Annotated in this window: 51 protein-coding genes (1 of these 51 only partly in view); 43 read left to right on the forward strand and 8 right to left on the reverse strand. The window is 28.9% G+C overall.

The features are described from left to right. Positions 1-53: 53 nt before the first annotated feature. The 3 genes from ACTNBA_RS12420 to ACTNBA_RS12430 all read left to right on the forward strand — a co-directional run bounded on the left by ACTNBA_RS12420 (position 54) and on the right by ACTNBA_RS12430 (position 4,068). Positions 54-824, forward strand: coding sequence for a CsxC family protein (locus ACTNBA_RS12420; protein WP_441074440.1), 771 nt, complete (start codon positions 54-56; stop codon positions 822-824). A 550-nt stretch (positions 825-1,374) separates the two neighbouring features. Next, on the forward strand, positions 1,375-2,151 hold the full coding sequence (locus tag ACTNBA_RS12425; protein ID WP_441074442.1) for a pseudouridine synthase: 777 nt from the start codon (positions 1,375-1,377) through the stop codon (positions 2,149-2,151). Between the two features lie 492 nt (positions 2,152-2,643). Then, positions 2,644-4,068, forward strand: a complete 1,425-nt coding sequence (locus ACTNBA_RS12430) for a serine hydrolase (RefSeq protein WP_441074443.1) — start codon at positions 2,644-2,646, stop codon at positions 4,066-4,068. A gap of 140 nt (positions 4,069-4,208) precedes the next feature. Here ACTNBA_RS12430 and ACTNBA_RS12435 read toward each other — a convergent pair whose 3' ends face one another. Then, on the reverse strand, positions 4,209-4,577 hold the full coding sequence (locus ACTNBA_RS12435; protein ID WP_441074444.1) for a DUF6483 family protein: 369 nt from the start codon (positions 4,575-4,577) through the stop codon (positions 4,209-4,211). Positions 4,578-4,958: 381 nt separating this feature from the next. Here ACTNBA_RS12435 and ACTNBA_RS12440 point away from each other — a divergent pair, with 381 nt between their 5' ends. The 3 genes from ACTNBA_RS12440 to ACTNBA_RS12450 all read left to right on the forward strand — a co-directional run bounded on the left by ACTNBA_RS12440 (position 4,959) and on the right by ACTNBA_RS12450 (position 6,970). Beyond that, the gene (locus ACTNBA_RS12440) at positions 4,959-5,393 is read left to right on the forward strand and encodes a GNAT family N-acetyltransferase (RefSeq protein ID WP_441074446.1); all 435 of its coding nucleotides are present in this window, start codon (positions 4,959-4,961) and stop codon (positions 5,391-5,393) included. A 390-nt stretch (positions 5,394-5,783) separates the two neighbouring features. After that, positions 5,784-6,011, forward strand: a complete 228-nt coding sequence (locus ACTNBA_RS12445; RefSeq protein ID WP_441074448.1) for a hypothetical protein — start codon at positions 5,784-5,786, stop codon at positions 6,009-6,011. Further along, on the forward strand, positions 6,008-6,970 hold the full coding sequence (locus ACTNBA_RS12450; protein ID WP_441074449.1) for a GNAT family N-acetyltransferase: 963 nt from the start codon (positions 6,008-6,010) through the stop codon (positions 6,968-6,970). The genes ACTNBA_RS12445 and ACTNBA_RS12450 overlap by 4 nt, the downstream gene beginning before the upstream one ends. Positions 6,971-7,213: 243 nt before the next feature. On the opposite strand, the gene ACTNBA_RS12455 is transcribed toward ACTNBA_RS12450, so the two are convergent. Beyond that, positions 7,214-7,897: a DNA alkylation repair protein gene (locus ACTNBA_RS12455; protein ID WP_441074541.1), complete on the reverse strand. Its 684-nt coding sequence runs from the start codon at positions 7,895-7,897 to the stop codon at positions 7,214-7,216. A gap of 222 nt (positions 7,898-8,119) precedes the next feature. On the opposite strand from ACTNBA_RS12455, the gene ACTNBA_RS12460 reads away from it, so the two are divergent. The 4 genes from ACTNBA_RS12460 to ACTNBA_RS12475 all read left to right on the forward strand — a co-directional run bounded on the left by ACTNBA_RS12460 (position 8,120) and on the right by ACTNBA_RS12475 (position 12,974). After that, positions 8,120-8,890 carry a hypothetical protein gene (locus ACTNBA_RS12460; RefSeq protein WP_346846439.1) on the forward strand — a complete coding sequence of 257 codons (771 nt, stop codon included), beginning with the start codon at positions 8,120-8,122 and terminating at the stop codon, positions 8,888-8,890. Positions 8,891-9,162: 272 nt separating this feature from the next. Beyond that, the gene (locus ACTNBA_RS12465) at positions 9,163-9,693 is read left to right on the forward strand and encodes a DUF4489 domain-containing protein (RefSeq protein ID WP_346877016.1); all 531 of its coding nucleotides are present in this window, start codon (positions 9,163-9,165) and stop codon (positions 9,691-9,693) included. Between the two features lie 331 nt (positions 9,694-10,024). Beyond that, positions 10,025-11,164 (forward strand): aminotransferase class V-fold PLP-dependent enzyme, encoded by a 1,140-nt coding sequence (locus tag ACTNBA_RS12470; protein ID WP_441074453.1) that lies wholly within the window; start codon positions 10,025-10,027, stop codon positions 11,162-11,164. A 67-nt stretch (positions 11,165-11,231) separates the two neighbouring features. Then, entirely contained in the window at positions 11,232-12,974 is a 1,743-nt protein-coding gene (locus ACTNBA_RS12475) for a flavin monoamine oxidase family protein (protein ID WP_441074454.1), read from the forward strand. Between the two features lie 237 nt (positions 12,975-13,211). On the opposite strand, the gene ACTNBA_RS12480 is transcribed toward ACTNBA_RS12475, so the two are convergent. Beyond that, positions 13,212-13,712: a DUF4489 domain-containing protein gene (locus ACTNBA_RS12480; RefSeq protein ID WP_346846443.1), complete on the reverse strand. Its 501-nt coding sequence runs from the start codon at positions 13,710-13,712 to the stop codon at positions 13,212-13,214. Positions 13,713-13,957: 245 nt separating this feature from the next. Beyond that, positions 13,958-14,746 (reverse strand): hypothetical protein, encoded by a 789-nt coding sequence (locus ACTNBA_RS12485; protein WP_441074456.1) that lies wholly within the window; start codon positions 14,744-14,746, stop codon positions 13,958-13,960. A gap of 178 nt (positions 14,747-14,924) precedes the next feature. On the opposite strand from ACTNBA_RS12485, the gene ACTNBA_RS12490 reads away from it, so the two are divergent. From ACTNBA_RS12490 to megL, 7 genes are all read left to right on the forward strand, one after another. Beyond that, the gene (locus tag ACTNBA_RS12490; RefSeq protein ID WP_441074457.1) at positions 14,925-16,481 is read left to right on the forward strand and encodes a hypothetical protein; all 1,557 of its coding nucleotides are present in this window, start codon (positions 14,925-14,927) and stop codon (positions 16,479-16,481) included. Positions 16,482-16,561: 80 nt separating this feature from the next. Then, positions 16,562-16,831: a putative Se/S carrier protein gene (locus tag ACTNBA_RS12495; protein WP_346846446.1), complete on the forward strand. Its 270-nt coding sequence runs from the start codon at positions 16,562-16,564 to the stop codon at positions 16,829-16,831. 307 nt (positions 16,832-17,138) lie between these two features. After that, positions 17,139-18,635: a YncE family protein gene (locus ACTNBA_RS12500; protein WP_441074459.1), complete on the forward strand. Its 1,497-nt coding sequence runs from the start codon at positions 17,139-17,141 to the stop codon at positions 18,633-18,635. Then, positions 18,628-20,154 carry a hypothetical protein gene (locus ACTNBA_RS12505; RefSeq protein WP_441074461.1) on the forward strand — a complete coding sequence of 509 codons (1,527 nt, stop codon included), beginning with the start codon at positions 18,628-18,630 and terminating at the stop codon, positions 20,152-20,154. Before ACTNBA_RS12500 ends, ACTNBA_RS12505 begins: the two co-directional genes overlap by 8 nt. Before the next feature lie 277 nt (positions 20,155-20,431). Further along, positions 20,432-21,160 carry an HAD-IB family hydrolase gene (locus ACTNBA_RS12510; RefSeq protein ID WP_441074463.1) on the forward strand — a complete coding sequence of 243 codons (729 nt, stop codon included), beginning with the start codon at positions 20,432-20,434 and terminating at the stop codon, positions 21,158-21,160. Positions 21,161-21,266: 106 nt separating this feature from the next. Then, positions 21,267-22,514, forward strand: a complete 1,248-nt coding sequence (locus ACTNBA_RS12515; protein WP_441074466.1) for a sigma 54-interacting transcriptional regulator — start codon at positions 21,267-21,269, stop codon at positions 22,512-22,514. Positions 22,515-22,788: 274 nt separating this feature from the next. Next, positions 22,789-23,985 carry a methionine gamma-lyase gene (gene megL / locus ACTNBA_RS12520; RefSeq protein ID WP_441074468.1) on the forward strand — a complete coding sequence of 399 codons (1,197 nt, stop codon included), beginning with the start codon at positions 22,789-22,791 and terminating at the stop codon, positions 23,983-23,985. 61 nt (positions 23,986-24,046) lie between these two features. On the opposite strand, the gene ACTNBA_RS12525 is transcribed toward megL, so the two are convergent. Then, positions 24,047-25,855: a tetratricopeptide repeat-containing glycosyltransferase family 2 protein gene (locus ACTNBA_RS12525; protein ID WP_441074470.1), complete on the reverse strand. Its 1,809-nt coding sequence runs from the start codon at positions 25,853-25,855 to the stop codon at positions 24,047-24,049. A 264-nt stretch (positions 25,856-26,119) separates the two neighbouring features. Here ACTNBA_RS12525 and ACTNBA_RS12530 point away from each other — a divergent pair, with 264 nt between their 5' ends. From ACTNBA_RS12530 to ACTNBA_RS12560, 7 genes are all read left to right on the forward strand, one after another. Beyond that, positions 26,120-26,419 carry a hypothetical protein gene (locus ACTNBA_RS12530; protein WP_150844550.1) on the forward strand — a complete coding sequence of 100 codons (300 nt, stop codon included), beginning with the start codon at positions 26,120-26,122 and terminating at the stop codon, positions 26,417-26,419. Between the two features lie 75 nt (positions 26,420-26,494). Continuing rightward, positions 26,495-27,292 (forward strand): DNRLRE domain-containing protein, encoded by a 798-nt coding sequence (locus tag ACTNBA_RS12535; RefSeq protein WP_441074471.1) that lies wholly within the window; start codon positions 26,495-26,497, stop codon positions 27,290-27,292. A gap of 173 nt (positions 27,293-27,465) precedes the next feature. Further along, on the forward strand, positions 27,466-29,490 hold the full coding sequence (locus tag ACTNBA_RS12540) for a glycosyltransferase (RefSeq protein WP_441074472.1): 2,025 nt from the start codon (positions 27,466-27,468) through the stop codon (positions 29,488-29,490). Between the two features lie 159 nt (positions 29,491-29,649). Next, the gene (locus tag ACTNBA_RS12545) at positions 29,650-30,060 is read left to right on the forward strand and encodes a hypothetical protein (protein WP_441074473.1); all 411 of its coding nucleotides are present in this window, start codon (positions 29,650-29,652) and stop codon (positions 30,058-30,060) included. 76 nt (positions 30,061-30,136) lie between these two features. After that, positions 30,137-31,354, forward strand: coding sequence for an HlyD family secretion protein (locus tag ACTNBA_RS12550; RefSeq protein ID WP_441074475.1), 1,218 nt, complete (start codon positions 30,137-30,139; stop codon positions 31,352-31,354). 2 nt (positions 31,355-31,356) lie between these two features. Further along, positions 31,357-32,028 (forward strand): ABC transporter ATP-binding protein, encoded by a 672-nt coding sequence (locus ACTNBA_RS12555; RefSeq protein WP_441074477.1) that lies wholly within the window; start codon positions 31,357-31,359, stop codon positions 32,026-32,028. Beyond that, the gene (locus tag ACTNBA_RS12560; protein ID WP_346920835.1) at positions 32,029-33,231 is read left to right on the forward strand and encodes an ABC transporter permease; all 1,203 of its coding nucleotides are present in this window, start codon (positions 32,029-32,031) and stop codon (positions 33,229-33,231) included. Positions 33,232-33,273: 42 nt separating this feature from the next. On the opposite strand, the gene ACTNBA_RS12565 is transcribed toward ACTNBA_RS12560, so the two are convergent. Further along, on the reverse strand, positions 33,274-33,933 hold the full coding sequence (locus ACTNBA_RS12565) for a Crp/Fnr family transcriptional regulator (RefSeq protein WP_441074479.1): 660 nt from the start codon (positions 33,931-33,933) through the stop codon (positions 33,274-33,276). Between the two features lie 98 nt (positions 33,934-34,031). On the opposite strand from ACTNBA_RS12565, the gene ACTNBA_RS12570 reads away from it, so the two are divergent. The 12 genes from ACTNBA_RS12570 (at position 34,032) to ACTNBA_RS12625 (ending at position 49,006) form a co-directional block, all read left to right on the forward strand. Next, positions 34,032-34,514 carry a permease gene (locus tag ACTNBA_RS12570; protein WP_441074481.1) on the forward strand — a complete coding sequence of 161 codons (483 nt, stop codon included), beginning with the start codon at positions 34,032-34,034 and terminating at the stop codon, positions 34,512-34,514. After that, positions 34,511-35,236, forward strand: coding sequence for a ferredoxin (locus ACTNBA_RS12575; RefSeq protein ID WP_441074483.1), 726 nt, complete (start codon positions 34,511-34,513; stop codon positions 35,234-35,236). Before ACTNBA_RS12570 ends, ACTNBA_RS12575 begins: the two co-directional genes overlap by 4 nt. Positions 35,237-35,275: 39 nt before the next feature. Then, the gene (locus tag ACTNBA_RS12580; RefSeq protein ID WP_346867478.1) at positions 35,276-35,590 is read left to right on the forward strand and encodes a cupin domain-containing protein; all 315 of its coding nucleotides are present in this window, start codon (positions 35,276-35,278) and stop codon (positions 35,588-35,590) included. A 276-nt stretch (positions 35,591-35,866) separates the two neighbouring features. Further along, entirely contained in the window at positions 35,867-38,437 is a 2,571-nt protein-coding gene (locus tag ACTNBA_RS12585) for a polysaccharide deacetylase family protein (RefSeq protein ID WP_441074485.1), read from the forward strand. Between the two features lie 47 nt (positions 38,438-38,484). Then, positions 38,485-40,353 (forward strand): glycosyltransferase family 2 protein, encoded by a 1,869-nt coding sequence (locus tag ACTNBA_RS12590; RefSeq protein WP_441074486.1) that lies wholly within the window; start codon positions 38,485-38,487, stop codon positions 40,351-40,353. Further along, entirely contained in the window at positions 40,343-42,025 is a 1,683-nt protein-coding gene (locus ACTNBA_RS12595; protein ID WP_441074488.1) for a polysaccharide deacetylase family protein, read from the forward strand. The genes ACTNBA_RS12590 and ACTNBA_RS12595 overlap by 11 nt, the downstream gene beginning before the upstream one ends. 16 nt (positions 42,026-42,041) lie before the next feature. Beyond that, positions 42,042-43,106: a glycosyl hydrolase family 18 protein gene (locus ACTNBA_RS12600; RefSeq protein ID WP_441074489.1), complete on the forward strand. Its 1,065-nt coding sequence runs from the start codon at positions 42,042-42,044 to the stop codon at positions 43,104-43,106. Between the two features lie 394 nt (positions 43,107-43,500). Next, entirely contained in the window at positions 43,501-47,133 is a 3,633-nt protein-coding gene (locus ACTNBA_RS12605; protein WP_441074490.1) for an AAA family ATPase, read from the forward strand. Positions 47,134-47,137: 4 nt separating this feature from the next. Next, a complete protein-coding gene (locus ACTNBA_RS12610; RefSeq protein WP_035134999.1) occupies positions 47,138-47,587 on the forward strand; it encodes a hypothetical protein in 450 nt (149 codons plus the stop codon). 4 nt (positions 47,588-47,591) lie between these two features. Continuing rightward, positions 47,592-48,281 (forward strand): hypothetical protein, encoded by a 690-nt coding sequence (locus tag ACTNBA_RS12615; RefSeq protein ID WP_441074493.1) that lies wholly within the window; start codon positions 47,592-47,594, stop codon positions 48,279-48,281. A 34-nt stretch (positions 48,282-48,315) separates the two neighbouring features. Then, a complete protein-coding gene (locus ACTNBA_RS12620; protein ID WP_156964383.1) occupies positions 48,316-48,462 on the forward strand; it encodes a hypothetical protein in 147 nt (48 codons plus the stop codon). 115 nt (positions 48,463-48,577) lie between these two features. Then, complete coding sequence (locus tag ACTNBA_RS12625) at positions 48,578-49,006, forward strand: bacteriohemerythrin (RefSeq protein ID WP_346866969.1); 429 nt, start codon at positions 48,578-48,580, stop codon at positions 49,004-49,006. Positions 49,007-49,029: 23 nt separating this feature from the next. Here ACTNBA_RS12625 and ACTNBA_RS12630 read toward each other — a convergent pair whose 3' ends face one another. Next, positions 49,030-49,713: a Bax inhibitor-1/YccA family protein gene (locus tag ACTNBA_RS12630; RefSeq protein ID WP_441074495.1), complete on the reverse strand. Its 684-nt coding sequence runs from the start codon at positions 49,711-49,713 to the stop codon at positions 49,030-49,032. A gap of 305 nt (positions 49,714-50,018) precedes the next feature. Here ACTNBA_RS12630 and ACTNBA_RS12635 point away from each other — a divergent pair, with 305 nt between their 5' ends. The 5 genes from ACTNBA_RS12635 (at position 50,019) to ACTNBA_RS12655 (ending at position 54,906) form a co-directional block, all read left to right on the forward strand. Then, on the forward strand, positions 50,019-50,873 hold the full coding sequence (locus tag ACTNBA_RS12635; protein WP_441074497.1) for an SDR family oxidoreductase: 855 nt from the start codon (positions 50,019-50,021) through the stop codon (positions 50,871-50,873). Between the two features lie 210 nt (positions 50,874-51,083). Then, positions 51,084-51,902 carry a MerR family transcriptional regulator gene (locus ACTNBA_RS12640; protein WP_441074499.1) on the forward strand — a complete coding sequence of 273 codons (819 nt, stop codon included), beginning with the start codon at positions 51,084-51,086 and terminating at the stop codon, positions 51,900-51,902. A 105-nt stretch (positions 51,903-52,007) separates the two neighbouring features. Beyond that, positions 52,008-53,342: an MATE family efflux transporter gene (locus tag ACTNBA_RS12645; RefSeq protein ID WP_441074500.1), complete on the forward strand. Its 1,335-nt coding sequence runs from the start codon at positions 52,008-52,010 to the stop codon at positions 53,340-53,342. Between the two features lie 246 nt (positions 53,343-53,588). Next, positions 53,589-53,933, forward strand: a complete 345-nt coding sequence (locus tag ACTNBA_RS12650) for a YjcQ family protein (RefSeq protein ID WP_150844531.1) — start codon at positions 53,589-53,591, stop codon at positions 53,931-53,933. After that, the gene (locus ACTNBA_RS12655) at positions 53,920-54,906 is read left to right on the forward strand and encodes a permease prefix domain 1-containing protein (protein WP_441074503.1); all 987 of its coding nucleotides are present in this window, start codon (positions 53,920-53,922) and stop codon (positions 54,904-54,906) included. Before ACTNBA_RS12650 ends, ACTNBA_RS12655 begins: the two co-directional genes overlap by 14 nt. Before the next feature lie 68 nt (positions 54,907-54,974). Here ACTNBA_RS12655 and ACTNBA_RS12660 read toward each other — a convergent pair whose 3' ends face one another. Then, entirely contained in the window at positions 54,975-55,514 is a 540-nt protein-coding gene (locus ACTNBA_RS12660) for a carbonic anhydrase (RefSeq protein ID WP_150844529.1), read from the reverse strand. Positions 55,515-55,905: 391 nt separating this feature from the next. Between ACTNBA_RS12660 and ACTNBA_RS12665 the strand changes: the two genes are divergently transcribed. After that, positions 55,906-56,793, forward strand: a complete 888-nt coding sequence (locus ACTNBA_RS12665; protein WP_441074505.1) for a putative ABC transporter permease — start codon at positions 55,906-55,908, stop codon at positions 56,791-56,793. Between the two features lie 104 nt (positions 56,794-56,897). Further along, a protein-coding gene (locus ACTNBA_RS12670; RefSeq protein ID WP_441074506.1) for an MATE family efflux transporter crosses the window boundary here: on the forward strand, positions 56,898-57,671 show its 5' portion. Its footprint extends 633 nt past the window's final position; 774 of the gene's 1,407 nt are visible here — the first part of the coding sequence; its start codon is at positions 56,898-56,900; the stop codon falls past the right edge of the window.

A 57,671-nucleotide genomic window follows, 5' to 3' on the forward strand; every position in this document is an offset into this window, starting at 1 on the left:
TAGTGTAAAAAACTTTACACTAACAATTAGATAGATAAGGAGGAAATCTTATAATGAATGATAGCCAAAAAAATACAAGTGATTATGAATGTGTAGCAGATCCTTGTGCAACTATTACTTCTAAAGTACAATCATTAACTAAACAAATTCCTGTAACACCTGTTGTTATTAAATCTGGACCTGTATTTGTTAAGATTCCAGTTGTATTAGCAGAGATAAACATAACAATTCCTGTTGAAGCTACTATCACATTAGACCAACCAGCTATGGAAATTAAACGAATTAAAAAAAATGTATTTTTAACTCAATCTCGTATTATTCCATTTTTTCAAGAGTGTGCACCTGATACTGGAATACTATTTATAGAGGGGTTTATAAGAAAAAATATTGAGTATGCAACCAAAACTTGTAGTATAATTGAAAGTCCAAATGTTTGTGGAGATATAAGATGTTGCACAGTTGAAGTTCCTTTCAATTTTACAACAAGAATTAATTTTATTAGAGAACCGATTTTTATTGAAAATAGCATTCAGAGTGAATTAGAATTTTTTACAGATAAACTTCAAGGTTGCAATGCTTGTTCAGATCCCGTAATTGGACATAATCCTTGTGGTCAGAGTTTTTTCTCTACAGAATTCTTTAATGAAAAACCTTTTACTGAATTAGTAAGAGCAGATATTGCTGAGGTTGATATTCATATAAATCCAGCTATAAGTTGCATAGTTCCTGCAGAACAAATATTTACTGAATTCACAGAAAAAATAGTAGTGAATTTAACACTAAAAGTCCTACAAGAACAACAGGTAAAAATTGCAGCACTATAATTATTAAATAATATAAATATAAAAGTGTAACATTGCTAAATGAATATAAGTGTAAAAGCTTTTTATTACTCGATAATATTAAACAGGCCTAAAATCTACTAAGAGAGGTTTTGGGTCTGTTTTTAAGAATAGATAAATATTCATTAGGTTATATTGTAATTGAATACCACAATTTAATTTCTATTAAATGAAAGAAAATTGATTTGATAAGGCATGTTTATTTAAAAATAGTGGATTAAGACATGATTTATTATTACCTTAGTCCATTTTTATCCGATGACTACCCGCTCTAATACTCCCATCTTCTTCAAAGTGGGAGTAAAGAGCGGCTACGACCCTGGATAACGATTTCTAACCTTCAGAGGGAGTAAAAAACTCCCTCTGAAGCAAAGAAATCTGTTTATGTTTAGATTATATGTATCGGAATACTATCTTATTAAGAAACTGACAGCTTTACTCATAGACTAAACTGTTATATATTAAAAGAGTTACTAATTACTTATGAAAAGAGAATTAAAATTATTTTACATATGAAAAGAAGAGGATAAACATGAGATTAGATAAATTTTTAGCAGGGTCATTCGTTGAGACACGTAAAAAGAGTAGGGATTATATTAAAGAAGGTAAGGTTAAAGTAAATGGGGAAGTGATAACAGAGCCTGCAATGGAAATTAAGGAGAGTACCGATATCATTGAGTATCTTGATAAAGTAGTTGATTATAGAGAAAAGGTGTATTATATGTTTCATAAACCTGCAGGATGTATTACTGCAAGAAAGGATGCTGATAATAAAACAGTCTTTGATTTTTTTCATGAGGATAATATAAATGGGATATTTCATGTTGGAAGATTAGATAAAGATACAGAAGGATTATTGCTTTTTACCAATGATGGTGATTTTGATCATCAATTAATGTGTCCAGAAAGGCATGTCGAAAAGAAATATTTCTTTTGGGCATTGGGTTCATTAGATGATGAAGATAGGGATAGATTAGAGAATGGAATTTCCATTGGAGAAGGTGAAGCATTAACAAAGCCTGCTAAAATTGAAGTGGTGAAATGTGGGAACTATGAAGAGTTAGAACAGGAAACTGATATTGGAAAGTTCTATAATATAGAATCAAAACATTATAATCAGCCTATTGTCTGTGGATATCTTACAATTTCAGAGGGACGTAAACATCAAGTTAAGCGTATGTTAAAGGCAGTTGGTTGTTATGTGGTATATTTAAAGAGGATTTCTATTGGGGAGTTAACCTTAGATGAAACCCTTGAAAAAGGCCAGTATCGAATGCTAACAGAAGAGGAAGTTCACAAGTTAGTGTAAAAATTATAATTTTTGGAGATAGATATAAATTCATTATACTTTATGGAATAATAGAGGTATATAAATTATTATTGATTTATTATACTGTATTGTATATAATTGTATTAGTAAAATTAAGGAGGTACAATGTGATGGTAATAACTGCTTGCTAATTAATTTTCTAAATTGAAAGTTATATGAAAGGAAGATTTTAAGTGCCTATGCAATTAGGTTTTTTAGTATGCTTCTTTTGAAACTTAGTAAGTAGATATAGTCATTTTGTAGAACCAAAAGTAAATCTTAATTTTACATAAGATATTTTATAAGAACATGTGCTCTTAAGGATACTTTATAATGTGAAATAATGTTTATTTGGGACTGTAAGAAGAATATCAATTCTACAGTCTTTTTGTTTTATTAAAAAACTTAATAAGTAGAATTCTAAGTTTTAGGAGAACTTTGAGTTTAGTATAGGCATAAACAATATAATAGCACTTAAAAGGAGAGAGTACTATGGATATTAAAAAAAGAATAATCAAAGATTTAGATAGGATAATAAATGAATATGTTAATGAAGAATTTGTTCCTGGATTATCAGTAGGTGTAGTATACAATAATGAAGTTATTTATACAAAGGGTTTTGGAGTAAAAAATGTAGATACAAAAGAACCTATTGATGAGAACTCCATTTTTCACATGGCATCAGTATCAAAGACTTTTGTAGCTACAGGAATAATGCAATTGGTTCAGCAAGGTAAAATTCACTTAGATAAATATGTAATAGAGTATTTACCTTACTTTAAGCTTAAAGATGATAGATATAAAAAAATAACTATAAGGCAATTATTAACTCATGTATCAGGTATGCCAGATGAAGATGATTATGAATGGGATAAGCCTCAATATGATGAAGAAGCTTTAGAAAGGTACGTTAGAAGTATTAGTGGAAGAGAACTTATGTGGGAGCCAGGAGAAAAATTTGCCTATAGTAATATAGCTTATGAGATTTTGGGAAATGTTATTGAAAAAGTTTCAGGTATGTCTTTTGAGAAATATATGAAAGAAAATATCCTCAATATTGTACAAATGAAAGAAAGCAATTTTTTAAAACCCTTAGTTTCAAAGGAGCTACTTACAAGTCCCCATATATTAGATACAAAGAATGGCTATGGTGCTACGGTTAGTGAAGTTTTTCCTTATAATCGTGCACATGGTCCAAGCTCTACGTTGTATTCTAATGTAGTTGAAATGTGCAACTACGCTATTGCTAATATGAAGGTCGGAAAATTTAAAGGAAATAAAATATTAGAAGCCCATAGTTATTTAGAACTTTGGAGAAAATATGCCTTAACAGGTTGGGGTGGTTATACTTCGGAAATTGGATTGGCATGGTTTTTGGGAGAATATAAAGAAAATAAAGTGAGATCTCACAGTGGTATGGATACAGGATTTAGAAGCAATTTAATAATATTGCCAGAGAGAGGTATTGCAGTTGTTGTTATGATCAACTCAGATTATATTGGAACTAAAGTTTTATGTGAAAGTATTCTAGATATACTTTTAGGGGAAGAAGTTGACTATATAAAAAGATCACTTGCTAGTCATATAGTAAGAACAATGTTTAATAATAATTCTGAAATTGCATTACAGGAGTATTATACAATAAAGGAAAATTCCATTGAAAAATATCTTGTGTATGAGGATGAATTTAACGCTATTGCTTATAACTTGTTGGAGAGAAAAAGAATTAAAGAGGCAATAGATGTGCTCAATTTATCAATAAAAATATTTCCAGGATCAGCTAACCTTTATGATGGTTTAGGAGAAATGTACTTATGTCAAGGTAATAAGAAGCAAGCTTTAGCGAGTTATAAGAAATCTTTTGAGTTGAATCCTAACAATAAAGAAGCTAAGAAAATAATAGATGAATTAAGTTAAATAGATAAAAAGGGAGAGTAGATACGTTTGTGTAAACACAAATTTATCTACTCTCATTTTGATTGATGAGAGGGTACGTATGTCCAAAAATTTAGTGTATATTCTCTGATTTTGTAAATCTTATTTAGAAGTTTTGATTATTAACTTCTTTTATATATTCTTTTTACAGTATTTAAACCTTCTAATATTTCTATTTTTGAGAAATTACAACTGATGAGTTTATCTTCAGCCCATTTACTTATTTCTTCATAAAAGAATAGTGCTAGTTCTAAGTTTCTAGGAGATTTATGAGAATTGATGGCTTCAAACAGCATATTTTCAGCTTTATTGATTTCACCTTCAATTATATATTTTCTAATCATTATTTCCAGTAGCTGGTCTTCTGCAATAGTAATATCATCACTGTTTTCATCAATACTATTTTCTATAGCATTTTTCCCTTTAAATATAGAAGCTACTGCTTGTAAGGCTGTTTTTATCATTTTCATTATATAGTCATTTTCATACATTTATAAAGCCACTCCTTATTTTAAATTAGTATGGTTAAAGGAATTATATTCTTAAATTTTATACAGTCACTCTAATAATTTATATTAACAGATGTTACTTTATTTTTGTATATACTTATTATATCACAAGAAAAATGTAAGTATTTATATTTGATTGGGTCTTTAGTTGTTATTTCAATGTTTAGACGTATTCATAAAAAGTATAATTAAGAGGGGCGTGTTTTGGTATATCTGTAGACAGCAGCTCAATATAAAGGACTACTTGTCTACATAAGTAAAGAAATATTCAAGGGACATTCTGGGGACCGGCTCCATAATCACTTGTATATATTTGGAACATTGATATACTTATATTAAGACTATTGAAAGGAAGTGATAAATATGAATGAAATTTTTGATATTTCTTATGATGAGGTTGAAGTTATCAAGAACTTATGGGAAAAAAACAGACAGTATCATGAAAATACTTCAGAATACTTTAAGGAATCCTATAGGTTTATTAGCTTTGAGGAGAGAATCAAAGATTTTGAGAGCCAGGCAATAAAAATTACTGTTGCCAAAAGTGATGATGGATATATTGGATATTGTATATCAACGATAATTGATGGAAAAGGAGAAATTGATTCACTTCACGTTGATGCGCATAATAGAGGAAGTGGCATTGGTAAGAAACTTGTAATTAAGCATATGGAGTGGTTGAAAGAAAATAATTGCAAAGTAATTGGGGTAACGGTATCACAAGAGAATGAAACTACCATAGGGTTTTATAAGAAACTTGGATTCTATCCCAATACCTTATATATGCAACAACGTTAATATAGAATAAGGGTGTTACTTTGATTACATCTTTAGTTGTTATTTTGCAATTGACAAAATATTCATAAAAAAGTATAATTATCAAGGTAAACAGTTATTTACTAATAATATTTTATGAAAGGAGATGTTTTTAATGAATACAAGTAAAAAGGTGATTTTAGTATAAAACTTAAAATGGGCTTAAATGTAACTTTAGACATAGTCTATTATTTGTGTTGCATTTTTGCGGGAGTAGTTAACCTTTCATAATACTGCCTATAAAGGATAAGTAACGCGACAGGAAGGTCGTGTTTTTTGTAGCCGTAGATAGAGTAGCCAAGTACAAAGGGTTGATTGTCTACGGTATCTTTATGTCCATTTTTAAGGAAAAAAATAATGTGGAGGCTATATATGAATAGAAAATATACAGATGCGGAACTTAAAAGAGCACTAGACATGGTAGAAGAGGGGTACTCTTTCTCAGAGGCCGCAATGGCAAATAATCTTAATAAAAGTATTGTAGCAAGAGAGATGAGAAAGAGAAAAAATGAAAAAGCTGGACGGCATATAGATGATTATAGAAGGAAGTTTCAAAATGATATAAACAATACCAAAATAGAAAAGGAGATAAAAAAATGATTAGAGAGATAGAAGTAACCAATATGGAAGACTCAGATATAAATGAGGCGAAAAAGATATGGGTTAGACAATTTGAACTATATTGTGATAATAGTGAATTCCCATTACATTGGAAACAAGATACAGAATTATTAGAAAAATTTCTTGCTGAAAGAATTAAAAATCAAAGTGCAGTTGTAGCAAAGTTAGACAACAAGGTAGTTGGATTCTTGGCATATGATGAATTTCCTTTCAATGGGGAGAATACCGTATTTTGTCCAGCAATAGGACATTCTTCTATTGAAGAATACAAAGAAAGTGTATATTTAGAATTATATAAAAGTATATCACAGGAATGGATTAATAAAAATATTTTTAATCATATGTGGACAATATTTTTAAATGATATAAATTTAAAAAATATATTGTTTGATTTAGGATATGGGTCATATTTGATAGATGCATTTAATGATTGTAATATTGAGTCTGGTGAAAAATCTATGTGTGATATTAGAAAAGCTACCATGGAAAATGCTAATGTTTTATATGAGCTTGTAGAAGAATCCAATGAATATTATGCGTCTGCACCATTATTTCTTAAGAGAGACAGGATTACGAAAGAAGAGGTTGAAGAAATAATATTAAAAAGAAATGTGTTTATTGCATGGCACGAAGATATTCCGGTGGGATTTATTAATTTAAGTATTGCTGATAACAATAACTTTATAGATATGTCTATAAAAAAATGTGGTTTAATCGACGAAATTGGTGCTTATATAAAATTAGAATATAGAAATAAAAAAATAGGTATTGAGCTATTGAAAATCGTCAATGATTATTGCAAGGATTTTAATGTACCATATATTCATGTTGATTTTGAAACAGCAAATCTATATGGTAATAAGTTTTGGAAAAAGTATTTTACACCAATGTTATTATCTATGAGAAGACCAATTAATAAAGATATAAATGATAGATAAATTTTAAATGTGCACAATCAGAGGAACGCATCATAGAAACCCTTAACATTAAGAAGTTGTTTAAAGGTGACCTGTAGCAGTTTATGAACTGTTAGAGGTCACTTTTTTGATTTATCCGATACTACCAGCTCTAATTCTCCCATCTTCTTCAAAGTGGGGGAGTAAAGAGCTGCTACGTCCCTGGATAACGATTTCTAAAGCTTAAGAGGGAGTAAAAACTCCCTCTTAAGCAAAGAACTCTGTTTATTTTCGTTTCATATTTCTCATTAGGCTTTTAGTATCCTTATCTATTTGTAAAGATTCGATAATTTTTTGTAAAGCTTTGTTATAGGTCACATTATCCAAAGTGTTATTTTTAAGAAATTTTAGTGTTTTCTCTGGAAACCTTATATAACAGATAGATATGGCCCAAGCCACTGACATTTTAACGTAATAGCCTGTATGTTTAATGCCATCCAATAGCTTTAATATTTCATCAATATGATTATCATCTATATAATAGAAAAGAAGCATGACTACTCCAAAACGTATATGATACTCATCAGTATCTGAAAGATAGGGCATCAAGTATTCCCACATTTCCTTTGGATATTTTTTAGGAAGTTTTAATCCACTACAAAAGCTATCGCATACGGACCAATTATCAATTTTATTAACAAAGCTTGTGATGTAAGGCAATATATCAGAAAGCTCAGATTTTACATAACCAATGGTCATCCCTTGAAGCATAATCTCTTCAAAACTGTCATCTGATGCATTTTGCAAATAACCTTGCCAATCATCTTTTGCAAGTTTTTTAGCAATTTTTCGAAGTTCAGGTAAACGAACACCTAGGATGTTGTGAATACCAGGTAATAAGCCACTAGAAAATTTTTGATATTTAGGCTCTGCTAATATAGAAAGTTTTTCTTTGATTACATTATTTATTTCCATTTTTATTCTCCTTAGTTTCCTAATTATATTTTATCATAGAGATTCCCTATTATCATCTAAATAATAATATTTTTTTATAAGTCATTATTAATTTAGGTTATTTATGTAATATAATATACGGTTTAATCATCACCAATTTTCTATTCTAGCATATGATGTATTGAAAGTATAAAATAGATTAAATTTTATTACAGTTTTTCAAAAGGAGGAGAATTTATGTCCATTAACTTTAAGAAATTCATACCACGTCCAGGTCTTGTAAATAAGCAGGGACGTTTACCTGATCCTTCAGAGTTAGTTTGTATTGAAGTACCAAAGATTTTTGATCAATGCTTAATTAAAAGATGCCTTGTATATGGTGAAGGTCCTGACACGAATACAACAGATTGTGAATTAAGAAGCGATCCACTTATTGATCCTAAGAGATATATTGGAAGTAGAGACTTCAATGTAACACTGATATCTGTAGATAAGATACCAGTTAAAGGTAAGAGGGGATTCAAAAAAATAGTTCTTAATTATATGATTTCTTTCTATGCTGATTATATTGATTGCAATGGTATTACTAAAAGTGAATTATATGAAATTAACAGAACTGATGTAATTGGGAAGTTCTACTGTCCTGATTCAATAGCTCAAATTTCAGCTAGTTTTGTACCTGTTCAACAAGCACAAGATTTAGATTCTAATATTATAAAACTTGAAATGGTTGCTGAAGCTCTTGATGGTGAGTTACTACAAGATCCAAATGGAGATGATGTTCTAGATATTACTTTGGGTTATTACATTGTTGTAAAATGTGAGCTTATTGTACAATTACTCATACCGGCTTATGACTACTGTCCAGTTCCAAAAGAATTATGCGAAGAAGAGCCTGAAGACCCATGTGAAAGATTTGATAGAGCTCCAGTTCCTAAGTTCTATCCAGAGCAAAACTTAGACCCATTATTCCCAGACTGTGACGATAATGATGAAGAGTACGATTAGTAAAAATTATAGAGTTTATTATAATAAAAAGAATACTTAAGGTTTTTACAGGTAAATGAGGAATGTAACTTAACTAAAATCAGTAGTTATGAAAGGTAATGATAGTTTTAAGTGTATTGCTATATTTTTTAATAAATTTCTATCTATCATCACCTTTTTCCTAATAAACTCATATATTATAATAAAAACACTTAATAAATAGGATAATACACTAAATTACTAATATAATTGATTTTATTAAAATTTATTTAATTAAAAGGAGGATTCTATTTATGAATTCAATGTCAAAAGATTGTTATGATCCTTGTAAACATGATCCTTGCAAGCATGATCCTTGCAAAAAGGAGATTAAAAAGGACAAACATTGCGCAACTATTATAAAATGTGGTACTCCTAGCGCAACCACAATCCCTGTAGCTACTGTAGCAGGCACAACATTTACTGTTAGTTCTGTTACTTTAGATAATTCTTGCTTGTGTAACCCAACAACTAAGTTAGAATTTGCAAGTAATCTTGTTGCTCCAGTTGCTTTTACAGGAACACTAAACTTTCAAGTATTTAAACTTTGTAAAGGTCAGATTACGCCAGTTCCAGTTGGACCTTCATGGACATTTGATTTAGTAGCACTACTTTCATCACAAACATTCTCATTCTTCGTTTGTGACTGTGACTCTTGCTTTGATGATTGCTGTACCTATACTGTAGTTGCAACTGTTACTAGTGTAGTTACTGTTGGTACTCTTAATATTAACAACGCAACACTTGGAGCAATATCAACATGTGGTAGAAATAATTGTTGCTAAAGATTAGTCATATATAAATCGATTAGTTTAGCTACTTTTGATATATAAATAATTAAATTACTGATATTAATATTAACAAAGTCTCGGAGTGTGAATTTTCCATGCCGGGATTTTGTTATGTTTATATACAGGTTAGTGAATAATTGATATATTTTATTATTAGAAATAATTATATTCTTTATATTTTTATGAGCAATCACGAAACTTTAATCTTTTGAATATAATATATAATAAGCAAGAGCTTTATGACTTTAGATTTCATCATAGATATTTCTTACTTTAATGATAAGTCATATATTTATTTGAATTGTGACTAAAAAAGGAGGTTTATATGATTTATTTGGATAATGCAGCTACGTCCTTTCCAAAACCACCAGTAGTTTATGAAGAAATGCTAAATTGCATGAAAAATTACTGTGCTAATCCAGGACGAGGCTCTCATGATATGTCAGTGAAATCAGCTTTGAAAATCATGGAAACAAGGGTAGGAATATGTGAATTATTTAATATACCTAGTCCTTTGAATTTGATTTTTACCAGTAATGCTACAGAAGCCCTAAATATATCAATTAAAGGAGCTTTAAAAAGAGGAGATCATGTTATTAGTACAGTAATTGAACACAACTCTGTTTTAAGACCACTTCATTCATTACATGAAGGTGGAGTTGAAATCACTCTGGTGGGTGTAGATAAAGCAGGTTATGTAAATTTCAAGGATATTAAAAAGGAGATTAAGGGAAGCACTAGAATGATCATTATCAATCATGCTTCTAATGTATTAGGTACTATTCAGGATATCGAAAGTATCGGAAGGTTTTCAAAGGAAAATGGGATTATATTTATGGTAGATGCATCTCAAAGTGCGGGAGTGATTCCCATTGATGTAGAAAATAATCATATTGACCTATTAGCTTTTACGGGACATAAAGGATTATTGGGGCCTCAAGGAACAGGGGGATTATTTATAAGAGATGGTATTAAACTAAGGAATTTTAAGGAAGGTGGAACAGGAAGTAACTCACACTTTATGGTCCAACCAGACTTTATTCCGGATCAATTTGAAAGCGGAACACTAAATACACCAGGCATTGCTGGGTTATGTGAAGGTATAAAATTTATTAAGAGAATTGGAATAGATAATATACGAAAATGTGAAGAAGAATTATCAGGGTATTTGTTAGAAGAGATAAAAAAACTTTCTTATGTAAAAATCTATGGAAGTGATTCTAAAAAACAAAGAAGTTCAGTAATTTCTTTAAATATAGATGGAATTGACGCTTCGATTGTCGGTGAACAATTAAATGAAAACGGAATTGCTGTACGGACAGGCTACCATTGTGCACCTTTAATACATGGCGTAATTGGTACAGAGTATGCTGGTACGGTGAGAGTGAGTCCGGGATATTTTAATACTTTTGACGATATAGAAAAATTAATAGAAGCAATTAAGATGATTTATAAATTAAAATAATGTGAAATGGAAGATACAGTACATATATAATTATATATGTAATAAAAAACATTAGGATGTGAAAGTTATGAATGCTTGTAATAATTCAAACTCTCTTTATCAAATAGACAATCCTTCTGATTGTGAAAGATACACGATGCTTGAATATATACTAAAGATGCAGAATAGATTAGATGATCTAAATAATATAATTGATTTAATGAGTCCACCTAAAGATATAACAAACATTTGTCCAACAGGGTACGCTAAAGATATTAAAGTAGCGATAATTGGTGCAGGAGAGGCAGGGCTAGCTGCAGCCTTTGAACTCAGAAAGATAGGATGTAACATTACTTTATTTGAAGCAAGTCAGAGAATTGGGGGTAGGGTATACACCTATTATTTTGATAGAAATAAAAGATATTATGGTGAATTAGGACCAATGAATATACCGGTATCTCATGAGACTACCTGGCATTATATCAATCTTTTTAAGCTTAACACAAGCCCATTTGTAAATAATAACACTAATGCTCTGTTTTATGTAAGAGGTGAAAAGGCTGTGAACGATCCTAAAGGGAAATATATATCAAGGAATATATATCCTAGATTTCACTTAACAGATAGTGATAGAAGCAAAGTTCGTTCGCAACTTTATAGAAAGTTTTATCAAAAATATCTAGATTCTCTTACATCAGAAGCAAGAAAGGAGTTAGTTGAAACTAAACCCGAATACTTAAAGAGTATAGAGGACATAGATAAACTAAGTTATAGAAGAGCCTATGAAAATGCAGAGTTTAGTGAAGATGCGATATCAATGTTAGGCTATTTAGATGGTAGTCAGCAGTTTTTTAAACTAAGTCTCACTGAAATCCTACAGCAATATTATACTGCTGATTCTGAGTGCACTTACCGTATTAACGATGGCATGATTAACTTACCGCTTTCGATATATGGAGCACTTTGTGGTAATATAGAAATAGAAGATGTATATAAAGGTATAGATAAAGATAAATTAGGTCATGTAGATATAAAAATGGGCTCTCCAGTTGATGGCATATATAGTTCATCTTCAGGGGATAAAATTCTTCTTAAATATACAGAATGTGGAACAAGCAAAGAAAATTTAGAGGAATATGATTATGTTATATGTGCAGTACCTTTTCCAAGCTTGAGGAGAGTTGAGATTAATCCTCTTTTTACAGTGACAAAGATGCAGGCAATAAATGAAATGAACTATGAAACAGCGCAAAAGGTATATTTATATATTAAGGAAAGGTTTTGGGAGATGGGAAATGCATCAAAAAAAATAGTAGGCGGAAGATCTTTTACTGATCTCCCACTAACTTCAGTTTACTATCCATCAGATCATGCGAAACCAGTATCCAATAAATATGGGAAATGGACGCTAAAGCCTGATGTAAGTCCAGAAGAACCAGGGGCATTGCTTGCTAGTTACAGTTGGTGTCATGAAGCAGTGAGATTAGGCAATGAAAACCCTGAATTGCAAGTTAGCGACGTTATAAGATATCTAGAAAAAATGCATGAACTTCCTCCTCATTATATTAATGAAAATTTTATTGACTATAAGTCATTAATTTGGTCTGATGTACAGTATATATGGGGAGCAGGAGCACTATCTAAGCCTCAGGATAAAACACTGTTTTCCTATGCTGTAACTATTCCAGAAATGGGGAATAGAGTATTTTTTGCAGGAGAGCATATATCACAAAAACATGCAACACAACAAGGGGCTTTACAGAGTGGAATGATTTCAGCAAATGAAGTAGCAAAGCAAATAATAGCTAGCAAAGAGTATACGGAAGTTTAAAGGTATAAATGCAATGGCCTACATCAACTAGATGTAGGTCATTTTGTTATAGATTATACAAATTCTATGCCCAAGAGGTTTTGATTTCCAATGTTAGATGGAATAGGTGGAGTATTTGTTAGCATGGCTATCTTCTTCCACAATAAAGCCACTTACAATAAAAAAGTTAAGGACAATAATTAAATGTCCTTAACTTTAAATTAGCTAAACTAAATTATTTTCATATATGCCTAACTTTTAGCAACAGTTATTTCTACCGCATGTTGATATAGCTCCAAGTGTTGCATTGTTGATATTAAGAGTACCAACAGTAACTGCACTAGTAACAGTTGCAACTACAGTATAGGTACAGCAATCATCAAAGCAAGAATCACAATCACAAACAAAGAATGAGAATGTTTCTGATGCAAGTAGTGCAACTAAATCAAATGTCCATGCAGGCCCAACAGGAACAGGGGTAAATTGACCTCTACATAGTTTAAATACTTGGAAGTTTATAGTTCCTGTAAAAGCAACTGGAGCAACAAGATTACTTGCAAATTCTAACTTAGTTGTTGGGTTACATAAGCAAGAATTATCTAAAGTAACAGAACTAACGGTAAAAGTTGTACCTGCTACAGTAGCTGCAGGTACTGTAGTAGAACTAGGGGTACCACATTTTATAATAGTTGGACAATGTTTGTCCTCTTTAATTTCTTTTCTGCAAGGATCATAATAACCTTTTGACATTGAATTCATAGATAGAATCCTCCCTCTAATTATATAAATTTTAATAAAATAAATTGTATGAATAATTAAGGTGTTCAATTATTTGTTAAGTGTTTTATTATATTATATGATTTTTGTAGAAGAAAGGTGATGATAGATAGGCATTTATAAAAAAATATAATAATATATTTAAAAATATTATCACCTTTCACAATTACTAATTTTACCGAAGGTACATTATTCATATAGATATAGAAACCTTAATTATTCTTCAGTTACAGCAATTCTGATAATACGGTTTCATTATCGTCACAGTCACAGTCCGGGAATAATGGGTCTAGGTTTTGATCAGGATAGAACTTAGGAATTGGGGCTCTATCAAATCTCTCACATGGATCTTCGTCAGGTTCTTCTTCACATGGTTCTTTTGGAACTGGACAGTAGTCATAAGCTGGGATGAGTAGTTGTACAATAAGCTCACATTTTACAACAATGTAGTAACCTAAAGTAATATCTAGAACATCATCCCCATTTAGATCTTGTAGTAATTCACCGTCTAGAGCTTCAGCAACCATTTCAAGTTTTATAATGTTAGAATCTAAATCTTCAGCCTGTTGAACAGGTACAAAACTAGCTGAAATTTGAGCTATGGAATCAGGACAGTAGAACTTTCCAATTACATCTGTCCTATTAATTTCATATAATTCACTTTTGTTTACGCCATCGCAATCAATATAATCAGCATAGAAAGAAATCACATAATTAAGAACTACTTTTTTAAAACCAGGTTTTCCTTTGAGCGGAAGCTTATCTACGGAAAGTAGCTCTACATTGAAGTCTCTACTACCAATATATCTCTTAGGATCAATGAGCGGATCGCTTCTTAATTGACTATCTGTTGTATTTGTGTCTGGACCTTCGCCGTATACAAGACATCTTTTAATTAGGCATTGATCAAAAATCTTAGGTACTTCAATGCAAACTAATTCTGAAGGATCAGGTAAACGTCCTTGTTTATTTACAAGACCAGGACGTGGCACAAATTTCTTGAAGTTAATGGACATAAATTCTCCTCCTCTTGAAAAATTATGATAAATATAAATATATTTAATACTTACAATACATCATATGTCAGAATATTAAAGTGGTGATATTAAAAAGTCAGGTTAATATAATTTTTTGTTATATAGAAGTGCATAATAAGTTTTTATTTAAATATAATTTTATAAAGGGGGAGTGAGTATGAATGGTGTATATCCTTGGATATATTGTGACTATAAAGATAACATATGGAAGTTTTCACGAAACGACAATAGAGAGTTATGTTATAGAATTATGTACAGAGAAGGAAAATGGACTAAAGAAACTCTAATTGATGTAGAGGTGCTAGGATTCGATGTTTATGTTAGTGTAGATGAGACAATACATGTGGTATACAGTAATACTAAAGGGGAACTGAGATACTGTACTATGAAAGATACGCAATGGTTGGGAAAGCTACTATATCAAGTGGAAAGTGAAGAATTTGAAATACAAAACTTAAAAGTAGAAATTATCGGAGATGAGATGCATATCTTTTATTTACTAGTAGGTAATGATGGTAGTGACCATGGAGTGTTAATGCATTGTATATGGAATGGAAAAGAAACTAAAATTACCACAATACAGGATATTATATTGATACCTAATTTAAAAGAATATTATTCAGTACATGTAAATAAAAAGGGTAATATTTATGCATTTTTTATTTCAGATGAAGGTGATGAGATATCTTTAAACTATTGTAACTTTGAAAATCATAGATGGTCGATTGCAAGAAGACTTTATGGTATTCAAGGAGAGGATATAGGGTTTGAAGTGTTAATGGATCAACAGGAAATTCATATACTAAATAAATCTAGAGAAGACTCTATTTATTTTCTTGATCATGTTTCTATAGATATTATCGGAAGTATAAAAGAATTCAGAGTTCATGAAAGTAGAAAAGAATTGAAAGAACCTATACTATTTACTAAAAGTAATAAATTGTACGTTTGTTGGCTAGAACAAGGGAAGATTTCCTATTCAGCCTTTGATGGTAAAAAATGGAGTAGCGTAGTTTATTTTGATAGAGGTAATGAGCTTACAGTAGAAAGATATAATTGTTTTATTGGTATAGATAAGGATAGTGCTATTAAAGTAAAAAAAATTTATGGAACTAGTGGATTGGATTTGTATTTGTTTAATCCAAGTGAAGTTATAACAAATATGAAAGATTCATTAAAAAAAGAAGGAAATCAAGTTAAAGGAGCAACACTTCAGGAAAGAGAATCAATTGAAAGTTTAAAACTTGAATTATCTAGTGTAAATTTAGAAAAGAAAAATTTAGAAAAGAAAATTATAGCATTAAATTTACAATTACAAAAAAATCAAAGATTTATAGATGAATATGAGGAACAAATTGCTAGAATATTAGAACAAAAGCGGAAGTCAGATGAGAACTGTAATATATTCTTGAAATTGCAGAAGAACATTCAAAAAGAGTTAGAGGGAACAAAAAAAAAGTTTTTGGAAGAAGAACTCCTTACAACAAGTATTCAAAAAGAGTTAGAATATACAAAACAACAATTGCTAGAAGAAAGGAAGATTAAAGTAGCAGTAGAAAGTAAATTGAAAGAATGCCAAGAAGAAAATGTAATAATTAAACAGCAAGGTGAGATCATAAATGAAGAAAAAAGGAGATTGAGTGAAGAACTTGAATTAGAAAAGAATCAATCCATTATGGAACGATTACTAAGAAGAAGGACAAATGGAGTATAAAGTCACTTCTACAGCTTTAAAGCATACAATAAAGTAAGGAGCCTGTATAAATTAAGGCGTCACAAAATAGAGGTGATAATATGAAAATAGAAGATTACGATTATATCATGGTCTTTACTTCTCATCACAGGGCGCTATATATTTACGAGCGTTTAGTTAGAAAAAATATAGCGGTAAAACTTGTTACTGCTCCTAATAAAATTAATATTAGTTGTACTCAAGCAGTGAAATTTAAAGAAATAGATATGGAAGCTATACAAAAAGAATTACAAAGAAATAATATTTACCCAACTAGTATGTATAAGATTGTTAAAGAAGGAAAAAGCCAAACTTATGAATTAGTTGAATAATATTTGCTTGGTTAGTTTTTTTATATTTATATTGCATAATAAGCAAGCATAAAGCATATTTTTTAGTATAAGAGTGAACTCGGAAACTAACTTCAAATAGAATCAAAAATAGTTTTTATATAGTTTTAGTACCGATCACTCTTTAAGTTATTATTTGGATTAATTTATAATTAAAATCACTTATATAGGCTGAAAAGTGAAAATTGAATATTAAGATAAATTATATAATAGACCTAGAATAATGATATAAAGATTTACTGGTGGCACAATATGATTTATTAGTAAAGGAGGAGGTGAAGGCGAGTCCATGTTTAATAAAAGAGAGAAAATCATCTATTATATATCGCATTTAGGAACAGGAAAGGTATCTATAATTGATGGGGATAGTTATAGTATTATAAAAGAGATTGATGTTGGTCCAAGGCCTCTAAGTATTATTGTTGATGAAAAAAGCAATGTGTATATAGCTAGTGATAGAAATAGTAAAGTTACACTTATTGAGGATTTATATGATTCAAATAGAACATGGAATATTACTAACAATGGTAATATAAAAGTAGATTTCATAGCTCAGAAAATCTATGTCTGTGATACTGAGGAAGTATGTATTTATAGCTTAAGATCTGGTGAAAAGCTTGGTTGCATAAAAGGGTTTATGGCTGCAGATAGTTTAGAACTTGACAAGGAGAAGAAGAAATTATTTGTACTGGACATTTTTAAGAATGAAATAAATGTTTATGATACATCAGACTTCCAATTAATAAAAGTATACAAAGATGTTGGGACTGCGCCTAGCTGTATTCTTATTGGAGAAGATGAAAAATATATTTATATATGTAATAAAGGAATTAATAAAGGAAGTTATATGGGCAATGTCTCTATATTGAATCTTGAAAAGGGAGATATTTCATATATAGATTTCCCCAAAGGGTCTGATATTACATCTTTAGATCAGGCCGGGATTCTTTTATATGTAGCAAATAGTGGGTTGCATAGAATTGAAGTTATAGATATCTTAAAAAGAGAACGTATAGCAACAATAAAAACTACTCTACCAGAATTACAAAGAATTAAATTATCTCCTGATAAAAAAACATTACTTGTAACTAGTATAAGTACTGATGGGAAAGGGGTATTTGAAAGGATTGATATTTCTAATAATGTTATTTTAGATACTCTTACTTTTGTACAAAATAATAGTATTCCATACGATATAGGTGTGGTTATTCAGAATAAATTTCAAGTAGATGAAGAATCCTTTATTTTCGCGGAGTGTGAAGATGAAGAAAAACAAGAAAATGTAACCACTATATTAGCAAAAAAAGTTATATCTACCTATCAAGAAAAAATAATCTTTCCACAGGTATTAAATGAAGTATCTTCAAAGGGTGAAAAAATTATAAGTGTGGAAGAAATTGTATTTAAAAAGTGTGAAATTGTAAAAGAAACAAAGAATAGAGAAATTATAGATAGTCGAAAAAAATACTCAATACTACAATATGATTTTTATATTCCCTACTACATAGAATGCAAAGATGAACGGGAACAAAAATATATAGTTGAAGGAAAAATTAAGGGAACACAAAAAGCGACATTATATATACCCGCATATGCAGAACAAGAGGGAGTAGAATTTGTAATCAATTCTTTTGCTAAATTAACAGGCACTCCAGTAATTATAAACAACAGTTTGAAGTTTGATGTTAGTGTTTTGATTTCAACAAAGGTAATTGTAGAAGAAATAGTATCTATTCCATTTTGTAGAGACTGTGAAGGTTGTAGAGGAGAGAAGAAAAATGACTAACGAAAAATATGATTGTTTTTTGGTTAAGCAGAAAGATGGAAGATTACTAAAGTTTTGTTATGATAGTAACCAAGGCATATATTATCAAATACTTATGAATCATGAGTGGTCAGAGAAGATAAGCATTTATAAAGATAGTTATGAATATTTTTATGTTTTGGAGGAGTGGAATGGGAAGATTCATGTTTTCTGTCAGGATATTTGTGGCGATCTTATTTTATCTACATTGGAAGGAAAAAAATGGACGCATAAAACTCTCCTCCATATGAAGTATGATGTAATTACACCTATACGGATTAGAGCTTTTTTTTGCTCCAAGGATATTCATTTACTATATAACGTAGTAGATAAACATACTTATTCAGAAATATTAGTTCATCAATTTGCTGAAAATGGAACGTTATGGACTCAACCGCAAATAATTGCTAATTTAGAATGTTACTCTAAGTTTCCGTATGGTACTTGCCAAGCGTGTGAATCTAATATAATCTTATTAAACACTATGGTAGCTGGAGTATATCAATTAATTTCTAGAAGTTTCCACATTGTAGAAGGGCGATGGGGAAAGGAAGAAGTTATACACATGTCTCTCTTACCATACATAGATTTTACTTTTTGTGTAGAAAAAAATATAAAGCACTATCTGTTTATTACTCAAGATGATCATGTTAATAGAGTGATTTACCAGTATAAGGAATCAGGGCTGCAAAAAAATACTATACTGTTTCAACATGTAAATATTAATTCTTGCACATTAATATTATATAATAGGGTGTTATGGGCTTTGTGGATTTGCGATAACAAGCTTTATGGATGTTTTTCTGCAGACTGTGGACAAAATTTTAGCAATCCTCAAGTGTACAGGCACTTTGATAAGATATTGCCTAAGAAAGTATTTTATCAAGAAAATATAGAAGATAAACAAAACAATTATTTTATTAATGAGATATATGTAGTGAATGTTAATGGACAGGAACAAATGATTTTGCCGGAATTTTTAGAAAATTCAATAGATACTGAAGTAGAGAATAATAAAAACCTAGAGCATAAGGTTGAAAATTCTACATTTAAAAAGGAGGAGTTAAAAAATTATTTTTCAAAAGTTAAAATACTTAAAAGAGAAAAAGAAGAATTAGAATTAAAGCTTAAAGAGACTTATGAAGAATTAAGAACATTGAAAGAGGATATGCAGTATGAAAAAAATCAAATATCAAATTTGAAATATAAATTTTATAATGAAAAAGAGAAAATTAATATATATATGTATGATAATGATGTATTAAAAAAGAAAAATAGTTGTTTAGAGCAGATGCTGTTACAAAAGGATAAAGAAAAAATATTAATGGAAAAGAAATTAGATGAAAAAGAGAAAGAAAATGAAAATTTAAAACAACAAATGAATGTTAAGAGTGTCGAGAATTTATCTAATCTAAAAGAAGCTAAAACAAAAAATGAAAATAAAATTCCTAAACATGTGAGATTTTCTTTGATTAAATGGTTACTAGATGATGAAATTTAAAAGTATTCCTAATAAAATGTCATTGACAAAAGGGTGCCTTTTATTATGTAGGTTTTGTATAAAATATTTAATTATTATAATAATAGAAAATGACGGATTTATTTAATAGATTAGTAAAATCCAAATTAGTGAACCCTATTATGAATACTGGACTTTAAATCATAAATATGTTATTGTAGATAAAATATTATAATGGAAACTTCTTCTTATTTTTATTTGAAGAAGTAAATCTACTAACAAAGTGTAGAGTTGAAGTGTCACTTAAGGAGGGCTTTATATGGGAAAGATTGCAGCATTTTTTGATATAGATGGAACTATCTATAGAGAAGGTTTAATAACAGAAGTTTTTAAAAAAATAATAAAATATGAGTTAGTTGAAGAAGATAAATGGTATAATGAAGTTAGGCCAGCTTTTTCCAAGTGGGATATTAGACAAGGGGATTATGATACCTATTTACTTAAAATGATTGACGTTTATATTGAGGCAACTAAGGGTTTGAGTAAAGAACATATAGAACATATAGCTAGAAATGTGATTAATCAGAAAGGTGATAGGGTATATACATTTTCTAGGGATAAAATTAAATGGCATAAGGAACAAGGTCATGTTGTAATTGCTATTTCTGGATCTCCCATAGAGCTTGTAAGAGAGATGGCAGGAAAATATGAAATGGACGATTTTAGGGGTACCATTTATAAAGCCGATGACCGTGGGAAATATACTGGTGAAATTATACCAATGTGGGATTCTGTAAGTAAAGAAAATGCTTTAATGGAGTTAAAAGAAAAATATGATATAGATTTAAGTAAAAGTTATGCTTACGGAGATACTTCTGGGGATTTAACTATGTTTAAATCTGTAGGAAATCCATATGCTATAAATCCAACTAAAGAGCTTATTTCAAAGATAATAGAAAATGAAGAAGTAAAGAAAAAAATCAATGTTATAGTGGAACGAAAAGATGTTATTTATAAATTAGATATTAATAATTTAGAATTAATCTAAGTAAAATAAAGTTTTATATTTTAAGGGATAGCTTAAGTGGCGTTACAATAGAAGTCTTGTAACGCCACTTTTAAACATAGTACTTTCTTACAAAAGGGGGATTTGTATGATTAGATTTGAGATAATTACAAGAGATAGATTGGGAATTACAGTAGAGATATTAGAGAAAATTTACAATAGGAAAATTAACTTGATTTCTATGGAGGTGTTTTTTCAAAAGGTATGTGTAAAGGTTGAGGACATGGAAGATGGGTTAAAAAAGGAACTAATGAAAGAGATTTGTAATATTAAAGATATTATTTCCGTTAAAGAAATGGATTTATTGTATTATGAACAGAAAGAAAAAAAGTTAAAAGCTATAATAGATTCAATAGAGGATAGGGAATTCAAGAACATAATTGGTACAAGCAAGGCAATAGAGCGAGTTAAAAATATGACTTTAACTATTGGAAAGAGTAGCTCAACGGTGTTATTAAGAGGTGAAAGTGGTACGGGTAAGGAAGTCTTTGCAAAGGCAATACATGACATAAGCCCTAGGTGTAATAAGAATTTTATTGCTATTAATTGTGCAGCATTACCAGAAAACTTGCTAGAGAGTGAGTTGTTTGGATATGAGCCAGGAAGCTTTACAGGTGCAATGATAGGAGGAAAAGATGGTATTATTAAAGAAGCTAGTGGAGGAACTTTATTTTTAGATGAAATAGGAGAAATGCCTATGTTTATTCAAGCAAAGTTATTAAGAGTGATACAAGAAGGGAAAATTAGAAAAATTGGCAGTAATAAAGAAGAATCCATAGATGTAAGAATCATAGCTGCAACTAACAAGAATCTTGAGAACATGATTAAGGATAAAACCTTTAGAGAAGATTTATATTATAGATTAAATGTAGTTCCTATGTATATTCCAACATTAAAGGAACGATTAGAGGACATTCCACTATTTGTACAGTTCTTTATAGATAAGTTAAATTATAAATTAAATAAAAATATAAAGGGTGCTGATGTTGAGTTCATTAGCGAGTTAATGAAATATCATTGGCCTGGAAATGTTAGAGAATTACAAAATGTTATAGAAAGAGCAATGAATTTATGCAAAGGTGACATATTAACTGCAGAGGATATTTTTATTAACTTTGAGAATGATGTTTATAGCTATGGATCTAAAGAGATTATAGATAAAAAATCCGATGAATATTTTCAGCTACCATTAAAAGATATAATGGAGAAATGTGAAAAAGAAATTATTAAAAAAACTATAGATAATTATAAAAGTTATAGAAAAGCTGCAAGTGTACTTAAAGTTTCTCATACTACAATAATGAATAAAATTAATAAGTACCATATAAAAATGTAGGTGTTTTGTATTAAAGTATGTAAAAATTAATTTACAGGTGTAAATATAATTTTACGAAAAAAATCTGATAAGTAAAGAAATATTTACACTAAATTAGTATGAATATTAAGAGTTGCATATTATAAAAATAAATGAGTTTCTTCTTTCCTTGTTGTTAAAGCTTTGTCTAAAACTATATTCACCTAGATCTAAGTATCACTTAAATTACCCTTAATTTGGCACTAGAATTGCTATATATTATTGTAAAAATAATTTATATTGGGAGGTCAAATTAATGGGGAATAATTTAAAAACAATGGGCTTTGCTACTAGAGCAATTCATGGTGGACACGTTAAGGATCAATTTGGTGCTTTAGCTACTCCTATTCATCAAACAGCAACCTTTACTTTCGAATCTGCAGAGCAAGGTGGTAGACGATTTGCTCTTGAAGAAGGTGGATATATATATTCAAGACTTGGAAATCCAACAAATACTCAATTGGAAGATAAGTTAGCAATGCTAGAAGGTGCAGAGGCAGCAATTTCTACAGCGTCTGGCATTGGAGCTGTTGCATCAGCATTTTGGACAGTGTTAAAAGCTGGAGACCATGTGGTAGCAGCAAAAACTCTTTATGGATGTACCTATGCTTATTTGAATCATGGAATAAGCAGATATGGGGTTGAGGTAACTTTTGTAGATACTACCAATCTTGAAGAGGTAAGACAAGCTATGCGAGAAAATACTAAGGTAGTTTATTTAGAAACACCAGCAAATCCAAACCTTGAAGTTGCAGATATAGAAGCTATAAGTAAGATAGCTCACCAAAATAAGGATTGTATAGTAATGGTTGATAATACTTTCTGTACTCCATATATTCAAAGACCATTAGAATTTGGAGCTGATGTAGTAATTCATTCAGGAACAAAGTTCTTAAATGGTCATGGAGATGTAATTTCTGGTTTTGTAGTTGGAAGTGGAGAATTTATAAAAAATGTTAGACTATTTGGCGTAAAGGATATGACAGGAGCGAGCTTGAGTCCTTTTGATGCATTTTTAATCATTAGAGGTATGAAAACTCTAGAAATAAGAATGGAAAAACATTGTGAAAATGCTATGAAAGTAGCTAAATTTTTAGAAGGACATAGTGCAGTGGAAAAAGTATATTATCCAGGTTTAGAAAGCTTCCCACAATATGAATTAGCTAAAAAGCAAATGTCTTTACCAGGAGCTGTAATAGCTTTTGAGGTAAAAGGTGGAATCGAAGAAGGTAAGAAAGTTATAAACAGTACAGAGCTTTGTACAATAGCAGTAAGTCTTGGAGATGCTGAAACTTTAATTCAACATCCAGCATCAATGACACATTCACCATACACTAAAGAAGAAAGAGAAATGGCTGGTATTAGTGATGGATTAATAAGAATAGCTGTTGGTCTAGAAAATGTGGAAGACATAATAAATGATTTAGATAATGCATTAAAGTGTATACTATAATATAGTATAGAACTAATAAAGACTCCTAAATTAACTTTTGGGAGTCTTTAATTATATAGATTTATGAGACGTCTTTATTATTAATGCAATATTGCAATATATCTAGACTATCACTATCATAAACTTCAAATTCTTTTATTGACCTGATGATTTCTTTTTTCGCATGCTCAATATATCCATGTTTAAAATATAGTTTTCCTAGATTAAGAAGCACAAATTTATTATTTATTAAATTTAGTAAGTGTACAGCTATTTTAAGTTCGTCATATTTATCATTTATAAGCAATATTTCACATATTTCTAGAATAATATCAAGATATTCCATTTCATTTTCATCTTCGGATAAAAGAGTGGTGGATTCTTTGGTAAATAATTTTAAAAACTGTGAATACACTTCTAATAGTTTTTTATTGTAACCTGATAAGGAATCCTCTTTAAAGTTGGATAATAAGGATAATGCCTTATCATAATTATTAGTTAATACACTACTTATAACTTTGTACATTGAAAAATATAAATTTGAAGAATTATCATCAACTATATTGGTCATGTCAATGCACTTAGTAAAGGAACCAGACATTACAAGACATTTAGCTTTAAGTAATACCAGCTCTTCAGTAATAGTTTCAGATAGTTCACATTTTTCTACGTATTCTAATGCTATTTCATAGAGTCCTTCATTATAAAACAAATCTGCAATAATATGATTAGATTTTGGAGAACTAGAAATAAGATTTTCTATAATCCTTTTAAAGTTATCCATTGGGGTATTTTTGAATTTTAATATATCTCCAATAAGGTATAAGGGATTAAGGAAATCGGACTTTGATTTAAGTGTTTCAATATAATAATTGTATGCAGCATCATAGTCTTTTAGTGCGAAGTAGGCATTGCCTAACTCATAGTATGCCTTGAAACTTCCTATTCCGTATAAGCATTTTAATTCAGATGGTGCTTCACCTAGCTCAATACATTCTTTAAGAGCTTCTATCTGAAGTGTAGGCATATTCATATCTTTAAAAATAAGAGCTTTTAAAAAATATAAGTCAGTAAATTTAGGATAATGCTTAATACCGATGTCTATGAACTTAAAAGCTGTATCATAATTTTTAATTTTATAGTTTAAGAAAATTATTCTAAATATTAGTAAATAACTATATCCGTTGTATGGGTCAAATTTCTCATAGGATTTATAGTAATGTTCTAACGCAGTTTCATTATCGTTTAATGCTGCGTATTCAGTACCGAGGTTAAAGTGAGCAAAGGAATCATTGGGGTCTTTTTTTATTTGATCATTTAAAATAGGTATATTTCTATTTCTTTTATTCTTAGATTCTATTGATTTAGCCATATATCCATAATGATTAATTTGCATTAATTGATAAATTGCTTTATATTTGTTTTCTGAGTATACTAATTGATTATGAATTTCTCCTTCATAGTGAGTTCCATGGTTATTTTTAAATAGTCTAGGATTTAAATTTATAGTTATTGAATTATCATCAACAATATTTCCATAATAATTTAATGTTTCAAAGTAGTAAATCGCATTTTCATCTAATTGTCTATTTAATAAATTTTTCAAATTTTCTTGATTCTTAGTGGATAATTCATCATCTGCATCTAATATGAGTATCCAATCTTTGGTAGCATGCTTTAGTGATTCATTTCTAGCTTCACTAAAGTTATTGTGCCAAGGAAAATAGTAAACTTTAGCCCCAAAGCTTTTGGCAATATCTACAGTTTTATCCGTAGACCCTGTATCAACAATAATAATTTCATCCACAATATCTTTAATGCTGTTAAGACAGCTTGGCAAATAGTTTTCTTCATTTTTTACAATCATACACAAGCTTACTTCATTTTTCATAATATATTATCTCCTCTTTTAAATAAAACCTTCATTGTTGAATAAATAAAATATTCTATTAGTTTTACCATATATACTATGTAAAAATTTATTGAACTGTTCTTGCAGTAAAAATAAAATATAGTACAGGGAGCAAAATTATAATTACCATGCATTTATAAAAGTAGTTACATGAATATTAAGTTTGCAAATCACGTTTTGTGTATAAGGTCATATAATATATCAGGAGCAAAATCCTAAAAATAAATTTGGGGGATGAATTTTATGGCTTTAACAATTGATTTTGATACTCCTCAAACTGGTACACCTCGTTCTGTTGGAGTTACAGGCACTGTTGCTAGGAATAGTCTTGCTTATTTAACCATTAGACTTAATGTTACAAACGCTGTTTCAACAGGAAGAGATAGATCGTTTTATAGAGTAATTGCTTATGATAATACAGCAAATGGAACATCATTAGCTGTTAATACCTCTTATACTTTGTCAATTGTACCAAAATTTATAACAGGTGATACTGTTGACGAATCTACTGGTGTAGTAACTGCATGGTCATATACCATCTAGAACTATTTATAATGGCATGGAGCAATTTATTGCTCCATGCTTTAAACTAATGGATTAAAAAAAGAGGTGACAAATTTGTCAAATATAATAATTTATGCTACTAAGAGTCTTACGGTAACCAGTAAATTGATAAACGGAAATATGAATAAACCTACTATAACTGTAGGTAGTGATGGTATACACAACTATATTAGTTACCTATTTTTTGATATTTCTAATATACCAAGTAATGCATCAATTTCTAGTGCAGAACTTGTATTGTTTAAGACAAATAATTTTTATAATGATTGTAGGAAAATATTTTCAATATACCCCCTATATGATTATTTTAGCACTTATACAACTTTCAATAATCGACCAGAAGTAAATATCAATATTAAAAAAAATTTTCATCCAATAACTTCAGATGTGGCTATAACAGTGGATTTAACCGATTTTGTTGTATTATGGTTACAGAACAAATTAAGTAATACAGGTATAGCATTACTTGATAGAAGTAATAGTATTCTTACACAATTTGGTTCTTCAATATGTAAGGATAAATATCTTGTTCCATTTTTAAAAGTGGTTATAAACGACGAGTACAAATGTTGTAAGGAATGCAATTGTTGTAACAAAGGCGAAGGTACTATAAGGCAGGTAAATGTCAAGGGAACTGTTGCAGAGAATTCAAAGTATGTAGCCATAGTAAATATTGGAGTAACAAGAAGTGGTACTGGACATACAGATAATTATTATGTAACTGATGAATATAACAATTTATCAAATAGTAGTCCTCTTTATGTAGATAAAACCTATAATATGGCTATAGTACCAAAGGAAAATCCAGGAGATATAGAGACTGTAAGCTTTTATGGTTCATATAAGGAGTAGATTATTGTTTTCTACTATAGTTAGTAATCTTTTGTTTAAATTAATATAAAACTGTATGATTACTAATTAACATAAAATATGGTAAAGATAAATGAGATTTTATTGGAGAGATTAACAATAGAATAAGCATCTATTATTACTATATTTAATAATAGTAATAAAGGAGTGATAGTATGGTTGAAAATGTAAGTAGTATGAGAGTTGATTCTGAGAAAAGTAATAAAAAAAATATTGTATTTTTCGTAAAACAGGGACTAGATAGTTTTTTAAAAGATATTATTAATGAATTATCCCATGACTATGTAACTAAAAAAATAGTGGTAACAAATTTAAAACAAATTGATGAAGGGATGAAGTTTGCCGATATATGCTGGTTTGAGTGGTGTGATGAATTAATATCCTATGGAAGCAAACTGGATATTGCTAAAGAAAAGAATATTATATGTAGAATACACAGCTATGAATCCTTTACTGAATATCCATGTAATGTTTACTGGAAAAATGTTGATAAAATCATATTTGTATCAGAACATATAAGGAATTTTACTATTAATAATTTCAATATAGATAAAGAAAAAACAATGGTAATTCCTAATGGTATAGATATTGATAAATGGACTTTTAAAGATAGAAAACCTGGGTTTAATATTGCATATGTAGGTTATATAAACTATAAGAAAGGACCTATGCTATTGCTTCATACTTTTAAAGCTATATACGATAAAAACAACCAATACAAGTTATATATTGCTGGTAAATTTCAAGATGCTAGAGATGTTTTGTATTTTAATCAAATGATAAAAGAATTTGACTTGGAAGATAATGTGATTTATGAGGGGTGGCAGGATAATCTAGATAAATGGCTAGAAGATAAAAATTATATATTATGTACAAGTATTTTAGAATCACAAAATATTAGTGTTATGCAAGCTATGGCAAAAGGAATAAAACCTATAATCCATAATTTTGTTGGTGCAAAAGAAATATATCCTCAGTGTTTAATTTGGAATACAATAAATGATGCTCTTGAGATGGTAATTGATAGTAAATATGATTCTCAAGAGTATAATTGTTTTGTTAAGAATGATTTTGAGTTGCAGGATCAAATAGAAAAACTAAAGGCATTATTCATAACTCTAGCTGAAATAAAAAAAGTTTCAATGATTGATCAACCATTAGTTACTATAGGAATAACAAATTATAATGGTAATAAATACTTATCAAAATGCGTAGATTCTTTTATAAATCAAACCTATCCTAATATAGAAATTTTACTTATAGATGACTGTTCAACAGACGGCTCTGATGAAATAATTAGAAATTATGAGAAAAAACATAAAAATATACGCGGAATTTATCATAGTCTGAACTCAGGTGGAGCATCAAAAGGAATTCAAGAAATTATTAGTAACGCAAAGGGGAAGTATTTTCAATGGATTGCTTGTGATGATTTTGTAGAAAGGGATGCTGTTTATAAATTTGTGGAGTATTTAGAAGAAAATACCAATAAGGACTATGTATTTAGTGACTTTAATATAGTGGATGAAGATAATATAATAGTTCAGCAATGGAATTACCAAGTTCATCCTAAAGATGAGGTCATTGAACGTATTTTTAAATCTGCATCGGGTATTATACCTATGAATTGTCTTCATAGATTGAACTTTTTTAAGGACAATAAAATAAATTGGATAGTTTATAAAAACAATGATTTTTCGGCAGATACATTGAATTGTCTGCAGTTAATAAAATATAATTGGAATTATGGAAAAGTAGATGGTGCAGTAGTAAATTATAGAATTCATTCAAATAATTTATCACATAACTTACAAAGGAGAATAGATTCATCTGTTACTATATTCGATTATATAATTAAAAATTTTAAAGAAGAAGTATATGCATCTGAAATTAAATGGAGTCAATTTGAGGATAGAGAGCAGCTAAAAAATTATGTAATAGCTGAATTTTATTATAATCAAATTCAAAATCATTTAAATATGAAAGCAATACCACAATATATAAAGTGTAATATTGCTAAAGAAGAAATAGTAAAATATTGTTTTGTTTTTGCAAAGGAAGGGATGAAGTATATTGATGAAGGATTAAAGCATGGAGGAGCTTTTCTAAATGAATTTCTTAATTTAAAAGAGTTATATGATAAATATAAAAAAGAAGTCGAAGATTTAGGAAGTGTTTAGTAAATAGAAATAACATAAAAAATTCTATAGTTTTTTTAATTTCACATACTTTCAGGTATAAAAATAGTAATTTTAAGTAATATATACAAAAAAGTATAAGTTTCTGTTAAAATAATATTAGAAATTATTTTATATAATTATATAAGGGGGAATTATAAAATGGAAAAAAAGACAAGGGGATTTTGGACTACATTAGTGTTAGTACTTTACATTCTTGGAGGAATTAGTTCAATAGTAACGGCTATCACAAATAAGTCGTTAGCTGAAATAGTTCCAGAGGCTGCTCTTAGCGGTGGTATGATAGTATATTCAATCATATCTGGTATAATAATTATTCTTATTTCTATAGGTATTTTTATGTGGAAAAAGATGGCGGTATATGCTTTGGCAGTATACTATCCTGTTAACTTTTTATTAGGTTTAATTACAATGGATTATAGTATGGCACCAGTAGTGATTGGTTCAATAATTGGTGGAATAATAGGTATTATAATAACATATCTAATAGTATTCAGCCTACTTAAAAAAATAAAATATAATGAAGAAGTAGAAAATACAATGAATGTATAAAATTAGGGTATAATAAATAAAGAAGATAGATTCTATCTTCTTTATTTATTATAAAATAGGACAAGGAGTGAAGAATTTGAAGGTAGATTTCAATCTTTCAAAGAAGAAAAAGTATATACTGATTGTCATTGCAGTAGTATTATTTATAATACTTTCAGCAGTAATAATTGCTATAAAGTTAAAAGGACCAAAAGAGAAGACAACAATTACTCATGAAGATAGTTATGAAATCAAAGGAGAAGAAACATTAAAATTTAATGGTGTTAGTATTATAAGTGATGAACAAATTATTATTGTAGATAAATCACAAGGAGAATTAAAAGATATAAAAGTTAAAGATGGACAAGAGGTAAAGAAAGGCGATGTATTATTTTCTTATCTTAATACTGCAGTTGAAGATCAAATAGCACAATATGATAGGGAAATAACTTCAAATAATGGCAAAGTATCTAGAGTGAAGAAGGAAAAGGATAAAGTTAACTCAAGCATTAATAAGCTACAAGGAGATTTAAATGCTATAAGTGGTGAACTAAATAAAGTTCAGAGTGAAATATCTAAGCTTAGTACATCACAAGAAAAAGAAGCTCAAAGTCAATATAATGAATTATTGAAAACAAAAGATGTCCTTGAAGGTAAGCAACTAGAAGTTTCTCAACAAATAGAAATGTTAAGGAGTCAAGTTAATGGCATAGAAACTGAAGTAGCAAGTTATGAAGAGGGAAACAAGTCAATAGTAACTGAAAGGGATATTTTAAAGAAAAAAATAGGTAAAGATATAATTGCAGATATAGATGGAGTAGTGAAAGTAAATAGCAAGGGTATAGATGATCCAACTGTAGCCTATATGAGAATAATATCTAAAGAGCCTTTAGTTAAAGCAGAAGTTTCTGAATTTGATGTAAAGAATTTAAAAATAGATGATGAAGTAATGTTAAAGGTTATTAGTAGTGGAGAATATATTAAAGGTACTATAACTGAAATTGACGAGCTACCTATTGAAGAACCAGGAAGAACTACAACAGGATACAATTTTTACATAAAACCAGAAAAGAGTATCAGAATAGGGTTTAGCTTAGAGGTTAAGTGCAATTACAAAGGAATAGAAATACCTAAAGATTATGTATATGAAAAAGATTCTAAGATACATATACTTAAGGAAAAAGGCGATTCTTATGAAGATATAGAAATAAAAGCAACTTTAGAAAATGATAAGTATTATTTATTAGATGGAGCTATAGGGATAGGAGATAGGTTGATTAATAATCCTTCTACGGTACTAGAAGGGAGCAAATAATTATGATTAAATTAAAAGACATAAATAAGTTTTATGTTACGGGGGATGAAACTCTTCAGGCATTAAAGGATGTTAATTTAGAGATAAATAAGGGTGAGTTTCTAGCAATAATGGGACCCTCTGGATCAGGAAAATCAACACTTATGAAAATATTAGGATTGCTAGATAAAAAGTTTGATGGAAGTTACACATTTTTAGATAAAAGTATAAGTTCTTTTTCAGATGATGCTTTAAGTAAGTTTAGAAATGAAAAGATAGGATTTGTATTTCAAGATTTTAACCTTATAAAAAGGCTTTCAATAAAAGAAAATATTGAAATACCTATGCTTTATAGAGGTCATAGAGTAAAGGAAACCAAGAAGCGAGTTGTAGAACTATTAAAAAAGGTTAATCTTGAGAGTAAAATAAATAAGTATCCTACTGAATTATCAGGTGGACAACAACAGAGGGTATCCATTGCTAGAGCATTAATTAATAATCCAGATATAATAATTGCAGATGAGCCTACAGGTGCTTTAGATAGCCATACATCTAAGGAAATAATGGGTATGTTTAGAGAACTTAATGATGAAGGAATTACTATAATTTTAATCACCCATGATATAAATGTAGCAAGACAAGCTAATCGAATAATGTCTATTTTCGATGGTGAGCTTAAGGAAGGAGAATTTTAGATGAAGCTTAGTGTTCTAATTTTTTCTGCTTTAAGAAATCTTATAAGAAATAGAAAAAGATCTTTCTTAACTATGTTAGGTATAATAATAGGAATAGCAGCAGTAATTACCATAGTTGCATTAGGTGAGGGGTATAAGAATAAAACTATAAAAGACTTTACAGGGGAAAACGAAGGTAAAGTTGTGTTAAATGCCATGTTTACTCCATCAAATGCGGAACATATTAATGCTACAGGAAATAGTTTTAATAATAATGATAAAAGAGCTGTAGAAAGATTACAAGGAATTGAATCAGTAGAATATATATATTCTAGCAATGAATATGGTGAGCTTGTAGATTTACAAGTGAGGGGAGCTGCAATTCAAGGAATGGCTTCAAAGGTAGAAAAAACTGATTCTCCAAAGATTATAGGAAGAAATTTAAGTGAAAAAGATAATGAAAATTCAACAAGAACTATGGTATTAAGAGAAAGCCTAATTGGTGATAAGGTTGGAGAAAAAGAAGAGTTAATTGGAGGTATTGCAACCTTAAAGGGTATTACCTTTGAAATTGTAGGTATTATAGAATCTGATGAAGATGAGGAGTTTAGCTTTAGCTTTAAACCAGATATTCAAATTCCAAAGAACACCTATGATAAGTTCTTCCCTTCTAGTGATGTAGTTCAAGGTATGAGTATTACCTTAGTTAATGGAGTAAATGTTAAGGATACTATTAAGGATATAGAAAACACCCTTAATGAGGAAGGCTCTAAAAAAGCTGAAGGAGAATATATGGTAATGGATACCAGTGGAATAATAAAAATCATGGGTTCAGTACTAAATACATTAACTTTATTTATTGCTGGAGTTGCTGGAATATCATTATTTATTGCGGGAATAGGGGTTATGAACATGGTTTATACTTCTGTTTCTGAGAGAACTTTAGAAATTGGAATAAAGAGATCAATAGGAGCCAGAAGAAAAGATATAAAGCGAGAGTTTTTAGTAGAAGGAGTTGTTATTACTGTCACTGGTGGAGTGATAGGTTATGTATTTGGGATAATAATTGCCAATATCATATCTTATTTTATGCATATGGCAATAATCCCAAGTCTATTTACTGCATCTGTAGCTATAGGAATTTCCATATTTATAGGTATAGTATCTAGTATAATTCCTGCTAATAAGGCTGCTAGTGCAAATACCATTGATATACTAAAATAAAAATAGTGGTAGACTTTTTAAATATAAAGGTCTACCACTTATCTATTTATCAAGGTTTACGATGGTAATAGAATATGCATCGTATTCTATTAACCCATCTTTTCTCATTTTATTTAATTCACGGGATAATGAGGATCTTTGTACCCCGAATTTTTCTGCTAAATCCTTTTTAGTTACTTCTAGTTTAATTATATTACTCTTTTGAACATAGCTTTCATACATTAGAAAGTCAATTATGCATTGTCTTATAGACTTAAGAGAAAGTGTTTTTATTTTATCTGTTAAAATTAAGGTTTTGTCTGAGATGGAGTGAAGAAATTTAGATAAAAAAGTAGTATTACTTTGGCAGAGACTTAAAACTAAATCTTTTTTTAAGTGTATAAGTGTTACTTCCGTTTTTGCTAGAACCATCATTGGATAAAAGTTTTTATGGGAAAAAAGAAGATTTCCTCCTAGTTCACTGCCCATAGTAAAATCACTTATTGAGATATAGTTTCCTTTCTCATCAGTGCTTTGTACAGAGACAATTCCTTTCAAGACCATATCAAAAGTAACACATTTTTCATTTTGAAAATAAATTACGGAATTTTTTTTATAAGTTTTTATATTGAAAGAATCTTGTACAAATAAATGATTAATAGTGCTCATAGAAATATCTTTAAATAATTCTGTATTTTCAAGAATAGAAATAAAATCTAACATTATTATTTCCCCTTTTTTAAAATTAGTTACCTTGGTAACTGATTATAATATTAAAACAAATTATAATACAAGTAAAGATATTGAAGGGAGAAAATAAAATGGATATTTTCACAATAATTCTTTGGGTAATTACATTGACTTGGTTTATTTGGTCCATAATTAAAGATAAAAAGAAAACTTTTAACTCCATTAAAATGTCAAGTGGACTAATGAAAAGCATGATAGGAGAAATTATAGGAATACTTTTTCTTATAGGATTAATACTTACATTCATTCCACCAGATACAATTAAATATTATTTAGGGCAATCTAATATTTTTATGTCCACAATTATTTCTGCATTTGTAGGAAGCATCACTTTAATACCAGCTTTTGTTGCTTTTCCACTGGTAGGTTCCCTAGTAAATGCAGGAGCTAGTATAGTTCCTATAGTGGCATTTTTAACAACTCTTACCATGGTTGGTTTTGTTACATTTCCTCTTGAAAAAAGAGAATTTGGTGTTAAATTTGCATTGATTAGAAATTCATTAAGCTTTATATTTGCTGTGGCTATAGCACTTTTCATGGGGGTGATAATATGAGTTTAATTATTAAAAAAGTAAAAAATAATATGTTATTAACTTTTGTTATTTTAGCTTATTTGCTTTTATTGATTTTTATGCCGGATAAAGGAATTATGGCTTTAAATAATAGCTTATATTATGTGAAAGAAATGCTTATAATAATGCCGGTAATACTTCTACTAACATCTCTCATTGAGGGATGGGTTCCTAAAAAAACTATAGAAAATGCACTAGGTGAAGATTCAGGGGTTAAAGGATATATATTTTCCTTTTTACTAGGTAGTTTTTCAGCAGGTCCTATTTATGCAGCTTTTCCTGTATGTAAGATGCTTATAAAAAAAGGAGCCAGTATAGCAAATATAGTAATAATCTTAAGTGCTTGGGCAGTAATTAAGATTCCGATGCTAGCAAATGAATCTAAGTTTTTAGGTCCTAAATTTATGGTGATTCGATGGAGCTTAACTACAATATTTATTATTATAATGGCAATTATAACTTCAAGATTTGTTAAAAAAGAAGAATTACCTAAAGAAGATATTATAGAAAAGGAAGATGCAATACTAATTATAGAAGAGGACTTTTGTATTGGTTGTGGATTATGTACAAGGATAGCATCAGAAGATTTTATATTAGAAAATAAAAAAGCAAAGGTTAATAAAAATATATTAAAGTCACAAGAAAGTGAAAAGATTAAACTAGCTATATATAAATGTCCTGCAAAGGCAATTAAGTATAAATAATATATTATAAAAAATAAAGAAATAAAGGAGAAATTTATAATGGTTGAAAAAATTTATCAAATGACTAACAGCGATAGTAGAACAGTTGAAATGCTTATTTCAGATGAAAATGTTCATTACTTACACATGATTTTTAATAAAGGAGAAGGACTTCCAGAGCATTTTTCAAATTCTAATGTATATATGGCTGTACTAAAAGGCACGTTATCAATTGGATTAGATGACCAAGAAATTCATGAATACAAAGAAGGCACTTTATTAAAAATACCATTTAAAACTAAGATGAATGTTGGTAATAAACATGATGAAATTTTAGAATTAACTGTGGTAAAGTCACCTGCTCCATCTAAATAATTACACAATAGGGTAAAAGCTTTTAATTAATATATATAATTTACTGAATTTAAAATAAATAATTGAATAAGTTAAAAAAGCTGTTGAATATTCAATAGCTTTTATTCTATTACTGTAATTTTCAACAGAATCTAAATAATAGTATATTGATTCAAAATAAAATATTGTGGTATAATTGTATATCATTTCAATAATCAATAATTATTGTTTATTGAAATAAGTTATTCTTAAAGTTAAAATAAAAATAAAGTCTTAAATACATGGAGAAGAAATAATATGAAGAAAAATTGGATTATCGTCACAATAATTATAACCGTGGCTGTAGGATTAGGAGCCCTTACATATAAGAGTTACATTAAGAATAATCATACTGAAAATATGATTAAAAATGATAAAAATAAGTATGATGCATCAGCAGAGATAAAGGATGCATTAAAGTTACTAAGTAGTAAAAAACAAGCTGAAGTTATAACTAATGCAAAAACCTCTTCTAATGTACTAGCTCTATCATTTGAAGGAATTAGTGATGCTAATACTATGGGAAAAATAGTGGAATTATTAAATGAGTATGGTGTAAAAGCAAATTTTTTTATTCCAGGTATTAAAGCTGGAGAAGACCCTACCACAGTAAAAAACATTAAAAAAGCGGGGCATGTAGTAGGAAGCGAAACTCTTTCAGATGCTAGGCATATGGAAAAGTTATCTCAGAAAGAGTTAATTACTGATTTTTGCCGTGGTAATAAGATAATAGAAACTATAATTAAGGAGAAACCAAATTTACTAAAGTGTAAATCTACCACATATACTGATGAAGTCCTAGAGGCAGCATACGCCTCAGGTAATAAGTACGTGGTTCATAGTGATCATTATCTTAGCTATCAAAGTTTCAAGGATTATGGGCAAGCTCAGAATTATGTAAATAAATTAGATAAGGGCACAATTATTTCCATTAAGGTTAATGGTGTTCTTGATGATTTTGAATATGAAGGAGAAATAGAAGAGGAAAAGCCAGCTATAGATAAAGAAGCAGGGAAAGATGATTATACTAAGGATGAAAGAGAAGAAATAACCGTTGTTAAAATTGTAGAATGGTTGTTGAAGGCCATAGATGAACAGAAAATAACTGTTGTCCAAGTGAATGAATTAGTAGGAATGAAAAGTGATGATGAAACTTCATCACCTGAAAATATGTCAAATAAAGATGAAATTTATATAGATGAAAGTTATAAAGAAGAAAAAAATACTTCACAAGGAAATAGTGAAGAAAAAAATTCTTCAGATTTAGTAAATTTTAAGGAGCTAATAGAAAAAAATAATGGTAACCTGGCTCCTAATATTTCAGAGTTTTACACTACTAAAAAAGCATTATCTTATACCTTTAGAGGATTAGGTAATGAAACTGCATTAAATTCAGTTTTAATATCTTTAGATAAAATAAAGGCTAAAGGAACTTTCTTTGTCACTAAGGATGAAATAGAAAAATATCCAGATAGAATTGCTAACATATTAAAGAAAGGGCATGAAATTGGCAATGGAGGAATAACAGTTAGCTCAAGTTTATTAGACAAATCTACAGAAGAGATTTGTAAAGAAATATATGAAGTAGATAATTTATTAAGGAAGATTGGTGTAAATACTAAAGCATACATGCCTGGATATGGTTATGTTGATGTTGAGGTTCAAGAAGCTTTATCTGTTATTAATAAAATTCATGGTATTAAGGGTTATGAATTGTTTACTTATTCTAAATCTCCTATTAATCATAAATATAAAAACATGAATGCAGAAGAAGTTGTAAAAGATTATCTTAATTTAAATACTTATATGTCATTAAGAAAAGGTGAGATTGTTTACTTTAGGCTAGACTCAGATTTATTTGAAGATAAGAATACTGTAGCAAATATTATTGAATTAATTACCGCTAACTATGTAAAAAATGGACATGCTAATAAGTATAATGAAGCAACACAATCCTATGTTTTAGTTGAAAAGCCATTGAATTATTCTGTTGAGACTTTAAGTGAATTGCAACACACTATGGAATCAGCTTCTCAATTAGGGAGATATAGGATGGCGGGGAATAATATTAACTCATTAATTAGGAGGTCTTATGAAGAAGCTTTATCTATGATGAAATCTAATTACATAGGTAATAAATATGTGGATTTAAGTGATTTAAATGAAGAGGAACAGGTTTTAATGGATAAGACAGGGACTATTGATACCAATGGTGAAGATGTAATATTCTTTACCTTCGATGATTGGGGAGGAGATCCTGTTGTTAATGAGATTTTAGATGTACTTAATAAACATAAAGTAAAAGGAAGCTTTTTTGTAATATCAAAGTACATTGATACTAACGGAGATGTATCTAATGCTAATCCTAATTTACTTAGAACCATTGCATTTAATGGTCACGATATTGGAAGTCATAACTATAATCATGAAACTTTAGATACAAACAAGAGTAAATTGGAGATTTCTTTAGTTAAATCCTATGATGCTATGGCTAATGTTATAGGTGATTTAAATTCATTAAGACCATACTTTAGACCACCAACTTTACTTGTTAAAAAGGAAGGGCTAGCACAGGTATTTGAAAGTGGATTTAAATATTCTATTAATGGAAATATTTCAACTCATGATTATGAAAGTAGTTCTTCCCAAGAAATTGTTCATTCATTAGAAGAAAGTTTAATCAAAGGTAGGGGAAATATTATAGTAATGCACATGAACAATCAAAGTTATTATACCGCAGAAGCCTTAGATATTTTCTTAACTAATAATGAGAATGGAGTATACGGAACAAAGTATAAAATTGCAAAGCTAAGCGATTATTTAGAATAATAATTTTTGTAACATATGAGGAGTTTAAAAATGAGGTTAGATACTATATGAAAAAAATAAAAAAAGATGAAACCCGTGATGTCCTTTTAAATCCCCGTAAAGATAGACGGTTATTATCAAATGTTCCTGATAAGGAAGAAATTAGAGATAATATTGACCGTAGGGGATATCAACTTTTGGATGATCATAAAGAAGACCCTAGTGGTTTTATAATGAGTAAGAATGCTGGTATAAGATATGTAATGAAAACGGATGTGGAAGTTGTTTGTAAAAGCAGCAAAGGAAATAAAAAGTTATTAGTAAAATCTATAGACATTTCTACCACGGGGCTTTTGTTAGAATTAAAAGACGAAACACAATTAAATATAATAAACAATGCTGAGGAGATAAAGTTAAAATTTAAAATATTACCTGGTTCTATGCCTGAGGGCTATGAAATGAAAGTGAAAATTAAAGGTGAAAAAGTTAGAGATTCTATAACATCTGAAGGAGAAATTATCTGTGGAATAGAGTTTACAGAAATTTTGTCAGAGTATTCAAGTAGAAAAAAAGATAGATATGTACTTGTTACTTCTAGTTTTCTTTTATTATTTATTACATTATTTATTATATTAATGCGTGCAGAAAGTATTATATATTTTAAATTTAATAAATGGATATACCTTTATAGTATTATTGCAGCAGTATTTTTGCTTAGTAGATATTTATTTGGAATGTTATATAAACCTATGCCAATAGATGTGGATTATACACCGGGAGTAACAATTATTATTCCTTGCTTTAATGAAGAAGCGTGGATCGAAAGAACAATTCTAAGTTGCATAAATCAAGATTATCCTATAGACAAGCTGGAAGTTATAGTAGTAGATGATTGTTCTAATGATAAGTCTGTAGAAAAAATTAAAGAAACTATTGAGAGGTTAAGTAGTGAAGCAGAGAGATTTGAAACAAAACACAGGTTAAAATATTTTGTACAAGAAAATAATCTAGGTAAAAGGGATGCTTTATGCAGAGGAGTTAAGGAGGCTAAACATGACTTAGTTGTATTTGTTGATTCAGATAGCTTTTTAGATCCCTTTGCTATAAGAAACCTAGTTCAACCTTTTAAAGATCCTAAAATGGGTGGCGTATCAGGAAGGACAGATGTGGCTAATACATACACTAATGTATTAACAAAGATGCAATCAGTGCGTTATTACATAGCCTTTAGAATTATGAAGGCAGCAGAGGCTTATTTTGATGCTGTTACCTGTTTATCAGGACCATTAGCTTGTTATAAAAAACAAATAATTCTAGACAATATGGATTCATGGTTAAATCAAAGGTTTTTAGGTCAGAAGGCAACCTTTGGAGATGATCGTGCTATGACTAATTTTGTGTTAAAAGGCCATCGAACAAGTTATCAAGATACAGCTATCTGTTCTACCATTGTACCTAATAAATATAAAATATTTCTTAAGCAACAAATGAGGTGGAAGCGTTCATGGCTAAGAGAATCAATAATTGCAGGTAAATTTATGTGGAAAAAGGAGCCTTTTATGGCAGTATTCTTTTATATGGGTGTAGTAGTTCCTATTGTTGCGCCAATAGTTGTTACATATAACTTAATTTATGTTCCAATTATCCATAATATATTTCCAACAACTTTCTTAGTAGGAATATTGATGATGGCTTTAATGATGAGTTTTGCTCAAATGTTTCTTAGAAAAAGTACTACATGGGTTTTTGGTATGGTATTTTGCATTTATTATGAGGCAGTATTATTGTGGCAGATGCCTATTGCATGGGTAACCTTTTGGAAGTCAACATGGGGCACGCGAATGACTCCCAGTGATATAAAGGCTCAAAAGAAGAAGGAACAGAGAACTACTTCCAGTAAGTTTAAGAAAAAAGGAGGGAAAAACAATGAAAAGTAATACTTTTTCTCCTAAAAAGAAAGATAGGATTAAGATAGCAAGAGGTATATTACAAGGAGTTATTTTAATTATATTGTTAATAGCTATTATAAAAGCTTTATTTTCATTCTCTGTATATGAGCCTTACAATTCATCTAAGGTAAGTAATAATCAAGATAGTGGCTTCATTGCAGTATCATATTTTGGTGTAGATAGAACAGGAAATGATACCTTAATAAGTACCAAAAGATTGGATGAACAGCTTAAAGCATTAAAAAATAACGGATATGTAACAATTACTCAAAAGGATGTAGTGGATTATTATTTAAAAGGTAAGGCATTACCACCTAAATCACTATTTTTACTATTTGAAGATGGAAGAAGAGATACAGCAATATTTTCTCAGAAAATCATAGAAGAATACAATTTAAAGGCAACTATGCTAACTTATGCTGATAAATTTGAAAAGGAAGACTCGAAATTTTTAAGTTCTAATGAGCTATTAGAGTTAGTAGATAGTTCTTACTGGGAATTAGGTACAAATGGGTATAGACTTGAATACATAAATGTATTTGATAAAGATTCAAATTACTTAGGCAATTTAAATTCAGTTGAGTTTGCAGAATCAGCTTCAAGTATGGAGAGAGATTATAATCACTATTTAATGGATTATATTAGAGATGAATATAATATTCCCAAAGAGTCCTATGAAGAAATGAAACAGCGTATCGATAGTGATTATAAGGCTTTATCTAAAGTGTATACTAAGGAAATTAGTCAAGTGCCTAAACTATATGCCTTAATGCATTCTAATACAGGTCAGTTTGGTACTAATGACAAGGTAAGCGAAATAAATGGTAAATGGATTAAAGAGTTATTTAATATGAATTTTAATAGGGAAGGTTTCTCGCTAAATACAATAGATAGTTCAATCTATGATTTAACTAGAATTCAACCACAGTCCTATTGGTCAACCAATCATTTGCTAATGAGAATTTTGGATGATACGAAGCAGGATATTGAATTTGTAGTTGGAGATAAAGAAAAGGCAAGTAAATTTAAAGAGGTATCAGGAAAAGCAGAGTTTAAGGATGATATTATTATATTAACATCTTTATCAGAAGGAAAAGGTGTCCTTAAACTATTAAATAGTGATACTTATAAGGATGTTAAGGTGTCAACAATATTAAATGGGAATATCATAGGTTCTCAAGGTATTTATTTGCGAGCTAATGATGATCAAAGTGATAGTTTATGTGTTAGACTTATGAATAATGTAATAAGTATTATTGAAAATTCAAAAGGTAGTTCTAATGTCATATTCTCACTAGATTTAAGTAAAAATAAAGAAGAAAAATTTGATATAAGAGATGGAGGAAGCAGAAAGGTTGATATAACATTAGTTAATGATAAAATTAGTATAGACATTGATGGTACTAATATAGCTAAAGATTTGGATGTAACTAATGAGAATCAGGGAAGTATTTATTTAGAGTCTGCATGGGGAGAATATGGATATAGTCAAAGGAATATTGCAGATGATGTATATGATGGCGTATTTAAAAAGTTTAGAATAACTGATGTTAATGATAATGAATTGTATGACAGCTCACTAAAGGGAGTTGATAGTATAATTTATTCCCTTAGAAATTTTACTGATAAAATTATAGACTGGTTTATTAAATATTTATAGATTATAGAGGTGTTAAATGGGTAAAAGAGCAAAAAATACTTGGATTATTATTACTTTGACTTTAATAATAAGTATGTTTCTATATGGTTGTTCAAAAGAAAAAAATCCCTTGGGAAATAGCAGTAAAGTACAGGTTGGAGAAACAGCTGCAATTGAGGATAAAAAGATATTTGATGAAAATATAGATAACTTATCAGCATGGATCACTTATTGGGATTTAGATGTTCAAGGAGAGATTAAGTCTTTAGATAAGCAATTAAAGGAAGTTTCATATTTTGCAGCTTATTTTGATTCCAACAATGAACTGATAATGCCACAGCAATTAGTAGATTACTATAATAGAACAAAGGATGAGGACTATACTAAATATCTTACTATTGTTAATGATAAAATAAATAGTGATGGAACTTCATCACTAAAGGATAAGGATCTTTTAAAGACATTGCTCACAGATTCTACCTTAAGAAGTAAACATGTTAAGGATATAATAAGTTTAGCATCTCAGTATGGTTTTAATGGAATAGAAATTGACTATGAACAAATTAAGGATGATATGGGATTATGGAATAATTACCTATTGTTTATTAAAGACCTATATGATGAATGTGATGGAAGTGGACTAAAATTAAGAGTTATATTTGAGCCTAATGTCCCTTTTGATGATCTAGAGTTTATAGAGGGTCCGACCTATGTTATGATGTGTTACAACCTACATGGAGGATTTAGTGAACCGGGAGAAAAAGCAAATCCTCAGTTCATAAAAGAATTGATGGATAAGATGGAAAGAGTACCAGGAAGTAAAAATTTTGCCATTGCTACAGGTGGATTTAATTGGGCTTCAGATGGAAAGGTAACTTCCTTATCTGAAGTAGAAGCTAAAGATTTAGTAAAAGAATATAGTGCAAAAGAGGAAAGAGACAATAAAAGCAAATGCATAGTGTTCAAGTACACTGATGAGGATGGGATTGAACATGAAGTGTGGTATGCAGATAAAAATACATTAAACTCATGGATGCAAGTTATAAAGGAAAAAGGCTATGGCATCAGTGTTTGGAGACTTGGTGGAAATGCATTTCATTAGTTTATAATATAGAATTTTCAAAGTAATAATATATAGAAATTTCATAGATAAAAAGAGTGATATTCTTACAGATAATAAATTTGAAGGGATATCACTTTTAAGTATAATATTTTTTTGTAAGTGTAAGGTGGATAACCTAATTTATATTTATTTGACAAAGGATATTTTTAGAAACTATAATTAATGTGATTCATATAATTATATAGGATTAAAATAGTGTGTTAATTTTATGAAAGTATATTAGTAAAGCAGTATGCTGCAACAATATATTTTCAGTATTGAGAAAAGCTATACTCTTTGTGAACATATGCAATTAAATTTTAATAGATAGAGCATAAAATTTTAAAACTAGATATTTAAAGATTATAAAAAGTAAATATGGGGGTATAAAGAAATGAAATTCAACAGAAAAGATATAATCGGGTTTCTTTTTCCAGAGTTACAGATAGTTGAAACTGTAAAGGAACACGGATTTATAGCAATGCCAAATAAAAGTAATAAGGAAAAGAAAATTCAAAATATGGAGCATGTAAATAGTGAGGGTAATGCTTATTCTAAAAATAATTTCAGAGAGATGAACAAAACTACTAAACAGAATCTAGTTAATAAATTAGATGAATCACAGAGTGGAAATGTAGCAACATATCAACACAAGGACACTTCTAAGGTGAAGACTGATGATATAGTAGATGTTTTTAGTAGTATTAGAGAAGAAATTGGAACCTTAGTTGTAGGACAAACAGATTATCTGGATAATCTCTGTACTGCATTTAAGCGTCCATTTATAACAGGATATGACAACTTAAAACCTAAGAATGCTATTATTATTCTTGGAAATAAAAGCACAGGAAAACATAGTAGCATATCTTGTATTGCAGATATTCTTAAACAGAGGAGAATTATTAATAGTAATAATATTTTAAAAATAGACCTCTCTTTGTATGCTACAACTTCGGATTATGAAGTATTTTTATCTGACTTATATAAATGTTTATATGGAGAATCTGATATTGTAATGTTTGATAATTGTGATAAGTGTCATTCTAGTATTATTGATGTAATAGAATCATTAACAATCACTGGTAAATATACCCTTAGTTCAAGATATGTATTTCAAAATAACAATCTTGTTGAATCAAATGGAATGCTTTTACAAAATTCAATAAGTGAGATAAGTTCAAATAATAAGTATTTTGTTTTTGTATCAGAGAAATCAGAAAATGATATGTTAAATATTTTTGGAACAAAATTTATGAATTGCATAGGAGACATACTTCATACTAAGAATTTTAATTATGAGGAACTTAGAAAGATATCATTGATACTAATTGAAGATTTAAAGATAAAATGCAGTAAAAATCTTTCAATGAATATAAGCTATGAAGATGCTATTTCTGAACTAATTATATCAAATTATAAAGTTGTATCTGGAATAAGTAGTATGAGAGATTTTGTTGATTCTAATATATATAAGCCATTAGCAGAATTTAAATTAAAAAATACTATTGAAGATAATAATGTATTTTTATCAGTTAATGGTGAATTAATGATGCAAATTGATGATAAGTTTATAAGATTAATTGATATTCTGCCTCAAAAGAATGTATCGGGTATTGATGATGTTAAAAAAGAATTAGAAAGTATAGTAGGGATTGAATCTGTAAAGCAGTATATTTTGGAACTTGAAGATAATTTAAAAATTCAAAGGTTACGAGAAAATGCTGGATTTAAGGCTACTAATATTTCAATGCACATGATATTTACAGGAAACCCTGGAACAGGTAAAACCACAATTGCACGGATAGTTGCTAAATATCTAAAAGCTCTTGGAATATTATCGCAAGGTCAATTAAGAGAAGTAACTAGAGCTGATCTTGTAGGTCAATATGTTGGGCAGACAGCAAAATTAACCAATGATATTATAAAATCTTCTTTGGGAGGAGTTCTATTTATTGATGAAGCATATGCTCTTTGTAGAGATAAGCATGATACCTTTGGACTTGAAGCCATAGATACATTAGTTAAAGGAATTGAGGACAACAGGGATGATTTAGTTGTTATCTTGGCTGGATATAAAGAAGAAATGGAAGATTTTTTGAAAACTAATTCAGGTTTAAAATCACGCTTTCCAAACATAATTAATTTTGAAGACTATAAACCAGAAGAAATGTATGAAATTTCATTTATTACAGCAAAATCTAAAGGATATAAGGTTTCTGAGGATTGTAAAGAGCAACTCATAAAACTATTTGAAAAAAATCAAATTAAGGGCAAAAATGATAGCGGAAATGGTCGTCTTGCTAGAAATGTAATAGAAAAGGCTATACTTAATCAATCTAAGAGATTGATAGTAGATTCTAATGCACCAATGGACTTATTATGTTACGAAGATTTTAAATTTGAAGAAATAGGTAAGTTTAATTTAGAGGAAAGTCTTTCTAAGATTATTGGACTTGAGAATGTTAAAGAGTTTGTGAGAACTCAATATAAATTATTAATCGCACAAGAAAAACGTAGAAAAGCAGGAATGATTGTAGATACATCACAAGCTTTGAACATGATTTTTAGCGGGAATCCGGGTACTGGAAAGACAACAATAGCAAGACTTATTGCAGATATGTTTAAAGAGATGGGCTTGTTAAAATCAGGACATTTAATAGAAACTGATCGTAGTGGATTAGTGGCAGAATATGCAGGACAAACAGCTAAGAAAACTGAAGAGGTATTTAGATCTTCTTTAGGAGGTATTTTATTTATAGATGAGGCCTATGCATTAGCAAATGATAATGGCGGCTTTGGAAAAGAAGCAATAGATACTCTCGTTAAACTTATAGAGGATTATAGAGGAGAAATAATTATTATTCTAGCTGGATATAAGAAAGAGATGGAAGATTTTTTAAAAACTAACTCTGGGCTTCAATCTAGATTTCCACTTAATATAAATTTTCCAGATTATTCAGCAGATGAGCTATTTGGAATAGCTTTAAAGATGATTAAAGATACAGGTTTTAGGCTAGGAGAAGGAGCTGGTGAAGTCCTTAAGGAGGAAGTTATTCTATTGCAGAAACAGTCCAATGAACATTCTGGCAATGGACGTAAGGTAAGAAATTATATTGAGGATATAATGAGAAAGCAATCAGCAAGAATTGCAATGAATGATATACCTGTTAATGAAATGAATATGATTATAAGTGAAGATATACAACCTAAAGATAAATCAATTGTTAACTTTGATTTAGAAAGTGAATTATCTAAAATTATAGGACTTGAAGAAGTTAAGGAGTATATACGTAGTTTAAATGCAAGACTTAGAGTACAAAGAGAACGCAAAAAACTTGGGCTTGTAGCAGATAATACGCAGACGTTGCATATGATATTCAAGGGAAACCCTGGAACAGGAAAAACAATGGTTGCAAGAACAGTAGCAGATGTTTTATATAATATAGGTGTCATTAAAACAAATAAGTTAATAGAAACAGATAGGTCTGGACTTGTTGCAGGATATGTTGGACAAACAGCAATAAAAACTAAGGAAAAAGTCATGGAAGCTATGGATGGTGTATTGTTCATTGACGAAGCTTATTCACTTTCACAGGGTGGAACTAATGATTTTGGAAAAGAAGCAATAGATACATTAGTAAAACTAATGGATGATTATAGGGATAGAATAGTTATCATATTAGCAGGATATAGTGATGACATGGATGAATTTCTTGATGTAAATGCTGGATTAAAATCAAGATTCCCTAATATAATAAAATTTGAAGACTATTCTACAGAAGAGCTTATAGAGATATCTGGAATGTTGTTTAAGAGTAAAGGATATGAAATTGATTCATTAGCTAAAGATAAACTTAAAGATATATTTGACATAGTAAGACTTGAAGCACAGTTTGGAAATGGACGCTATGTACGTAACTTGTATGAAAAAGCAGTGAATAATCAAGCAATGCGATTAAGTACAGATATGGATTTAACAAAAGAAGATTTAACTACTATAGTTGATACGGATATAGAAAGGTTGTAATGAGATGAAAAAATTAAAAAATTTACTAGGATATATAATTGCTACTATTTATTTTATTTTTCCTATGTGCTTAGTTTTGCTAATGTTAATTCTTATGCCACTATTTTTTATAACGGATGTTAGTACAGTTAGAAGTTCAGGGTTTGCTGGTCAAAATACAGCAGGTTTATTTATAGGTATGTGTGGGCTTTTTACTGGAGTATCTCTTCTTATACCACCACTAAGGAAGATGTATAGAGTATTACCATGGTTGTATTCATTTGTAAAAATATTCTATGTTAATCTAATAATTCTTGGTATTGGACTTATAATATTAAATTTTGGTTATCAAACACAAAATAATACTCGTCATACTGTATTTTTTATTTTGATGATATTACAGGTAGTTATTTGTAGATTAGCAATGTGCATTTATTTTAAGATAAAGCCAGCAAAAATCATTAATGAGAGGTAAATTTATGAGTAATAAACAAAATAGTTTAAAAAAGGGTAATGATAAGATTAAGAAAAATTTTATAAATACAAATGAGAATACAAGTGAACAATTAAACATTCCTGATAATCAGTATAGTGAGGCTCAGGATGATATTGAATGTAAAAAAATAAATATAATTGAAGAAAATAATGATGAATTTAATAAAAAAATTGAGCAAAAAAGAAAAGATAAGCCATTAAAGATTTTTGGATTGATATGTATTTCTTTTGGAATATGTTTTCTTATTTTTGAAGGAGTATCAAAAATAGATACTTCAGAATCAGCTAAAAATGCCCTTAAAAATAGAGTATCTACAGCTATTTCAGCAGGAACTATTCTCTTATCAAAGGATGAAAATACTCAAGCACAGGATTATACTATTACACATAAATCTAATGCAAATGATACTAAAATTTGGGTTTGGGATTATGCTGGTGAGGATGGTGACTATGTACAAGTACTTGTAGATGATGCTCCATTAGGGGAAGCATTTATGATTAAACACAAACCAAAAGAAATTATTGTACCAGCAGTAGGGAAAGTTCAAATAAAAGGAATAAGAGACGGCGGAGGTGGTATAACCTATGCAATTAGATATGATATTAATGGAACTAGCTATTTTAATGGTACCCCTGAAGGTGAATTAAATACTTATACATTAATTAAAGAATAAAATTAACCGGTACGGTCAATGAAGGGGGAGCTTTTTGAATAATAAATTTTTAAATCTTCCTAAAGAGAAGAAAAATGCAATTACATTTAGTAGTCAACCTAGCTCTCACTATAAACATGGAATAATTTACATCACTGCTTATTTATATATAGTTATCAGTGTTATATTATATTTATTTTAAATTTTATGAATTATAATTACATGTTTTCCCTATATAAGAAATTATTTGCGTTGTTAAAGTGCTTCTTTTATAATAAAATAATATATATCTATAAAATAAAAAGAAGGTATATAAAATGTTTGACTTTAAATTTGACTGGCAAGATGATTTAAATACCAATATTGGGAGAATTGATGAACAGCATAAAGAACTTTTTAGAATTGCTCGTAATATAGAACAATTATTGATAACAAAATGTGCTACCGTAGATTCTAAAATTCTTCTTGATATAATATGTGAGCTTAGAGAATATATTTCTTATAGCTTTTATGAAGAAGAGAAAATAATGAAAAAAGCTAATTACTCTAATTATGAAGAACATATAAAATCCCATGAGGAATTAAAAAAAGTGATTATGAATATTGAGCTATCAGTATTAAAGAAAAAGCCTTGTGAAGAATTAAAGAAAATTAAAGATTCTGTACAAGACTGGATTTTTCAGCACATGATGATAGAAGATAAAGCAATGGCAGAAGAAATATTAAAGAGTCCAACCTACATTTAGAATGTATGTTGGACTCTTTAAATTTATTTCTTTTTACCTAAAATGCGTATCAAGTATATAAATAAGTTAACGAAATCTAAATATAATTCTAAAGCGGCAATTATAGCAAACTTATTTGTGGTAGCGGCATCATAACCGTAATTTTGTTCATGTATTAATTTAACCTTTTGCATATCATAGGCTGTTAATGCACAGAAAACTGCAATACCAATATAATTAACAAACATAGATAACTGATCAGAACCTATAAAGAGATTGAATAAGCTAGTAACTAATATACCAACAACCCCCATTATAGCAATTCTACCTACCATTGATAAGTCCTTTTTGGAGGTCATACCTATCATGCTACAACAAAAAAACATGGCAGAAGTTACTACAAAAATACTTATGATGGACTCGAGACTGTAGATAGTAAATATTGCCCCAAAAGTAAATCCGTTTACTATAGAATAGGTTATAAACATGGCAAAAGCAACTTGAACAGAAAGTTTATTAATCTTTCTGCTAAGTAAAACTACTAAAGCTAATTCCACAACAATAATACCTATTACGAAAGCTGAGTTACTATAGATTAACATCATCATAGAAACATTAGTGGAAATAAAATAACCTACAGCAAAGGTAATTATTAGTCCGATGGCCATATATAATAAGGTCTTATTTATAAAATTATTTTGGCTCTTACTATATGAAATTTCATTCATAATATCACTCCTTCGATAAACATAATATATGTAATATTATACAATATATTAAGAATTAATAAATAGATTATATACATTAAAAGAAAAAATTCAGGAACTATTAATGTATTTTAAAGCAATTATAGAGGTGTTATAAGTAGAACATAAAGAAATAGAATGAACTTGGAAAGAATTTCAATGAAATGATATAATATTTATATTAATTAAAAAATTGTTTAGGATATTAAATAAGTGTAAAAATCATGGAAATATTAAATTGTAATTATTAACATATGAATGTTATTTGGATTAAATGGAGGATAAAAATGGATAAAATATTAATTACAGGATCAGAGGGATTTTTTGCTTCAAGGTTTATAGAATACTATAGGGATAAGTATAATATTATAGAATTTGGAAGAACGGAACTAGATATAACTAATGAAGAGAAAACTATTAAAATTATAGAAAATAACAAACCAGATTATGTAATACACTCTGCTGCGATATCAGATACTGGAACTTGTGAAAGGAATCCAGAGTTATCCTATGATATAAATGTGAGAGGAACCATAAATGTAGCAAAGGGATGTAAAAATTCTAATAGTAAATTGATATATTTTAGCTCAGATCAGGTATATAGCAATAATAACTCCTTAGGTCCACACAATGAGGATAGTATTTTAATTCCTAAAACAGTATATGCTGCTCATAAAATAGAAGCTGAGAAAAAAATATTAGGGTTACTAGATGATGCAGTTATTTTAAGAATCACATGGCTTTTTAGTTTGCCAGAAAAAAATAAGAAAATAAAATCTAATCTAATTTGGAATATTATAAAAGGTGCTATGGAAAATAAAAAAGTAGAATTTCCAGAGTATGACTATAGGGGGATAACTTATGTCTATGATTTAATAGAAGCTTTTGATAAGATACTCAAATTACCTGAAGGAATATATAATGCCGGTAGTGAAAATGATTTAGGTGCTTATGACATTGCTAAAATTGTATTTAATGAATTGAATTTAACTAGTAGAATTGAAGAACTTTTGATTAAAAATAGTGATAGACATAGAGATATAAGAATAGTTAATGAAAAAATTAAGAAATATGATATACATTTTTTATCAACGGAAGAAGCAATTAAAAAATGTATAAAAGATTTTTCCTTTAAAATATAATAATAAAGAACAGGTTACAAATTTGTGCTATAGAAGTAATGTACACTGTAAAAAGTTAGGTACAATGGGATGAAGATATATAAATATCACAAAACCGCACGGCCACAATAACTAGTTAACTAGTTAAATATATAAATAGTTATATAGCGAACTATTTATATATTTTTATAGGGAAAATTATATTTGAAAATATAACTTATGGAGGATGAAATGGATAAAAAGATACTTATAGGAGAAATGGCTAAGATTCACAATATATCAACTCAGACACTAAGGTATTATGATTCTATTGGATTACTTAAGCCTAGACATAAAGATGAAGAGAATGGATATAGATATTATGATATTGAACAGTTTGCTCAGCTTGATTCTATTTTATTTTTAAAAAAGCTGGGAATGCCCCTTAAGGATATAAAAAAGTACTTTTCAAATAGAAATCTTAAAATACTAATTGATCTCCTTAATAAGAAAGAGAAGGACATAGATAAGGAAATTGAACTTTTGGAAAGATATAAAAAAAGTATCTCTAAAAAGCTTGAGTTTTTGGAAGAAAGTATAGAAGAAGCTAGACTTGAAGAATGTGAAATAGTTGAGTTAGAAGATCGAGATATAATATATATTTCTTTAAATGATAGAACAGATATATATAGTGTAGAATATGGAATAAAAGAATTAAGTAATAGATTGGGAGATAATCTTTGTTTATTTGATGGAAGAATAGGAGCTTTTATCTCACAAGAAGATATTTTAAATAAAAGGTATACTACCTTCAGAGATATTGCTTTAATTTTTGAACATGGAATTTTCAACCATAAAAATATAAAAACTTTGCATAAAGGAAGATATGCAAGGATAATTTATAGAGGACTCTATGATTATGCAGAAACCTACTTTAATAAGCTGATAAAGTTCATGGATATAAATGGACTAGAAAGTGTTGGAGATGGTATAGTTCTTACCATAACTGATTCTGCTTTTTCTTCAAAGGAAGAAGAGTATTTAACAGAAATACAGATTCCTTTAAAATAAAGGATTGACATTATAGTTACTATAAGGTTTAGAATATTAACTTGTGAGATATAAGAGTGTTACAGTAGTTACACATAAGATAAATTATTTTAAGTAGGTGATATTATGAACTTTGTAGAATTAACGGAAATGAGATTAAAGAAATTATTGATAAAATTTTTGTTTCCTAGCATATTAGCTATGCTAGCAACGTCAGTAAATATTCTTTGTGATACCATATTTATAAGTCAAGGAGTTGGAAAAGAGGGCCTTTCGGCTTTAGGAATAGCTATACCTATATATAATGTATATAATGCAGTATCCCTTTTAATAGGAATGGGAGGTGCTACCTTATACTCTATTAATATGGGTAAAAAGAACAATGAAAAAGCAAATCAGGTCTTTAATACATCAATTTTTATAGCAATTATAATAGGGTTAAGTATTTCTATTTTTGGATATATCTTTTCAAAAAATATAGCTATAATGTTTGGAGCCTCACAACAAATATTAGGGCTTTCTGATGAATATCTAAAAATAATATTATTATCAGGTATAAATTTTATATTATCAGGCGTTTTACAGGCATTTATAAGAAATGATGGTGCTCCAAAGCTTTCTATGGTTGCCGGAATTACTGGTAACATGTTTAATGTAGTTTTTGACTATATATTTATTTTTGTACTTGACATGGGTATGAGAGGCGCTGCCATAGCAACTGCTATAGCACCAATGGTAACTTTAATAATTATAGCTACTAAATTTATTAAAAAATCTGGACATCTTAGATTCAACTATAAATCAATTAAAATTCCATATATTACAAATATATTTAAGGTAGGGATATCAAGCTCATTCATTGAGGTATCTGGAGCTATTGTTATAATACTATTCAATTATATTTTAATAGATATGATAGGCGAGATTGGAGTGGCCGCTTACAGTATTATTAGTAACATTGCTTTAATTGGAGTTGCTATATTATCTGGAATAAGCCAAGCTATTCAGCCAATAGTAAGTGTTAATTTTGGAGCTGAACATTATGATAGAGTAATTAAAACTAGAAAAGCAGCTCTATTTATTGCATTAGCCTTTGGAATAGTATTTTTCTTAGTAGGAAATATCTTTACAAAAGAAGTAATTAGCTTTTTTAATAATTCAGACTTAAAGCTTATTGAAATTACAGCTAGAGGTATGAGAATATATTTCGTAGCATTTATATTTATTGGAATTAATATGGTTAATATATCATTTTTCCAAGCAATTAGTCATGCTAAGATATCAAATACCATGTCTATTATAAAGAGTTTTGCATTAGTATTAATTAATCTATGTATTCTTCCGAAAGTATTCGGTATAAATGGATTATGGTCCACCATACCAGTTGCAGAATTTATTACTTTAATCATTGGTATATTTATAGTTAAATATAATATGAATTACTTAAAGTCTAAGGCATAAAATTAATGAATAAAGTTACAGCATATAAATTTGCTTCTATGCACATTTATATGCTGTATTTTTATATAAATATATAGATGAAAATTAAAAAATTGGAAAAACTACTTCACATGTCGTAGTAATTGTGATATATTATAATTACTACGACAGATAAAGTACGATAGGCAGAGTAATTGCATAATATACACTAAAGATATAGTTATATATGAAATAGGTAAGTATTAGGTGGAGAAAGGAGGATAACATTTGATAAGTAGTGATGTTATTAGAGGATATAATGATACTATAATTCTTTTCACTCTCCTAGATAGGGAGTCCTATGGATATGAGATATCTAAAACTATAAAAAAACTATCAGAGGAAAAATATATTATAAAGGAAACAACATTATATTCTGCCTTTACAAGGCTGGAAAACAACGGTTATATAGAATCTTTTTATGGAGATGAGACTTTTGGAAAGAGAAGAACTTACTATAGAATCACACAAAAAGGACTGGATTACTACAAAGAAAAGTGTGAAGAATGGAAGGTTATTAAAGAAGTAATGAGTAAATTTATAAAGGAGATGGATAAGTATGGAGACCATTAGAAATTATTTAGAAAATATTTTTTCAAGTTTACCAAAATCAGCAGAAATTATAAAATTAAAAGATGAGTTGCTTTCTAATATGGAAGAAAAATATTGGGAACTTAAAGAAAGTGGAAAAACTGAAAATGAAGCTATTGGAATTGTAATTTCTGAGTTTGGGAACATTGATGAGTTAATAAAGGAGTTGGGAATTGAAAATAGAAAGCAATTAGATAATATTCCGACTATTACCATGGAAGAAGCAGAAAATTACATGAGGGATAAAGTTAAATATGGAAAGCTTATTGCTGTTGGTGTTATGTTATGTATATTAGCACCAGCAATACTAATGTTTACTCATAATATTATAATAGGAGGAGTATTTGGTACAGAAATTAATGTGGAAACTTTAGAAGGACTCAGTGTTATCCCATTGTTTATTCTTATAGCTATTGCTGTGGGACTATTTATCTATGCTGGTACTCAACTTGACAAGTATAAGTATTTAGAAGATGATTTCATATGTCCACTGCATGTTCAGCAAAGAGTAAAAATTAAAAAAGAAGAATTCTCATCCAATTTTACTAAATTAAATATAATTGGAGTTACACTTTGTGTACTGTCACCTGTTGCGTTAATTGGTATATCAGCAATTGGAGGATATGAAAATGACATATTATCTAATTATGGAGCAATTGTATTATTAATAATGGTAGCTATTGCAGTTTTTATATTTGTAAGAGTAGGAAATATAAATAATAGCTATAATGTACTTTTACAAATTGAAGAATATTCATCAAAATGTAAGGAAAATAATACAGCTATAGGTGATGTTGCATCAGTTGTATGGCCTATTGCCACAGCAATATTTTTGATTTGGGGTTTAGGATTTAATGGATGGCATATTTGTTGGATTATATTCCCTATTACTGGAATACTATTTGGAGCTTTTAGTGGATTATATGCCTTAATAAAGCGTAACAATAAAAGATAATTTAGTATAATAGCTAGTCATGAACTGAGAGTTTGACTAGCTATTATACTTTAAGCAAAGAATTCTATTTATACTGGAGCTAACTCTCCAGTGGTGGAATCCATAATAAAACCATAGACGTTGATATCTTTTGGTATTAGAGGATGTTTTGTAATGATATCTACTGTTTCAGCTACTGAAGTATTAACATTATCAAATCCACTTAACCATGAATCAAAGTCAACTCCGAAGTATTTAACCAAATTAATTTGATCTTCAGTAATGTTTCTAAGTTTCATTTTTTCAATAATTTTTTTACTATTCATGTGTTGTGCTCCACAGTCTGTATGACCAATTACAAAAATTTCTTCAACCCCTAAATCATATATAGCTACTAATAAGCTACGAGCTACACTTCCAAAGGGATGAGATATTGAACCACCAGCATTTTTAATAATTTTCACATCACCATTTTTAAATCCAAGGGCAGCGGGAAGTAGTTCCGTTAGCCTAGTATCCATACATGTAACTATGGCTATTTTTTTATCTGGATATTTACTTGTAATATATCTTTCATATTTTTTATTTTCTACAAATTCCTTATTGTATTTCAAAATTTCATCTATCATGGTTTCACTTCCTCAATATAAGTATTATCAAGTGCAAAAAGTAAATTTTAAATATCTTAATAGTATTATACAAATACTTAATTATCACTTAATAAATAGATTTTATTTTAAATGTGAACTAAATACAAGGAATTTCTAATTTTTTTAACAATATAAAAAATAAATTTAAAATGAACTTGAAAATAATATAATGATTAGTTAATTATAGAAATATATAAATTATTTATAATAATTACTAGTGAATATGATGCAATGGAATAGATTAACAAGAGTATTCTTATATGATATAATATTATTCAGAGTATAATAATTATTATGATAATTTGTTAAATTACTATCTAAAGGAAATAAAGTTATATATTTGACTTTAGGTGTTGGGGGAGTTGATGCTATGGTAGATAAACTTTCTGTTTTATTTATTTATTGGATAATCTACAGTTTGTTAGGATGGATAGTAGAAACAATATATTGCTCTGTTCTTGATGGCTATTTTGTGGAAAGAGGTTTTTTAAATGGGCCATTGTGTCCTATATATGGTTTTGGAGCACTTTTTGTTTTATTATTACTAAATCAATATAGTGATAATGTAGTAATAGTATTTATTTTTGGTATGATCTATACAACTATTATAGAGTATATAACTAGTTTTATTATGGAAAAATTATTTAAAATGAGATGGTGGGATTATTCTGATTATAAATTTAATATTAGAGGAAGAGTTTGTTTGAGAAACTCTTTTTTGTTTGGGTTTCTATGTGTTGTACTAATTGAGATAATACATCCTTTCACAGAGAATATTATGACTAGAATTCCAATAACAATAGTATACTTATCATCTATTTGTATTTTAATAGCTCTTCTAGTAGATTTATTCATATCTATAAATTCCATAGTAAATCTTAATCGTAAGTTAGAAGAAATTCATCATGTTAAAGAAGAAATATGGATTAAATTATATGAAGAGGGTATAGTAAGAAAATTAGAAAACCTACGTATAATAACAGATAGCAAATTAAATAACCTAAAGGAATTAAAGGAAAATTTAACTGAATTTAAAGAAAATATAACTATAGATAAAGTAGAAATATCCCTTCGCAAAAAGTATAAGTCTCTCTTAATGGAAACTAAGTATGTGGAGCGGAGATTAATATGTGCCTTTCCTAAATTAAAATCTCAAAGATATAATGAAGCTTTACATGAATTACGAAAGGCTATAAAGGACATTGAAAATGAAGATTATTTTAAAAAAATATTAAAATTTATAAAAAAAATTATTTAAAAGAAATAATAATTTTTAAAGTTAAAAAATATTAATTTGTATAAGAAGAGTGTATATAGTATTAGAAGTATTATCTTTAAATTAACTTGTAAAGGAGAATGATAATGTTTGCTTCAAAGGAAAATGGAGATGGAAAAAAGACTAGAATATTTATGTGGTCGAAAAATTCTACAAGAAATGATGTTATCAACATTGCGTGGCCTGTTCTGTTAGAACTTCTTATGGGTTCCCTTTTTGGAATGGTAGATATGATGATGCTTGGAAGAATGGGAGATAATTCATTGGCTGCAGCTTCTGTATCTGCTGTAGGTATGACAAATCAGCCATTATTTATAGGATTGTCTCTTGTGCAAGCTTTAAATGTTGGGGGAACAGCAATGATTGCTAGATACCTTGGGTCAAAAAGAACAGATAAAATAGAAACTACTTTAAAGCATGTAATATTATTGAGTTTGATAATGTTAGCTATACCTATATCAGTATTAGGAATAATTTTTACAGGACCAATTATGAAATTTATGGGGGCAGCTAATGATACGTTACAAGTAGGGGGAAGCTATTTTAAAATTATTATGGTTGGATTTATATTTCAATCTTTTAATATGTCAATATCTGCAGCACTTAGAGGTATTGGAGAAACAAAAACACCTATGAAGATAAATTTAAGAGCTAACTTTTTTAATGTTATTGGGAATGCAGTTCTTATATATGGTCTTTTTGGACTTCCTAAGCTTGGTGTTACAGGAGCTGGAATATCTACGGCTATATCTAATGTAATAGCAAGTGTATTTTTATTTAGGTATATTATAAAAGGTAAAAGCATAATTAAACTAGATATTAAAAAATCATTTAAAATTGATAAAAATATTATTTATAAT

Source organism: Clostridium sulfidigenes (assembly GCF_052067195.1).
Lineage (GTDB): Bacteria > Bacillota > Clostridia > Clostridiales > Clostridiaceae > Clostridium_J > Clostridium_J sulfidigenes.

Coding starts and splice junctions, on each gene's coding strand:
- ACTNBA_RS12610 (WP_035134999.1), top strand. CDS start 47,138: ATGAAAAAATTAAAAAATTTACTAGGATATATAATTGCTACTATTTAT.
- ACTNBA_RS12645 (WP_441074500.1), top strand. CDS start 52,008: ATGAACTTTGTAGAATTAACGGAAATGAGATTAAAGAAATTATTGATA.
- ACTNBA_RS12565 (WP_441074479.1), bottom strand. CDS start 33,933: ATGTTAGATTTTATTTCTATTCTTGAAAATACAGAATTATTTAAAGAT.
- ACTNBA_RS12560 (WP_346920835.1), top strand. CDS start 32,029: ATGAAGCTTAGTGTTCTAATTTTTTCTGCTTTAAGAAATCTTATAAGA.
- ACTNBA_RS12505 (WP_441074461.1), top strand. CDS start 18,628: ATGACTAACGAAAAATATGATTGTTTTTTGGTTAAGCAGAAAGATGGA.
- ACTNBA_RS12435 (WP_441074444.1), bottom strand. CDS start 4,577: ATGTATGAAAATGACTATATAATGAAAATGATAAAAACAGCCTTACAA.
- ACTNBA_RS12485 (WP_441074456.1), bottom strand. CDS start 14,746: ATGTCCATTAACTTCAAGAAATTTGTGCCACGTCCTGGTCTTGTAAAT.
- ACTNBA_RS12595 (WP_441074488.1), top strand. CDS start 40,343: ATGAAAAGTAATACTTTTTCTCCTAAAAAGAAAGATAGGATTAAGATA.
- ACTNBA_RS12430 (WP_441074443.1), top strand. CDS start 2,644: ATGGATATTAAAAAAAGAATAATCAAAGATTTAGATAGGATAATAAAT.
- ACTNBA_RS12460 (WP_346846439.1), top strand. CDS start 8,120: ATGTCCATTAACTTTAAGAAATTCATACCACGTCCAGGTCTTGTAAAT.
- ACTNBA_RS12575 (WP_441074483.1), top strand. CDS start 34,511: ATGAGTTTAATTATTAAAAAAGTAAAAAATAATATGTTATTAACTTTT.
- ACTNBA_RS12545 (WP_441074473.1), top strand. CDS start 29,650: ATGGAAAAAAAGACAAGGGGATTTTGGACTACATTAGTGTTAGTACTT.
- ACTNBA_RS12490 (WP_441074457.1), top strand. CDS start 14,925: ATGAATGGTGTATATCCTTGGATATATTGTGACTATAAAGATAACATA.
- ACTNBA_RS12495 (WP_346846446.1), top strand. CDS start 16,562: ATGAAAATAGAAGATTACGATTATATCATGGTCTTTACTTCTCATCAC.
- ACTNBA_RS12440 (WP_441074446.1), top strand. CDS start 4,959: ATGAATGAAATTTTTGATATTTCTTATGATGAGGTTGAAGTTATCAAG.
- ACTNBA_RS12525 (WP_441074470.1), bottom strand. CDS start 25,855: ATGAAAAATGAAGTAAGCTTGTGTATGATTGTAAAAAATGAAGAAAAC.
- ACTNBA_RS12425 (WP_441074442.1), top strand. CDS start 1,375: ATGAGATTAGATAAATTTTTAGCAGGGTCATTCGTTGAGACACGTAAA.
- ACTNBA_RS12590 (WP_441074486.1), top strand. CDS start 38,485: ATGAAAAAAATAAAAAAAGATGAAACCCGTGATGTCCTTTTAAATCCC.
- ACTNBA_RS12450 (WP_441074449.1), top strand. CDS start 6,008: ATGATTAGAGAGATAGAAGTAACCAATATGGAAGACTCAGATATAAAT.
- ACTNBA_RS12635 (WP_441074497.1), top strand. CDS start 50,019: ATGGATAAAATATTAATTACAGGATCAGAGGGATTTTTTGCTTCAAGG.
- ACTNBA_RS12660 (WP_150844529.1), bottom strand. CDS start 55,514: ATGATAGATGAAATTTTGAAATACAATAAGGAATTTGTAGAAAATAAA.
- ACTNBA_RS12625 (WP_346866969.1), top strand. CDS start 48,578: ATGTTTGACTTTAAATTTGACTGGCAAGATGATTTAAATACCAATATT.
- ACTNBA_RS12465 (WP_346877016.1), top strand. CDS start 9,163: ATGAATTCAATGTCAAAAGATTGTTATGATCCTTGTAAACATGATCCT.
- ACTNBA_RS12600 (WP_441074489.1), top strand. CDS start 42,042: ATGGGTAAAAGAGCAAAAAATACTTGGATTATTATTACTTTGACTTTA.
- ACTNBA_RS12540 (WP_441074472.1), top strand. CDS start 27,466: ATGGTTGAAAATGTAAGTAGTATGAGAGTTGATTCTGAGAAAAGTAAT.
- ACTNBA_RS12420 (WP_441074440.1), top strand. CDS start 54: ATGAATGATAGCCAAAAAAATACAAGTGATTATGAATGTGTAGCAGAT.
- ACTNBA_RS12630 (WP_441074495.1), bottom strand. CDS start 49,713: ATGAATGAAATTTCATATAGTAAGAGCCAAAATAATTTTATAAATAAG.
- ACTNBA_RS12515 (WP_441074466.1), top strand. CDS start 21,267: ATGATTAGATTTGAGATAATTACAAGAGATAGATTGGGAATTACAGTA.
- ACTNBA_RS12580 (WP_346867478.1), top strand. CDS start 35,276: ATGGTTGAAAAAATTTATCAAATGACTAACAGCGATAGTAGAACAGTT.
- ACTNBA_RS12445 (WP_441074448.1), top strand. CDS start 5,784: ATGAATAGAAAATATACAGATGCGGAACTTAAAAGAGCACTAGACATG.
- megL (WP_441074468.1), top strand. CDS start 22,789: ATGGGGAATAATTTAAAAACAATGGGCTTTGCTACTAGAGCAATTCAT.
- ACTNBA_RS12640 (WP_441074499.1), top strand. CDS start 51,084: ATGGATAAAAAGATACTTATAGGAGAAATGGCTAAGATTCACAATATA.
- ACTNBA_RS12570 (WP_441074481.1), top strand. CDS start 34,032: ATGGATATTTTCACAATAATTCTTTGGGTAATTACATTGACTTGGTTT.
- ACTNBA_RS12470 (WP_441074453.1), top strand. CDS start 10,025: ATGATTTATTTGGATAATGCAGCTACGTCCTTTCCAAAACCACCAGTA.
- ACTNBA_RS12500 (WP_441074459.1), top strand. CDS start 17,139: ATGTTTAATAAAAGAGAGAAAATCATCTATTATATATCGCATTTAGGA.
- ACTNBA_RS12605 (WP_441074490.1), top strand. CDS start 43,501: ATGAAATTCAACAGAAAAGATATAATCGGGTTTCTTTTTCCAGAGTTA.
- ACTNBA_RS12530 (WP_150844550.1), top strand. CDS start 26,120: ATGGCTTTAACAATTGATTTTGATACTCCTCAAACTGGTACACCTCGT.
- ACTNBA_RS12615 (WP_441074493.1), top strand. CDS start 47,592: ATGAGTAATAAACAAAATAGTTTAAAAAAGGGTAATGATAAGATTAAG.
- ACTNBA_RS12655 (WP_441074503.1), top strand. CDS start 53,920: ATGGAGACCATTAGAAATTATTTAGAAAATATTTTTTCAAGTTTACCA.
- ACTNBA_RS12585 (WP_441074485.1), top strand. CDS start 35,867: ATGAAGAAAAATTGGATTATCGTCACAATAATTATAACCGTGGCTGTA.
- ACTNBA_RS12555 (WP_441074477.1), top strand. CDS start 31,357: ATGATTAAATTAAAAGACATAAATAAGTTTTATGTTACGGGGGATGAA.
- ACTNBA_RS12665 (WP_441074505.1), top strand. CDS start 55,906: ATGGTAGATAAACTTTCTGTTTTATTTATTTATTGGATAATCTACAGT.
- ACTNBA_RS12510 (WP_441074463.1), top strand. CDS start 20,432: ATGGGAAAGATTGCAGCATTTTTTGATATAGATGGAACTATCTATAGA.
- ACTNBA_RS12480 (WP_346846443.1), bottom strand. CDS start 13,712: ATGAATTCAATGTCAAAAGGTTATTATGATCCTTGCAGAAAAGAAATT.
- ACTNBA_RS12475 (WP_441074454.1), top strand. CDS start 11,232: ATGAATGCTTGTAATAATTCAAACTCTCTTTATCAAATAGACAATCCT.